This window comes from Streptomyces xingningensis, assembly GCF_054957865.1.
The window spans coordinates 1-56,186 of the sequence record NZ_JBDJPF010000006.1 but is presented as its reverse complement, the minus strand read 5'-3'; the positions used below and the strand labels follow the sequence as shown (position 1 = coordinate 56,186).

Below are 56,186 nucleotides of genomic sequence, written 5' to 3'. Positions count from 1 at the left end.
GCCGCCGTTTACCGGGTGGACCGATGTGAGGTGCGAGTTTTTCAAGCGTTTGGGGAACTCTTGACCCATTGCCGAGCGTACGATAATCGGCCACGCGAGTGGTATGGGCGGGACACCGCGCGGTGAACGGGGAGAGCGATGCGACATTTTGGACACCTTGCGCCCGAGGTGCGGAACGGGCTGTTCCTCCGGGAACCGGGGGAGTTCGACACCGACTCCCCGCCGGGCACGCTCGCCGTCGCCCTGGGCGCCACCCTCTACAGTCCCGCCACCCGGCCCACCCTGGCCCGCGACATCGTCAAACAGGCGGACCGCGGCGTGACGTCCATGGTCCTGTGCCTGGAGGACTCCATCGGCGACGCCGAAGTGCCCGCCGCGGAGGACAACCTCGTCCGCCGGCTCAGGGAACTCCACCCCGCCCCCGCGACACTCCCGCTGCTCTTCATCCGCGTCCGCCGGCCCGGCCAGATCCCCGACCTGGTACGACGGCTCGGCCCCGCCCGGCGGCTGCTGTCCGGATTTGTCCTGCCCAAGTTCACCGAGGACCGCGGCCTGCCCTTCCTCGAGGCCCTCACCGCGGCCGAAAGCACCCATGGGCAACGGCTGTTCGCCATGCCCGTCCTCGAATCACCCGAACTCCTCCACCTGGAGACCCGGACCGCCACCCTCGCCGGAATCTCCCGCGCCGTCACCAAATACCGTGACCGGGTGCTCGCCCTCCGGCTCGGCGTGACCGACTTCTGCTCCGCCTACGGGCTGCGCCGCGCACCCGACATGACCGCCTACGACGTCCAGCTGGTCGCCTCCGTCATCGCCGATGTGGTCAATGTCCTCGGCCGCGCGGACGGCAGCGGCTTCACCGTCACCGGCCCGGTATGGGAGTACTTCCGCCAGCACGAGCGGATGTTCAAGCCCCAGCTGCGCCGCAGCCCCTTCGCCGGCCCGGCCGAGGAACTGCGCGCCGCCCTGATCGCCCACGACCTGGACGGCCTGCTCCGCGAGATCGAACTCGACCGCGCCAACGGCCTCCAGGGCAAGACCTGCATCCACCCCTCGCATGTCGCCCCGGTCCATGCGCTCTCGGTGGTCAGCCACGAGGAGTTCGGCGACGCCCAGGACATCCTCCGCTCGGTGCGCGGCGGCGGCGGAGTGCTGCGCTCCGCCTACACCAACAAGATGAACGAGACCAAGCCGCACCGGGCCTGGGCCGAGCGGACCCTGCTGCGCGCCGAGGTGTTCGGCGTGGCACGGGAGGACATCGGCTTTGTGGAACTGCTGGCGGCGAGCGTCCGACAGCCCGGATGAGGACGAGAGGGAACAACAGCGTGGTGTGGTCGGGGCAGTGGGTCACGGACCGGCTCGGCGTGCGGCTGGACGGCGACGCCCGGCTGCCGGAGCTGCTGGGCCTCGCCCTGCGGCGCAATCCCAGGAGGGCACATCTCCTGGTCTCCCGGGTGCTCGGCAAACACGTCCCCCAGCGGCCCGCCGTGGTGTACGAGGCGGGCCTGCGGCTGGGCCGCCGGGTCCGCGAACTGCTGGACGCCGACGGCCGGGGGAGCACCGGGCACCCGGTCGTCCTCGGCTACGCCGAGACCGCCACCGGCCTCGGCCACTGCGTCGCCGACGGCCTGGCCCACGCCCCGTATCTGCACTCCACCCGCCGCCCGGTGCCCGGCATCACACCCGTCGGCGGCTTCGAGGAGGAACACAGCCACGCCACCTCGCACCTGCTGCTGCCGGAGGACCCGGCCCTGCCGGCGGGCCGGGGCCCGCTGGTCCTGGTCGACGACGAGCTCTCCACCGGCCGCACGGTCCGCAACACCATCGCGGCCCTGCACGCCCGGTACCCCCGCGAGCGCTATGTGGTCGCCGCCCTGGTCGACCTGCGCAGCGCCCGCGACCGCGCGCGCTGCGCCGAGTTCGCGGCGTCGCTGGGCGCGCGGATCGATGTCGTCGCCCTGGCGGCGGGCGAAGTCGCGCTGCCGGACGGAGTACTGGAGCGGGGGAGGGAGCTGGTGGCCGCGCATGAGGGGGCGGAGCCCCGGCCCCACCCGCTCCCCGCCCCCCGGGGCGGTGCCCCGGACCCCGCGGCACAGCCACGCACCGGGGTGGAGAAGGCAGCCACCCGCGTCGACCTGGCATGGCCCGCCGGCCTCCCCGACGGAGGCCGGCACGGCTTCACCCCCGCACACCGCGCCCGCCTGGAAGCGGCCCTGCCCCGCATGGCGGAGCGCATCGCGGCGGCCCTGCCCCCGCACCCGCACCGCGTACTCGTCCTCGGCAACGAGGAGTTGATGTACACCCCCCTCCGCATCGCCGGCGCGGTCGAAGCCCACCTCCCCGGCACGGACATCCGCTTCTCCACCACCACCCGGTCCCCCGTCCTCGCCGTCGACGACCCCGGCTATGCCATCCGCACCCGCCTGGTCTTCCCCGCACACGACAACCCCGCCGACGGCCCCGGCGAACGCTATGCCTACAACATCGCGGACGGCCGCTTCGACGCCATCGTCGCCGTGCTCGACTCCACCGCCGACACCCCCGAACTCCACGCACCCGGCGGCCTGTTGGACACGCTCGCCGCGCACACCCGAAAGGTCCTGCTGGCCGTGATCCCGTCCCACCGCGCCGGAGGCGAACCCCTGCGCGGCCCCGCGTTCTCCTCCTACGCCCCCGAGGACGTCGGCTGGCTGCTCCAGGACCTCTCCACGGTCACCCTCGAAGCCCCCACCGAGGAACGCGAGGAGGCCATCCAGAGCGGCGGCGCGCACTACGCCGAGTCGCTGCCCGTCGAATACCAGCCCAGCGAGCGCTACCAGGCGCTCTACCGCGCCGCCCTGGACACCTCCGCGACCCGCATCGCCCGCGCCGTCGGCGCGGTCACCGAGACCGTGCTCGCGGAGCGGTCCCCCCGCCCCGTCCTGGTCTCCCTCGCCCGCGCCGGCACCCCCGTCGGCATCCTGATGCGCCGCTGGGCGCGCCACGCACACGGCCTGGACCTGCCGCACTACGCCATCTCCATCGTCCGCGGCCGCGGCATCGACACCAACGCCCTGCGCTGGCTGGCCGCCCACCACGACCCGGCCGACATCGTCTTCGTCGACGGCTGGACGGGCAAGGGCGCCATCACCCGCGAGCTGGCCGAGGCCGTCCGCGGCACGCCCTTCGACCCCCGGCTCGCCGTGCTCGCCGACCCCGGCTCCTGCGTGGCGACCTATGGCACGCGCGACGACTTCCTGATCCCCTCCGCCTGCCTCAACTCCACCGTCTCCGGCCTGATATCACGCACCGTGCTGCGCACGGACCTGGTCGGCCCGGCCGACTTCCACGGCGCCAAGTACTACCGAGAGCTCGCCGGTGCCGATGTCTCCCACTCCTTCCTCGACACGGTCACCGCCCGCTTCACCGAGGTCGGGGAGGATGTCGCCCTCGACGCCAAGAAACTGGCCGCCGCCGACCGCACCCCCAGCTGGCACGGCTGGGCGGCCGTCGAGCGGATCAGCGAGACATACGGCATCGGCGACCCCAACCTCGTCAAGCCCGGCGTCGGCGAGACCACCCGCGTCCTGCTGCGCCGCGTCCCCTGGAAGATCCTCGCCAAGCGCGGCGCGGGCTCCGACCTCGACCACGTACGGCTGCTCGCCGAACAGCGCGGGGTGCCCGTCGAAGAGACCGACGACCTCCCCTACAGCTGTGTCGGCCTGGTCCACCCCCGCTACACCCGCAGCGCCACCGGCGCCGACGGCAGGGCGGTGCGGGCCCGGTGACGGTACTCATCGCCACGGACCTCGACCGCACCCTGATCTACTCCGCCGCCGCACTCGGCCTGAACATGCCCGACGCACAGGCCCCCCGCCTGCTGTGCGTCGAGACCTACCGGCACCAACCGCTGTCCTACCTCACCGAGGACGCCGCCGGACTGCTGGCCCAACTGGCCCGCACCACCGCCTTGGTACCCGCCACCACCCGCACCCGCGAACAGTACGAGCGCATCCGGCTGCCTGGCCCCGCCCCCGAGTTCGCGGTCTGCGCCAACGGCGGGGAACTCCTGGTCCACGGCGAACCCGACCGCCCCTGGCGGGCCCGCGTACGCCGCGCACTGGCCGCCGAGTGCGCCCCGCTGCAGGACGTACGCGCCCACCTGCTGCGCACCGCCGACCCCGGCTGGCTGCTCAAGGAGCGCACCGCCGACGACCTGTTCGTCTACCTCGTCGTCGACCGCGACCGGCTGCCCCACCACTGGGCGAAGGACCTCGCCGAATGGGCCGGTGCACGCGGCTGGACGGTGTCCCTCCAGGGCCGCAAGCTCTACGCCGTGCCCCGGCCGCTCACCAAGAGCGCCGCCGTCACCGAGATCGCCCGCCGCACCGGCGCCACCCGCATTCTCGCCGCCGGCGACTCCCTCCTCGACGCCGATCTGCTGCTCGCCGCCGACCACGGCTGGCGGCCCGGCCACGGCGAGCTGGCGGCCGCGGACTGGCACGCCCCGCACGTCACCGCCCTCACCACCACCGGCGTCGCCGCGGGGGAGGAGATCATCCGGGCGTTCACCCGGGCGGTCTCGTAAGACCACCGGACAGCTCGTAACCTCGGTGTGCCACAACTCCGCCGGCCCACCGAGGAGATCGCATGGCCGCCCGCAAGAGCAACTGGCTCGACCCCGAGCTGTACGCCTATGTCCTCGCCCACAACCCCCCGCTCGACCCGGTGCAAAGCGCCCTGGTCGAGACCACCCATACCCGCTACCCCGACGTCGCCGTCAAGCAGATTCCCGAGGAGCAGGGCCCGCTCCTCGCCTTCCTGGTACGCCTCACCGGCGCCCGCCACATCGTCGAAGTCGGCACCTTCACCGGGCTGTCCGCCCTGTCCATGGCCCAAGCACTGCCCGCCGACGGCACATTGATCACCCTCGACATCTCCGAGGAATGGACCTCCCACGCCCGCGAGGCCTGGGCCAAGGCCGGCCTCGCCGACCGCGTGGAGCTGCGCATCGCGCCCGCCCTGGACTCCCTGCGCGCCCTGCCCGCCGAACCCCATATCGACCTCGCCTTCCTCGATGCCAACAAGGACGGCTACATCGACTACTGGAACGAACTCGTGCCCCGGCTGCGCCCGGGCGGGCTGCTGGTGGCCGACAACGTCTTCTTCGACGGCCAGGCCATCGACCCCGCCGTCACCACCGGACCGGGCGCGGACATCCGGGCCTTCAACGCCCATGTCAGGGCCGACCACCGGATGGAATCCATCATGCTTACCGTCGCCGACGGCCTGACCCTGGCCCGCAAGACCGGCTGACCCGGAGCGTGTCTTATGGATCAGCGCGCCCCCTAGCCGCAGCAGCCACCCCCACAACACCCGCCACCGCCACCACCGTTGCCACCGCGCGGGGCCGCCGCACCCGTGATGCCCACCGTCGACAGCAACTTCACCGTGTCCGCGTGCCCTTCGGGGCACCTCGCCGGCGCCGAGGACTCGGACATCGGCCGGTTCAGCTCAAAGGTGCCACCACAGGCCTTGCAGCGATATTCATAACGAGGCATGCCAGGCAGCATAACCAGCGGCGAGCAGCCCCAGCACACCCCTAACGCCCGCCGCCCCGCTCCATGCGAATCTCCCGCACCACCCCGGCAACCGACTCCCGCACCGCCTCCGTCTCGGTCAGAAAACGCCACCAGTCGGGATGCCGCCCCGCCAGCCCCCCGACCGCCCGGTCCAGCCGGGCCACCGCCTCGTCCAGCGGACCCGCATGACGCGGATCCGGCGTGCTGCGCCCCGCCATCGCCAGCCGCTGCGCATCACGGATCGCAAACCGCGTCCGGTCGATCTCCCGCTGCCGGTCGGCCGCCACCTCGTCCAGCCGCCGCAGCCGGTCACCGGCCGCCGACACCGCCTCGTCCGTGCTCCTCAACAACTCCCGGACCGTCGACAACAGCGACAACGCATCCGGCCACCGCTGCTCCTCGCGCGCCGCCCGCGCCTCGCCCAGCTTCGCCTCCGCCTGCCCGACGGCGGCCGCCGCCTGCTCCGGCACCTGCTGGAGGTCCTGCCAGCACGCCGCGCTATACCGCCGCCGCAACTCACTGAGCACCGGCGCCACTCCCGACGCCCGGGTGGTGATCGCCTGTGCCCGGGTCCGCAAGGAGACCAGCCGCTTGTCGATCTCCCCGGCCTGCTGCGGCAGTTGCTCCGCCGCGGCGCGGATCGCCCCGGCCTCGCGCAGCACCTGCTCGGCCCGGCCGATGGTCGCCTGCGCCCCGTGCCGGCCCGCCCCCTGGTTGAGCCTGGTGAGCTCCGGCCCCAACGCGGCCAGCCGGGCCGCCAGATCATCGGCCCGCAGCCCCGACGCCCGCGCGGCATCCAGTGCCTCGCTCGCCGCCAGCAGCCCCTGCCGGGCCCGCTCCACGGCCGGCGCCAGCCGGGCCAGCTCCTGCTCGGCGGCGGCCAGCAGCGGCCCGAGCCCCTGACCGAACCGCTCCAGCTCCGCCTTGGCCCGGATCAGCTCGTCCCTGGCCCCGGCCAGATCCGCACGTGCCCGGGAGGCCGCCGAGGCGTCGAGATCCTCCCGGTCCAGATCATGCGCGTCGACCGCCGTGATGTACGCACCCGACACCTCGTCGATGCGCGCCCCCAGCGCCGCGAAGTCCGCGGCCGCCCGGTGCGCCTCGGGCGAGGAGTCCACCGCAGTGATCGTCTCCAGGGAGATCCGCAGTTCCCGCTGCGCCGTGTCCAGCTCATAGAACGCCGCCGCGGCTTCGTCCTTGGCCGCCAGAGCCTGCGCGCGCTGCCCCTCCCCCCGCCCCCGCCCCCAGCGACGCGCCCCGCCGCCGGAGAAGGCCGCCGGCGCGGCCATGACCAGCAGCGGCACCGGCAACAACACCAGGGCGAGGGCCTCCCGGACCGCTGGTCTTACGGACTTCGCGAAGGTAGCCGTCACGTGCCTCTGCCCTCTCCCGTTGATCGCCCCAGCCCAGGAGGACATTCTCCCATCCGCCTCGCAAACCCCCGGAACGATCCCCCAGGACAGTCAGGGCCGGGCAGCAGCGGTACGGCGACGGCACGGGCAGGACGCGACATGGCGATCTCCGTAAGATCCGTAAGACCCGCCCTGACCCCCGGGCCACCCGAAGCGCGTTTGCGGGGAGTCGGGCCGGGGCATGTAGGCTGTCATTTCGTTCCGGGTGCATAGCTCAGCGGTAGAGCGCTGCTCTTACAAAGCAGATGTCGCTGGTTCGATCCCAGCTGTGCCCACCAATGCGAAGGCCCCCGACCGGTTGCGGTCCGGGGCCTTTGACATCCCCTGCGGAAGGGGACGGCCGGGGCCGGCCACCTTCCGCAGGGACATCGTCAGCGGTCCTGACTCAGCTCGTACAACTCCTGGAACAGCCCGCCCGCCTTCACCAGGGACTCAAATGTCCCTTGCTCGGCGATACGGCCCTGGTCCATGACGATGACCCGGTCCGCGATACGCGTGTTCGCGAGCCGGTGGGTCACCACGATGATGATGGCATCGGGGGCGAGGGCGCCCATGAGCTGGAACATGCGGTGCTCCCCGCGTGCGTCCATCTCGCTCGTGGGCTCGTCGAGGATGACGACCGGGGGCTTGCGGTAGAGGACACGGGCGCATGCGGCCCGCTGCCACTGGCCGCCGGAGAGGGACACCCCGCCCCACAACTCGGCGGCGAGCAGGGTGTCGAGGCCGTCGGGCAGTTCCTCGAACGCCTCCCGCATCCCCACCGCATCGACGGCCTCCCACACCCTGCCGTCGTCGAAGGTGACGGGCTGGCCGAGGGTGATGTTCTCCCGCGCCGAGAGCGGCCAGTAGCCGAACTGCTGGGTCACCACTCCGGTGCGCTCCCACACCTCCCGCAGATCCAGGTCCGCCAGGTCCGCCCCGTCCCACAGCACCCGGCCCTTGTCCGGCACATACAGGCCGGCCAGCATGCGGGTGAGGGTGGACTTGCCCGAGCCGTTCTCCCCGAGGATCGCCACGACCTCGCCCCGGTGCAGCGTCAGTGACACCCCGTCCACGGCCGGGCGGGTCTTGTTCGGGTAGGTGAAGGACACCTTGTCGAGCCGGATGGTCTCCGGCCGGTCGGGCACTGCCAGCGTTCCCCGGGGCGGCAAATGCGCCTGGCTGGAGGCGATGAACTGCTTCCAGTCCCCGAGGAAGAGGCTGGAGTGGAACAGCGATGCGGCGTATTGAACGACGTTGGTGAGGTTGCCCAGTGCGGCTCGCATCGCCAGAACCGCGGTCGCGGCGATGGCCAGCGACATGCGTCCGGAGACCGTCAGCCAGGCCAGCGTGCCCCAGGCCACCATCAGGCAGACGCCGCCCGCGACGGCCACGGCCAGGTTCACCCGCAGCTGGCGGCCGGCCGCGGTCACCGAACGGGCGTCCATGCGGCCGGTGATGGCCCGATACCAGAACATCAGGTATCCGGCCATGCTGTTGCCCCGCACCTCGTCGGCCAGCTTTGTGGTGGTCACGAACCAGCGCATCATTCCCTTGACATGGCGACCGGCTGAGTTCGCGTGATACGTCTGGTGCTCGATCCGCGCCTCCGCCATCGCCCCCACCCCAGTCGGGGCCACCGCCAGCACCAACACCGGGAGCATCAACGGATGCAACACGGTCAACACACCGAACGCCGCCACCAGTTTGATCAACGCCGACATGAACGACTGCACGTCGTAGATCAACCGGTCACAGCGCACCGCCCCGGTTTCCGCCGCCTCATGCTCCTCCGTGAAGCCGGGGTTGTTGAACGCGGCCAGTTCCACCGCCAGCATCGCGTCGACCACGGCCACATCGGCGGCCGTCATCAGCCTGGGCCTCAACCGGCCCACCGACCACGACGCCAGCCCATAGGCGACCCTGCCCACGCCCACCGCGACCGCGATGACCACCAGCGCGGGCAGCGCCTCGTGCACCCGGTGCGCGACCGTGCCCGAACCGAGGACCGGCACCATCGCCTTCGCGGTCGCCGCCAACGCGACCGCCGAGCCCACCCCATAGGTGAGCTGCGCGCCGACCATGATGAGCACATCGCGGCGGTCGATCCGCCATGCCATCCGGCATACCTGCCCCAGCACCGCCGGAATCCGTGCGGCCAACTGCCATACGCTCAGCTGGTCGAACGCCGACTGTGTCCACTGGGCCCTGCTCCGTGGTTCCACCGGCTCCGGGAACGGCGGTCTGCCGTCCCGGGCCTGTTTGTGTGTGTCACCCTCCACGGACTGCTTCTCCCTCCCCATGGGTAAAGAGCGCCGGATTCAAGGCACCCGGTGCCCAACGGGCCGGGAAGGGTGGAGGACACGGGCCGTCGGTCGAAGTCTGCCAGCCCAACTCGCCCTACAAACAGCCTAGGGTGATGATGCATCAGCGAACAGGTCAGCGGATTGCGTGTGTGACCAGGTCGGACGCCGACCATCCGGAGTGCTGCCGACCGGTTTCGGGTGGGGCGCACAAGGGCTTGCACGCAGGCTCGCGCGCCGTCACCGTCGGCGGACAAGTCTCCTTTCGCACCCGGTGAATTGAGGTTCCGATGAAGCATGCGTTACGCCGCAGAGCGGCCGCGTCGGCGGCCTCGGTCACGGCCGTCACCGGTCTGGGCCTCGCCACCGTACCTGCGACCCCGGCCGCTGCCTCCGGATGCCTGAGGCCGGTCGGGCCGGTGCTCAACGTCGACACCATCCGTCACTTCCACCTCGGCGCGTTCTACCAGAGAGATCCTTCTCCGACGCCGAGCACGCCTGGACGATGATGCACGCGTGCACGGTCACACCGGCGGAACGAGCGTGAAGTAGCGGTCCAGCACCTCCCGATTCCCCTTGACCTCACCGAGCCGGTCGGCCGGGATCCGGTGCCAGAGGAACAGCATCAGGTCCGATGCGGTGCCGGCCAACTCGACGTCACAAGGGCCGGATTGCCCGCCCAGCCGGATGTCGTCCCCCTCGAAGTGCACCGTCCAGTCGCCGGTGCCATCGGCCTGCCGGAACCTGAACCGTTCCCCCGAACCGGGCGGGGCCTGCTGCCAGGACCGCCGGGCCGGTGCCATGACCTCAAAGGTCTGGGCCACGGCGTCCTTCGCGAGTTCGGCCTCGACCGGACGGGGCACCCCGGTGGTGTTCTCGGCATCCCAGCGGTGAACAGCCGCCTCGATGGCCTGCACGCGCATCCAGAACCCGATGGAGTGCTCCCGCGACCAGCTCCACACCCGCTCGCCCGGATCGCCGCCCCGGAACGCCGCTTCCAGCGCGGTCGCCCCATCCGCGAACCAGTCGACCAGGCCCGCCGGTACCGGCCCTCGGTGCGGGGCGCCCTCCAACGGGATCGGCCAGCCCTCGAGGTCCGCGGGGAGCTCGAAGATGGCGGGATCTGTGACGTCCGGCTGTTCCGGCAACCGTCTTCTGATGAGGTGGGCCACATAGCGGTGCACCCCGCCCAGGTGCGCGGCCAGGTCGGACACCGACCAGCCGGGACAGGACGGAACCAGGGGTGCTGTGTCCGCGCCGATCGTCCGGCGGACCGCGGCCTCGAACGCCAGGCACTCGCGATGGAAATGGGGGAGGTAATCCACGGCTTCACTCTGCCCTCCGGCCGGGTCCGCCATGTGCCGGTCCTCGACCGGGCACGACCGTCCGGCCGCCGCCTCAGCTGCGGTGCCGGGCGCGGCCACCGCCGCCCGCGCCGTTGAGAGGGAGCAGCGACTCCAGCCGGGCGCCCTTGACCCAAGAGCCGAGCAGGTCACGGTGCATGGCACAGATGCCCTGCCGCAGGGCGAGCTCGCCCGCCTCCTTGGTGAAGCCGCAGGTGGCCACGAACAGTGCCACGTCCGCCCGGTGTTCCAGTCTGGCCGTTCCGACGAACTTCTGCATGTCCCCGCTCGGTACCTTTCGGTGCGGGGCGTAATGCTTGCACTGGATGACCAGTTTCCGTCCGTCGGCCATCAGCCCGATGACGTCCGCCCCCAGGTCGCCCGCCTTGCCGCTGACCATGACCTCGGTGCAGCCATCGCGTCGGCACAGATCCGCGACATACCGCTCGAACTCCTGCCAGGTCAGGGCGTCCACCGATTTCATCGTCAGTTCGCGGGCCCTGCGCTCCTCTCCCGCCCGCCAGGTTTGATCACCACGGGTGGCCCGGCGATGCTCCACCCAGAGCCACCGGGCGGCACCGCCCACGGCGCCGAGGCCGGCGATCCCGACGACAAGGGGCCAGACGCTGCTCCAGCCGAGGGCCAGTGCGCTCAGCACGGTCACGGTGCCAAACCCGGCCCACTGACGCGCAGTTGCCCGCTTCTTGCGCGAGTGCCGTCGCTTTGACCGCCGGGCCTTCGCCATCCCGCCCCCCGCCTCCTCCGGTATCCCGCCAGCCAGTGTGGAAATGCCGGGGGCACGCGACAAGGGGACGATTTCGGCCGCCTCGCCTTCAGGACATCGCATCCGTCCGTTGGGCAAGAGCCCTCAGTTCGGAAGGCGCGGAACGACCGGCGATGAGCATCAAGTCCCGGATTGCGGAGCGTGCGGTGATGTGGGACCGGATTGCCTCCGGAGCCAGCTCTTCCGCGTGCAGGAAGTACCGGAGAGCCGTCTGCTCATGGCGGAGCTGTGTATGCGCTCGCCCGAGGTCCAGGGCGAGGCAGGCCCGGCGCTCGATCGACAGCCCGGTGGCATCCAGCCGTTCACCGATCTCGATGGCTTCGCCCGCGTCACCGAGGTCGACGGCAACGGAAACCGCCTGGATCTCTACATTTGTCGGGCCGAACTCCAGGTTGAAGTCATTGCGGTCTTCGCCGAGTTGTTGAGCGGCATGGCGGGCCAGCAGCGTCTCGCGCCGTGCGTCTGCGCGGTTCCCGCAGCGTGCGTGCACGAGCGCGAGGATCAGGTGCAGGGAACCCAGGAGGGAGCGGGACTCCGGGGTCGGCCCGGTACGGTCGGTGTGTCGGCCGAGCGCATTCACCGCGGACTGGGCTGAATGTTCTGCCTGGTCGTAGCGCTTGAGCCGGACGAAGGCATGGGCGAGTCGGAAGACACCGGCGAATACTTCCAATGCGTTGCCGGACTGCTCGGCGGCGGCGATGGAGCGGTCGGCCGCCACCCAGGCGGCGTCCGCCTCGTTCTGACGGACGAAGGCCGCCGACAGTGCGTGGTAGCTGCGCGCGAGCAGGCCGTGAGCCCTGGGGCGTTCATCGGTGTCGGCTGTCCGCGTCGTGCGTTCCAACTGCGGTATCAGCGAGCCCAGCGATGTACTCAACTCCGCGAACCGGTCGCGATGTACGAGGAACCAGACGTGGTCCACCGCCGATTCCAGTTCGGCGAGTGACGGACCCGGAGCGCTGTGGTCCGGGGCGAGAACGACATCGAGTGTTGGGTGACCGGTAATGAGGAGCCGGACTTGATCGAGATCGTTCGGTTCAGAGGTCGCCTCGTTCGCTTCCTGGGGCAGGGGTACGTCGGGCCGCAGTTCCTGGAGTGGAACTCCGAGGCCGTTGGCAAGAAGCCGGAGGACGTCCAGCCGGTTGACCGGCTGGACACCGCGCTCCACCTGTGACAGCCAACTCGTGGTGCGGCCCACCTCGGCGGCCAGGGCCTTCTGTGTCAGACCGCGCTGGGTACGCAGCTCCGCGACTCGTGCGCCGAATGAGCACTGTGCTTCGGATGTCACCGGTCTCTTCATGCTGTGCCGTCGACGCGTTCCAGGAAGGTCACGTCGGTCCTGGAGACGAACCTTTTGCGAGCTTCGAGGAAGTGCCGGGTGTGCGGCTGCCGTTCATGGGCTTCGAAGGCCGCACGGTCTTGGTAGAGCTCGTAGAAGACCCGTACGTTCGGCTCATCCGGTACGCGGTGGTTCACGTACACGACCGTGCCTTGCTCTTGTTGCCGGATCCCCTCCAGCGTCCGGGACACCAACTCGTCGAACCCTTCCGCGGCACTCGCGTCACGCAGCGTGAAACGGACGACGAGACCGAAGCCTGCGGTCATGTTCCCTCCTTTCGGGTCGCGCCAAGACTGTCAGAGCACAGATATGCGTGGTAGTCGCAGAAATTCTTGACTCGCAGAAAAACTGCTACTAGCTTCGTAGTTGAGTCACGACTCAGCGTGTTCGAGATGGCGGCAAAGAAGAGGCCTCGACGGTCCGGGCTCACAGGTGCTGGTACCACCGCGAGCCCCCGCCGAGGCCGACATCTCACCCCTGATCTGAGCAGGAGGTTCGATGCACAGCCAGGCTAGCGACTCTGCCGCGCCTGTGCGCTGCGCGCAGTGCCAGGAGATCAAGAAAAAGCACAACGAGGCCGCACGGCTGGGCAATCGCCGGATGGTCGAGTCGGTGATCGTCGCCATGGGGCGGCATCAGCGATTGGCCCACTCATGAGAGTCCGGCCCATCGCGGGGACTCCTGGCCGAATGTCGCGCCCGGATGCACAGACTGCGGCGGACGCTGCGGTGCCGGTGAGTTCGGCAAGGCGTGGTCCACGAGGTGTGAACTGTGCACACCCTGCGGATGGTTGGTTGCTGAGGGGTGGCGTAATGACGTGCGGCGGGTGTGGCATCCGGCGCTTCGTGGACTACCGGGCGCTCGGCCTTGCCCTGGAGCTGCCGGAGAGGCTGCCGCCCTGCGGGTCGGCGGTCGGCTCCGCTCGGCTGAGGAGGCCGACGGGGAGCACAAGTCCCCTAGCCAGACTGACCAGTTCGGCCACAGTCGTCATGAAGACGGTGTTCGGGGTGTCGGCCGCCGCTCAGGCCGGGACGTAGTCGGCGAGGGCCGCGTCCACCATGGTGGGGAGCGAGCGAGATGCCGGGTGTCCAGGGCGTACACGACAGGCTGCTGGCCTTGATGGCGGCGCAGTGAGCGGCAAAGGAGATCAACCGGTGCCCACCGAGCACGACCAGGCCAAAGAGCTCGTACGCCAGCAGGTTTGGGACGCGCTGGAGGCCGCCGCGGCCGTCCACGACGTCTCGGTCCACGGCCGCATCCCGAACTTCAAGGGGTCAGGCGTGGCGGCCGCCCGCCTTGCCGCTCTGCCCGCCTGGCAGGCCGCCACGATCATCAAGGCAGTGCCCGACAAGGCACAACTCCCCGTCCGCGCCCAGGCACTGGCTGACGGAAAGACCGTCTACATGGCCGTGCCGAGACTCGCCGGCCCCCGCCCGTTCTACCTGCTCGACCCCGACGAGATAACCGTCCCGCCTGTCGAAGCCGCGTCCAGCCGCGTCGCGGCGACCATCGCCCCCACGGTCGATGTCGACGCCCTCTGCCCCATCCAGATAGTGGTCCTCGGCAGCGTCGCCGTGAACCGGGACGGCATCCGCGTCGGCAAAGGAGCTGGCTACTCCGACCTGGAATTCGCCCTCCTGATCGAGGCAGGGCTCATCAGCCCCGACACCCTCGTCGTCACCACCGTGCACCCGCTCCAGGTCGTGGACACCGCAATTCCCGCCACCGATCACGACGTCAGCGTCGACTTGATCATCACGCCCGACGATGCCATCAGCTGCCCTAACCCACACCGCCCCACCGGCATCCTCTGGGGCCACCTGGACCCCGAGAAGATTGCCGCGATCCCGGCTCTGCAACTCAGGCATGCCCACAGGTGAGGCGACGCCTACCGAGCGAGGGCGACATCAAGCGCCGGGCTACTGGTGTGACGGCTCAATCGGCTCGACCGTCACCTGGCGCAAAGGCCTCAAGCGCCTCCGCATCGGATGCCCGCGCGCGCGGAAAGCAGTCCGCCCACTCGGCGACCTCGGGGTAGGAGGATCCCCGGCGGACGTCCGCAATGGCCGACTCCACGTCGAATTCCGTGACCCGCAGCTCAACCCCCGGCCCCAGTAGCGCCCAGTGCGCTCCCGGCCGACCGTATGGCATGCCCACGCTGCCCGGATTGACGACCAGGCGGTGCCCGGCGAGACGTACGAACGGCATATGGGTGTGCCCGCAGACCACCGTCCGGACATCGGCGTCCAGTTCGCCGAGCACCTCCTGCCAGCGCTCGAGGCGGGAGTCGACCAGCACCACCTCCCCGTCGTCGCGGGGCGTGGCGTGGCAGAACAGCACGCGGCCCAAGCCCTGTACGGGCAGCGACAACGACCGTGGCAGCGCCGCGAGGAAGTCGACCTGATCAGCGCGCAGTTGTCCGGCGGACCAGGGGGCGATCGGATCGGGGATGGCGTCCCGTAGCCCGCGCCGGTATTCGACGAGTTCGCGGTCCGCGTTGCCGCTGATCCAGGCGACGCGGTCGCCAAGCGCGCGCAAGCGGTCCAGGACTTCGACCGGTTGTGGGCCGGCCGCGAGGTCACCGGTGAGGACGATGCGGTCCGCGGTGCGTACGTCCGGTTCGGCGAGTACCGCGTCCAGGGCAGGCAGGACACCGTGGATGTCGGAGAGGACGGCTATGCGGTTCGGCATGCGCCCCATTGTCATGGGTCTACGGGGCGCGCCCGAAGTGCAGTTCCTCCGCCACGCCCACGAAGCAGCGCAGCTGCCGCAGTTCTACGAGCACTTCGAATTCATCACGATTACCGATTAGTCCAGGAGTGGATCGCTCATTGGTCGTCACCGGCCTCCCCGCTGTAATTGCTCATGCCTGCGCAGCTCAGCGAGGGCGGCATTCGGCAGGAATGCCGGAGGAGGGAAGAGACGATGACCTACGCGACCGTCAACGGCACCCGGCTCTATTACGAAGACCATGGCACTGGCCGCGTCCTGGTGTTCCTGCACGGCTGGGGCACCAGTGGCCGGGTGTGGGACAGCCAGGTTGCCGACCTGATGGCCGACCACCGTGTGATCACCGTCGACTTGCGGGGCTGCGGCCGTTCCGACCGGCCCGTCACCGGCTACACCATTACCGAGGTCACCGACGACATCCTGGAGTTCATCGACGCCCTGGCGTTGGACCAGCCCGTGCTGATCGGATCGTCGATCGCGGGAGCGTTCACCGTCGAGGCCGCCCTGGCCGCTCCGGACAAGATCGGCGCCATCATCCCCGTCGACGCCGGCATTCACCACTTCTCGGGGATGCGGGAGGCGGTGGGCAAGCTCCTGGTGGACCTGCGTGCCGACCGGGCGGGCACGCTCGCTCGCATCGTCCCGCAGTGGTACCGCCCCGGCGCCGGCACCGCGGTGATCGACTGGACGGTCCGCCAGCTCCTGGAGTCGACCTTCCTCATCGACCAACTCATCGCCGACCAGGCCGACTACGACCCGCGCGGCCGCCTGGGCCAGGTGCGTGTGCCCACCACGTTCCTGCATGGCGAACTGGACACCGAGGTCCCGCTCGATATTCCCCTTGAGTGCGCGGGCCTGATCCCCAATGCCCGGCTGGCAGTCATCGAAGGCGCCGGCCACATGTCCCAGCAGGACCAGGCCGAGCGCTTCAACCAGGTTCTTCGCAAGGTCCTGGGCTAGAGAGCCCGCCCACCTCCGGGAAAGCGCCCGCGCTCCGATCAGGAGTGGTGTGCCAATGCTGCGTGGGGATCGGTTCCTCGTGCCGCCGTGTGGTCGATGTGGATCGTGGTGGCGACGAGGCGGGGGATGGCGTGCAGGAGGGCGTGCTCGGCGTCAACCGCCAGGCGGTGGGCGGCGATCACGGTCAGTTCGGGGTCGACCACAATGTCGGCCTCGGCGCGCAGGGCGTGCCCGACCCAGCGCAGCCGGAGCTGGCCGATGCCCCGTATCCCCGGCACGTCGCGCAGCGCGGACTCGGCGGTGTCGACCAGCGAGGGATCGACGGAGTCCATCAGGCGCCGGTAGACCTCGCGGGCCGCGTCCCGCAGAACCAGCAGGATCGCGACGGTGATCAGCAGGCCGACGAGGGGGTCGGCGGCGCGCAGGCCGAGCGCGGAGCCGCCCGCGCCGAGGAGGACGGCGAGGGAGGTGAAGCCGTCGGTCCGGGCGTGCAGGCCGTCGGCGACCAGGGCGGCGGAACCGATCTTGCGGCCGGTGCGGATACGGTGCCGGGCCACCCACTCATTGCCCGCGAAGCCGATCACGGCGGCGGCCGCGACCGCCCAAGGATGGCTGAGGTCACGGGGGTTGAGCAGCCGGTCGAACGCCGCCCAGGCGGCCAGCGCGGAGGAGGCCGCGATGGTGAGCACAATGGCGATGCCCGCCAGGTCCTCGGCGCGGCCATAGCCGTAGGTGTAGCGGCGGTTGGCCGCCCGGCGGCCGAGGATGAAGGCCATGCCCAGGGGTACGGCGGTCAGCGCGTCGGCCGCGTTGTGCAGGGTGTCGCCCAGCAGCGCCACCGAACCGGACAGCACCACAACGAGGGCCTGCAGCACGGCGGTCAGTCCCAGGATCGCCAGTGACAGCCACAGGGTGCGCATTCCCTCGGCCGAAGCCTCCATCGCCGGGTCGATCCGGTCGGCCGCATCGTGACTGTGCGGGGTGAACAGGTGGGCGATCCGGTGGCGCAGGCGTGAGCGGTGGACGGGGGCGTGGGTGTGCACGTGGTCCCTCATATGCCCACCATCGCATGCGAATTCGATTGCAGCCATGACCGTCCTGCACCCTCTGACCAGGTGCGATGCGTTCGCACCTGCCGGTCCACGCTGCCATGTACGCCACCAGTCGTACGAGCGCCCGGACGTGACCGCCTGCGCCACACACGACGCGGTCGTCTGCGTCACTGTGCCTGAGCACGGACAAAGCCGGCGGCCGCACCCGCCGCCCGCGCTGCATTGAGGGTTCAGCAATCCCGTTGAGCCGACCGGATGAGGTCGTGTGCGGTTCGGATCAGGTCGGCGTTGCTCGCGGCGGGCTTTCCGTCCGGCAGGTGGAGCACGTCTTCCAGGCCGATCCGCGTGTCCAGACCGCGGGTGGCCGCCAGGCGCAGGACGGGCCAGGCGGAGCCGTCCATGCCATGGAGGAGGATCGGCAGCCCCGTGATCGGCAGCCCTGCGCCGGCCGTGAGCCGGCCGAGCAGCGACGTGGCCGCGCCCGGCGCCGTCCGCGGGTCGGCGTCCATCACCTCGGCCAGGACACGGAGCACGCGGTGCGCTTCCGGCCAGGCGAGGAAGCGCTCCGCGGCCTCGGTGCCGGACCAGATCCCGGCCTCGACCCCGACGCCCCGCTCCAGCAGCGCTTCCGCGACCATCGTGGCGCCGTCTTCATGCCAGTTCACCGAGGCGTGGTCGGGCAGCACCGTCCAGGAGCGGACGAGCCGGGCACGCTGCCCGGCATCGGGCACGGCCCAGGCTCCGGTGGTGACGCCTATGGGGATGCCCGGGACCGCGGCGCGCACGGCACTCACCGCGGCGTCGACATGGGCGGCCTCAAGGGAGTCCTCGCCTTTGTGGTCCTTGGGGTGGAGGTGGATGTTCTCCGCCCCGGCCGCCACGGCCTCGCGCGCGGCGGCGGCCAGTTCGTGCGGGGTGATGGGGAGATGATCGCATTCGGCCCGGGTTCGGGGGCCATTGAGGCATACCTGGAGCATGTGGCCGATCGTCCCACGAGGGTCTGACAACGGCCTCGCGAGGGGTGGCCGCTCACTCCGTGTGGTCGTACGACCCCTCTGCGGCTGCCGGCCGGATGCGATGTGTTCGCGGGGGGCGGCTTCACGGCTCGAAGCGATAGCCGAGGCCGGGCTCGGTGATCAGGTGGCGGGGGTGGGAGGGTTCGGCCTCCAACTTGCGGCGCAGGGTGGCCAGATAGATGCGGAGGTAGTTGGTCCGGTTTTCGTTGCCCGGGCCCCAGACGGTGCGCAGGAGTTCACGGCTGGTGACGAGGCGGCCGGGGGTACGGGCGAGAGCGGTGAGGACGCGCCATTCCGTGGGGGTCAGGTGCAGGGCCCGGTCGTGGACGACCCGGGAGTGGATGGTGCAGGCGGTGAAGTCGACGGTGTAGTGGCCGAGCCGGACCGTGGTGCGGCCCTCGAGGGCCGGGGGCCGGCGCAGCACCGCGCGGAGCCGGGCGAAGAGTTCGTCCATGCAGAAGGGTTTGGTCACATAGTCATCGGCGCCGGCGTCCAGCGCGGTGACCTTGTCGGTGGCCCCGGTGCGGCCGGAGAGCACAAGGATGGGGACGGGGCTCCAGGTCCGCAGGGAATGTATGACCTTGATGCCGCTCATGTCCGGCAGTTCGACGTCGAGGAGCACGGCGCAGGGCGGCCGCTGGGTGGCGGCGCGCAGCGCGGCGCAGCCGTTGGCGGCGGTGGCCACGCTGTAGTGGCGGGCCTTGAAGTTGATGCTCAGCGCTCGCAGCAGCTGTGGTTCGTCGTCGACGATCAGGACATGCTTCAGGCCTGGGTTCATGGTCCTGACTACCTCCGTGCAGCCGGGTGGTCGAGGTGTGCGGGGAGCCGCCCGGCGGCGCTCCGGATCTCGCGCTGCCGGGCGGCCGGGGTCAACGCAGTGCGGCGAGGCCGCGGTTGAGCTCGACGACGTTGACGCGCTGCTGGCCGAGGAAGCCGAGGGACCGGCCGCGCACCTCACGGTCGACGAGCGCCCGCACCCGCCGGACCGGCAGCCTGCGGGCCTTGGCCACCCGGGCCACCTGCTCGTGGGCGTAGGCCGGGGAGATGTCCGGGTCGAGGCCGGAACCGCCGGCCGTCAGGGCGTCGGCGGGTACGGAGCGCGGGGGGACGCCGTCGAAGGCGGCCACGGCCGCCCGGCGGTCCTCGATGGCCTTGACCAGGTCGCGGTTGTTGGGGCCGAGGTTGGAGGCCCCCGAGTCGGTGGGGTCGTACGGTCCCGCGCCCTTGCCCGCGTCGGCGGCGGAGGGGCGGGGCTGGAACCACTTGGGGTCGGGGCCGCCCCGCGGCAGCGCGAAACTCTGGCCGATGAGGGCGGAGGCGATGGGCCTGCCGTGGTCCTCGATCAGGGAGCCATTGGCCTGGTGGCCGAACGCGGCCTGGGAGATGCCCAGGACGGCCAGCGGATAGGCGATTCCGGTGATCACGGTGAACACCAGGAGCATGCGCAGCGCCATCAGATGCCGCAGCAGGATGGGCGGGAGGTGGAGGAGCATGGATGGTCGCCTTCCGTTGCCGTCAGTGCAGGCCGGGGATGAACTGGACGGCCAGGTCGATGAGTTTGATGCCGAGGAAGGGCAGGACGAGCCCGCCGAGCCCGTAGATCCAGATGTTGCGGCCCAGCAGCGCGGCCGCGGACGACGGCCGGTAGCGCACACCGCGCAGCGCGAGCGGGATCAGGACGACGATGATCAGCGCATTGAAGATGATCGCCGAGGAGATGGCCGAGGTCGGGCTGTGCAGGCGCATGATGTTGAGCTTGTCCAGGCCGGGGTAGGCCACCGCGAACATCGCCGGGATGATCGCGAAGTACTTGGCGACGTCATTGGCGATGGAGAAGGTGGTGAGCGCGCCCCGGGTGATCAGCAGCTGCTTGCCGATCTCCACGATCTCGATCAGCTTGGTGGGGTTGGAGTCCAGGTCCACCATGTTCCCGGCCTCCTTGGCGGCCGAGGTGCCGGTGTTCATGGCCACCCCCACATCCGCCTGGGCCAGCGCCGGAGCGTCATTGGTGCCGTCACCGGTCATCGCCACCAGCTTGCCGCCGGCCTGCTCCCGCTTGATCAGCGCCATCTTGTCCTCGGGCGTGGCCTCGGCCAGGAAGTCGTCGACCCCCGCCTCCTGAGCGATGGCGTGTGCGGTCAGCGGGTTGTCACCGGTGATCATGACGGTCCTGATGCCCATGTGGCGCAGTTCGGCGAACCGTTCCCTGATGCCTTCCTTGATCACGTCCTTGAGGTGGATGACCCCGAGCACCCGGGCTCCGGCCGGGTCGTCGACGGCCACCACCAGGGGGGTGCCACCGCTCTGCGAGATCCGTTCGGTGATCTCGTGCACCTCGTCGCCCACCCGGCCGCCACAGATGGTCACCCAGGCGGTGACCGCGCCCGCCGCGCCCTTGCGGATGCTGCGCTCGTCCACGTCCGCCCCGCTCATCCGGGTCTGCGCGGTGAACGGAACGAACCGGGCGTGCTCCAACTCGCCCTCGGAGCGCGCCCGCAGCGCGTACTTCTGCTTGGCGAGGACGACGATCGAGCGGCCCTCGGGCGTCTCGTCGGCCAGCGAGGACAGCTGGGCCGCATCCGCGAGGTCGTCCGCGCTCACCCCCTTGACCGGGAGGAACTCGGCGGCCTGGCGGTTGCCCAGGGTGATGGTGCCGGTCTTGTCCAGCAGCAGGGTGTTGACGTCCCCGGCGGCCTCCACGGCCCGTCCCGACATGGCCAGCACATTGCGCTGGACCAGCCGGTCCATGCCCGCGATGCCGATCGCGGAGAGCAGCGCCCCGATGGTGGTGGGGATCAGGGCGACGACCAGCGAGACCAGGATGACGATGCTCTGCTCGGCGCCCGCGAACAGCGCGAAGGGCTGGAGGGTGACCACCGCGATCAGGAACACGATGGTCAGCGAGGCGAGCAGGATGTTGAGGGCGATCTCGTTCGGCGTCTTCTGCCGGGCCGCGCCCTCCACCAGGGCGATCATCCGGTCGATAAAGGTCTCGCCCGGCCTGGAGGTGATCCTGACGACGATCCGGTCGGACAGCACCTTGGTACCGCCGGTGACCGCCGACCGGTCACCGCCCGACTCCCGGATGACGGGCGCCGACTCACCGGTGATGGCCGACTCGTCCACGCTGGCCACGCCCTCGACGACATCACCGTCACCGGGGATGATCTGCCCGGCCTCGACGACCACATGATCGCCCAAGTGCAGCTCCGCCGCCGGTACTTCCTCCTCCTCGGGCGCGCTCGCCCCGGGCCGCCAGGCGGACAGCCGACGGGCCACGGTATCGGTCCGTGCCCGGCGCAGCGTGTCCGCCTGGGCCTTGCCCCGGCCCTCGGCCACCGCCTCGGCGAGGTTGGCGAAGACCACCGTCAGCCACAGCCAGACCGTGATCACCCAGGGGAAGATCCCGGGATCCTCGATCGCCGACAGCGCGGTCAGCACCGCACCGACCTCGACGACGAACATCACCGGGTTGTGGACCATCAGCCGTGGATCGAGCTTGCGCACCGCGTCCGGGAACGAGGTGAACAGCTGCCGGGGATCCAGCAATCCGCCCGACACCCGGTGCGGCAGGTGCTTGTCATCCGGCGCAGCCGGAACGGTGGTGATGGACATCAGTGCAGCCCTTCCGCGAGCGGCCCCAGCGCCAGCGCCGGGAAGTAGGTGAGGCCGACGACGATCAGGATCACGCCCGTCAGCAGACCGACGAACTGCGGCCGGTGGGTGGGCAGGGTGCCCGCCGTGACCGGCACCTGCCGCTGGCCGGCCAGCGTTCCCGCCAGGGCCAGCACAAACACCATCGGCAGGAACCGGCCCAGCAGCATCACCAGGCCCAGGGCCGTGTTGAACCAGGGCGTGTTGGCCTGCAGGCCCGCGAAGGCCGAGCCGTTGTTGTTCGCGGCGGAGGTGAAGGCATAGAGCACTTCCGCGAAGCCATGCGGCCCGTGGTTGGTCATCGCGGCCCGTTCGCCGGGCAGCGCCATCGCGATGCCCGCGCCCACCAGGACCAGGGCCGGGGTGGTGAGGATGTACAGGGAGGCGAACTTGACCTCCCGGCTGCCCAGCTTCTTGCCCAGGTACTCGGGCGTCCGGCCGACCATCAGCCCGGCCACGAACACCGCGATGACGGCGACGATGAGGATCCCGTACAGCCCCGAGCCGGTGCCGCCGGGCGCGATCTCGCCCAGCATCATGTTGAAGATCAGCAGCCCGCCGCCGCCCGGAGTGTAGGAATCATGCGCGGAGTTGACGGCACCGCACGAGGTGAGCGTGGTGGAGACCGCGAACAGCGCCGAGGCCCAGATCCCGAACCGCTGCTCCTTGCCCTCCATCATCCCGCCCGCCGCATGCCCGGCCGAACTGCTCACGCTGTGCAGCTCATTGGCGGTGACAACGGCCACCGAGGCCGCCCAGATCACCCCCATGACGGCGAGGATCGCGTAGCCCTGGCGGCGGTCGCCGACCATGGTGCCGAAGGTGCGCGGCAGTGCGAACCCGATGACCAACAGCAGGTAGATCTCCACCAGGTTGGTGAATGGCGTGGGGTTTTCGAAGGGGTGCGCGGAGTTGGCGTTGTAGAAGCCGCCGCCATTGGTGCCGAGTTCCTTGATGGCCTCCTGCGAGGCCACCGGGCCGCCGGTGATGCCCTGGTGCTGACCGGCCAGCGAGGTGACCGACTGCACACCGTGGAAGTTCTCCACCACCCCGGCCGCCGCCAGCACCAGGGCGAAGACAAAGGCGATCGGCAGCAGTACCCGCAGCACGATCCGGGTCAGGTCGACCCAGAAGTTGCCGACGCGGTTGGTCCGCTTCCGGGTGAATCCCCGGATCAGCGCGGCCACCACCGCGATGCCCACCGCCGCCGAGACGAAGTTCTGCACCGCCAGGCCCGCCATCTGCACCAGGTGGCCCATCGTCGACTCACCGGCATAGGCCTGCCAGTTGGTGTTCGTCACAAAGGACGCGGCGGTGTTGAACGCCAGGTCCGGCGGGACCGGCTTCATCCCCAGCGACAGCAGCAGATGATCCTGCAGCCGCTGGAATCCGTACAGGAAGAGGACCGAGACGAAGGAGAACGCGAGCACGCTGCGCAGATATGCCGCCCAGGTCTGGTCGGCGTCGCCGTTCACCCCGCCCACGCGGTAGAGCAGCCGCTCGACGCGCAGCTGCCGTGAGGTGGTGAGACAGCGGGCGAGATAGTCGCCCAGGGGCCGGTAGGACAGCGCGAGCGCCCCGATGAGAGCGAGGATCTGCAGCCAGCCGGCGAGGGTGTCGGACAATTCAGATCCTCTCGGGGAAGAGCAGGCAGAGCACCAGGTAGACCACCAGGCACACGGACACGACGAGACCGACGATGTTCTCCACGCTCACAGCCGCTCGACCCCCTTGACGACCAGGAGCAGAACCGCGAAGACGAGAACGGTGATGCCGATGAATGCGAGATCCGCCATGGGCGATAACACCCCGTGTTTCATGAGATGTGGGAGGAATGCGAGCGCCTGCCCGACGTGGTGTGTGGGGTCTGTGGGGGCGTCGGCTGCAGGCGGTACGCGGTGCTACGGGCTTGAATGAGCCATCCGTAGCGAAGCGCTGGGCACCGCCGGTGGCGAGCCCCCTTAGCGCGCTCCTGATATTTTTTCCCGTCAAATTGACGGGGCTTTTATTGCGTTCGATGGCTTGTTCTGGTCTCTCGCCATCGGGGCATGCTAGTGGGGGTGCGGGGGAGGAGGCCGGGGGACACGCGAGATGGCTGACATTCCGGCTACCGGCCGGTTCCGGGCCGGTTTTGGGTGCGGTCGGCAATCCACCGTTCAGTTTTCGGTGAAGTTTTTCTGATTCACCGTTTCCGCACGCTTCGGTCATCGGCTGTGTTTCCGGCGTTCTTGGACCGGCCCTTGACCTTGACGCCGGCGGCAAGGCATTGACGTCCCGTCATGACGACCGTGACCACCCGGCCGGACGGCGCAAGTCGGACAAGGCGCCGCCGCTCTCCCGGAACGGATCCATGCGCAGGGCGAGCGCCGTCGTGACCATCGCGACCAGGTGGCCGACTGCGGTCACATCGAGTCGGCCGAGGCCCGTCACTATCAGCGGCGACAGCAGGACCAGCACACCGGCACAGACCGTACGGTGCCAACGCCGGGCCCCGGCCAGCACCACCGCCGTGAGCGCCGAGACGATCACATACGACGGGCCCACGTCCTGGACTCTCGTCAGCGAGGCAGGCAGCTGACCGGCAAGGATCCTCACCCCTACCATTCCCTCGCTCACCAGCGTTCCCACGGCATGGGCGAGACCGACCAGGCAGGCCGCCCGCGAGCTGCCCAGCCGGACGGTCAGCAGGGTCAACGCCAGCGCGGCCGGCCCCAGCCACACCAGGAGATGACTGCAGAGCAGTGCCGAGACGGCGAGCGCCTCAAGCGGATGCTCCCGGAGATTCACCAGATCCGTCGAAGCCCAGTCGGTCAGCGCCGCCCACTCCGGCGCACCCAGCAGCCGGCGGACCGGAACGGACACGGTGAAGACCAGCCCGGTGAAGAGGACGGGCAGGGGGTACCGCCTGAGCAGAAGCAGGACTACGGGCACGAACCCTCCGGTGGTCAACCGCCAGGCAAGGAAGGTGACTTGCCTTCGTGCTGCGGAAGCAGCCAGACTATTTAGCTATGCAGATGGATAAGAACGCCGACGAGTCCCCCATCGTCTTCCGGCTGGACGCCAAGTCCGGCGTTCCGCCCTACCTCCAGCTTGTGCAGCAGGTGGAACAGGCGCTGCGCCTGGGACACCTGCGGATCGGCGACCGGCTGCCGAAGGTCAAGGAGGTGGTGGCCGCACTCGCGATCAACCCGAACACCGTGCTGAAGGCCTACCGGGAGCTCGAGCACAAGGGCCTGGCAGTGGGCCGGCCCGGCCAGGGCACCTTTGTCGAGGCCGCGCTCGGCAGCGTCGGCCTGCGTGAGCAGACCGCGCTGCGCAAGAGGCTGGAACGGTGGCTGCGCGATGCCGCCGACGCCGGGCTGGACGATGACGCCGTTGCCGCCCTGATCAACAGCACCCTGCAGCAGCGCAGGTCCCGGGGTGTTGCCTGACCGGGCACTCAGGCCGTTCGATGGCGTACCCACCAGAGCGCGGCGGCGGCGAAGACCAGTGCCAGTGCCAGGGTGCCGCCCCCTTCGATGGCCTGGAACGACCAGAAGTGGCTGCCCGGTTGATAGTGGGCCCAGACCGTATAGGGATGGGCTTTTTCCCAAGTCGCCATGTTGGCCCCACTGTGGAGCGCTTGGTTGTACTGCTTTTCCCACTGATCGAGGCTCATCCGGTGCCCCTGCGGATCCACCAGCCACTTGTCCAGCCGCCAGCCGTTGCCAGGGCCCAGAAACCTATAGCGCTGTACCACCGGTGTCATCAGATGCCGTCGTATCTCGTACACGGTCACGTACCACAGCGTGATATGGACGGCGAGAGTCGCCGCCATGGCGGGCACGGTACGGCGGAGCACCGCGCCCAGGAACACCCCGGCGCTGAACGCGGCCAGCGTGCGGGCGACAAAGACCAGCCCGTCGACCTCGTAGAACTGATTCGGACGCATCCGCGACTGCAGGGCGGCCGCGGGCGCGTCCCACCAGTGGAACAGTGCGGTGAACGCTCCCGTCACCACCACGACGACCAGGGCCAGCAGAAGCATCTTGGAGGCGACCCACCGGGTCCTGCCCACCCCTTGGGTCCAGGTGTAGCGGTAGGACCCGGTCTCGAATTCGCGGGCCAGCAGCGGGGCTCCGAGGAAGGCACCGATCAGGCCGGGCGCGAAAGTCAGCAGGAAGACGGCGTATTGCCAGCCGTCCATGGAGCCGACGAGGTCACCGGCGTATTGGCCGCATTCGCCGGTGGCGAACTGCCGGCATGCGGCGAGGTGCGTGTGGTAATCGGAGTGGAATTTCGAGCCGCTGATCAGCAGGGCGATGCCAATCGCCACAAACACGCCGGTCAACAGCAGCAGGGCGGACCGGTGTTGGCGCCAGGTGACCCACACCATGGCGCCCCTGGGCAGCCGGAGCGGCCTCTTGTCGAGGGCCGTCGTCGCGGTGGTCATGCCCGCGCCCCCCTTGCACCGGTGGTGACGACCGGCCGGGGCCCCGGCAGGGCGCTCGCCGACGGTTCGCGCAGATAGGCCAGTACGAGCTCCTCCAGGCCGACGGGATGTGACTGCCAGCCGGGAGGCGGGGCGTGGTCGTCGCCGGAGCGCACCAACAGCTGCGCCTGCGCGGCGGCCCGCTGCTCGCGCACCACCGGCAGGGCGGCGGCCACCGCGCCCGCTCCATCGGCGGGCCCGGTGAGCAGGCGGTGTCCGCCCAGCAAGTCATCGACCTCACCGGCCACTTGAAGACGGCCTGCCGACAGCACGATCAGATGGTCGCAGACATTCTCCAGCTCGGCGACCACATGCGAGGAGAAGATCACCGACAGTCCTTCGGCGGCCACCGCCGCCATCAGGGCCGACATGAAGTCATGCCGGGCCAGTGGGTCCAGCGCGGCCAACGGCTCGTCCAGGATGAGGAGATCCGGGCGTTTGGCCAGCACCAGGGCCAGCGCAACCTGGGACTGCTGGCCACCGGACAGTTTGCCGACCTTGCGGTCGAGCGGAATGTCACGCTCGCGCAGCCGCTCGCGGGCCAGCTCCTCGTCCCAGCGACGGTTGAGATTCCGCCCCACGCGCAGGGCGTCCTCGACGGACAGGTTCTGGTAGAGCGCGGTGCTCTGGGCCATGAAGCCGATCCGGTCCAGTGCCTCCTGTGACCCCGGTGCGCTGCCGCCCAGCACCGTCACCGTGCCGCCGGTCTGGTTCATCAGGCCGACGGCCAGGTGCAACAGGGTGGTCTTGCCCGATCCGTTCGGGCCGACCAGGGCGACCACCCGCCCGGCCGGGACGGCGAGGGTGCAGTCCTGCAGGGCCCAGCGGCGGCCGTAACGCTTGGCGAGCTGTGAGCTCTCTATGACGTTCACCCGGCCGCCCCCGAGAGTGGAACCTCGGCATCCCTTACCTGCTTATCTAGTTGCATAGATAAAGACTGTAGGGCGGCCGGGTGCCGCTTACAAGCCTTGCCGAGCCCAAGTGGTCGGACTTGGGATGGTTTTGGCGAGGTGTTGACGCTCTACGGGTGGACCACGATGCTGCCCGTCATAAACGTGTGCACGGTGCAGTGGTAGGTGAAGGTTCCGGGGTCCGGGAACGTGTGGCTGAAGCTCTGGCCGGGCTGGAGCAGGCCCGAATCCCAGAGGTTGGCCGTGTCCGAGGTGGTGGTGTGGTCGGTGCCGTCCGTTTCGTTGTTGGTCCAGGTGACGGTGTCACCGACCTGGATGGTCAACGTCTGCGGGTCAAAGGCGAGATTCTTGATCGACACAACCTGCTGCTGTGGCATGAGCGGTGCCTCCTCCGTCTGCTGAGCGGAGTTCGAAGCTCAATTTGATTTCGGAGGGCATGCCCTCGCTTCCGCGCTCCAACCGTGCGGTCACTCGGTTGGGCTAGTGCGGGTAGGCGCCAGTGCGCTGGTGGGGCGCTGGTGGGTTACCTCAACGGGGGTGTGCGTGCGGCGAATTCACTGGCCGTTGAACCCGTACTCCGGCACAAATGAGGAGGAGTTGGCGGAGGCAGCTCTCGTCAGTCGCATGCCCGGTCTGACGGGAGCTGCCTCACCGGATCAGCCTTTCAGGGTGTAGAAGTGGATTCGTGTGTTCGGCTCGAACCCGATGCGCGGGTACACGGGGGCTCCGGCGGCGGTGGCGTGCAGTGTGGCGCGGGTCAGCCCGGTGGCCCGCGCACCTTCGTGGAGCGCCTTGCGCGTGACCGCCTCGCCATAGCCCTTGCGCTGCCACCGCGGGTCCGTGGCGACGTAGCAGACGAACAGGCGGCCTTGTGCTTCGACCGTGGCGGCGCACGCCACCGGTTCGCCGCCTCGCATGGCCAGGTAGGCGTAGACCTCGTTCTTCCAGAGCGCGGATCCGAGCAGGCCGTCGCGGCCCTCCTCCAAGGGGAGCCCGTATGCGCGTGATTGGAGGTCGGCGTAGGCCTGCAACTGCTCGTCGGTGCTGACTCGGGCGAACGTCAGGTCGGGGTGGGACGGCTCGGGGATGGGGAGCAGGTCGCCGGCCATGCCCGTACCGGGGAAGGCGTACTGGAGGCCGGCCTGCTCGGCTGTCGCCTCCAAAGCGGGGCGGGCCTCGTTGTCGAGGAGGTCTTCGAAGAGCCACAAGAAGCCCGGGTGCTTCTTCGTCCGCATGATGCCCACCGCTTGGCCCAGACGGTGCCTGACGAGCTCTGCTCCCGCTCCCGTCTCGGTCAAGGTGATGCAGTTCCAGAACCCGAACCGGCTGTCGGCCCAGCGAACAGCGATGCCCGGAAGGTCGCGCACGTCCGCGTCCGCGTCGCGGTCGAGCACCAAGCTCCGCCAGACCGTGGTGAGTTGCTGTACCGATTCGATGGACTCCGCGGGAACGGTCACGGTGCCTCCCTGACGTGTTGTGCTGCTTGCGATATGCGGTTCTGGTGTCATCAGATGATGTTCTCGGCCTCTTCGATCTGGTCGTGGGCGTTCGCCGTGCTGGAGTGGGGCACACCGTAGGAACGGCGTCCGAACCGCCACCACACGGCGGCCATGACGAGGGCCACCAGCAAGGCGACGGGCGTGTAGTTGAAGCTCTTGGTGGTGACCGGGCTGGTTTGCGGCAGCAGGAACAGCACGGTCACCCCGGCCGCCCAGAGCACCGCCACCCAGCCGATCGGCCGGCTCCAGCGGCCCAGGTGCCAGGGCCCGGGGGTGAACCGGTCCGGGTGGCGCAGTCGCAGCAGCACCGGGATGGCGTAGGCCGGGGTGAAACCCACGACGGAGATCGCGGTCACCGCCGAGAACGCCTCGGCGGAATACAGGGACGGCAGGGCAAGCACGAAGGCCACACCGAGGGCGAGCCAGACGGCGTTGCCCGGGACGGCCGTACGGCGGCTGACCTTCTGCCAGCGCGCCGAGCCGGGCAGGGCGCCGTCCCGGGCGAAGGCGTAGATCATGCGGCTGGCGGAGGCGGTGATGGTGTAGCCGCACAGGAACTGCGCCACGATGATCACCAGCAGCAACGCCTTCGCCGTCGCCACTCCCAGACCGTCCAGGAAGATCTGCGCCACCGGAACCCCGGTCTCGCTGCCCAGCGTCCCGGCGTAGTCCTGGATGGCGAACAGGAAGGCGACCAGCAGGATGCCGCCGGCGATCCAGGACACCGTCACCGAGCGGATGATCCCGCGCGCCGCGGCCACGGAAGCACCGCTGGTCTCCTCGCTCAGGTGGGCCGAGGTGTCGTAGCCGGCCAGGGCGAAGCACGGCAGCAGCATGCCGAGCAGGACCACGTACACGGCGCTCGACCAGCCGGTGTTGTTGGTGAACTCGGAGAACACGAAGCCGGTCGACTGGTGGTGAGAGGGGACGAGAGTCAGGGCGCCGATGATGACGACGGCCCCGGCCAGGTGCCACCACGCGCTCAGGGAGGTCAGGATGTTCATCAGCCGGGTGCCGAAGAGATTCAGGACCGCGTGCAGCGCGAGGATGACCGCGTACATGACCAGCAGGGACTTCGGTGTCGGCACATAGCCCCACTGCATGTTCGCCCAGGCGCCGGTGAAGGTCGCGATGCCGTAGTCCTGGGCCGCGATCCCGCCGAGCAGCCCCAGAAGGTTGAGCCAGCCGGTGTACCAGCTCCACCGCTCACCGCCGAGCTGGCGGGCCATGTAGTACAGGCCACCGCTGGTGGGATAGCGGGAGGTGATCTCGGCCAGCGCCGCGGCCAGGCACAGCACCAGCGGCCCCACGGCGAGCCACCCCCACACCACCACCGCGGGCCCACCGCTGTTCAGGCCGTAGCCGAAGAGCAGCAGCGTCCCGGACATGATGGAGATGACCGACAGGGAAGCGGAGAAGTTACCGAAGGCGCCCATCCGCCGGTGCAGTTGCTGGGTATAGCCCAGCTCCTTGAGTATGCGCTCGTCGTCGTCCAGTGGCTCGGACCGCTGCCATCGTGCATGTGCTGATGTACGCATCGAGAATCTCCGCACAGAAAAGAGCAGAAAGGGAAAGGAGGGACAGGGTGACTGCTGGGACGTCAGCGGGACACGGCGGCGCCCGCCCGCAGAGCCAACGGGTATTCACGGGCGCCTTCCCGCATCGGGCGGTGGCTTGAGCCGCCGCAGGCAGGCGCTGCGGGTCGCCTCGAACTCCTCCCACCACCGGTCCGGGTCGTGCGTGATGTACTGCCACGGGGCCGGGGTGGCGAAGTCGCCGATGGCCTGGAATACGGCAGCCGCCTCCTCCAGGAAACCGCCCGCCGCCAGCGCATGGGCCAGATAGTTCAGATCGGTTGCGGAACCGGCCGCCGGGTCGCAACGGCAGAACCAGTCCTCGAAAGCCTTGGTGATAGCCGGAGTGATGGGTTCATTGACCCACCACAGGCTCAGCATGACGTCACCACTGCTCCGCCGAGCCCGGTACCCCTCCACATGGGCGTAGAGAGGCAGGAGAAGCAGCGGCGAGCCGAGCGGCGCCTTGGAGACTGACCAGCGGGCGAAATCCATTGCGACCGCCCGCTGGCTGAGATACGCCGATCCCGGGCCGACCTGGAGCACTCGGAGCATGCGGTGCCATGCCTCGCGGTTGAACTCATCCCGCCGGTGCGCGGCTTCCAGCAGTCCCCATGGCCCGTGGGGGAGCAGGAAATCCGGCGGCGGAGGGGCCACACGATGCTCCGGAAAGCGTCCGGCCGTATCCGTTTCGGCCAGGGCCAGCAAGCAGATAGGGGCCACCGGGTCCCCGGGGTTCAGCTCATCCGCCCTGCGGCATGCCTGCCGGGCCCTGTCCGCCAGCTCATCCAGTTGCTGAACCCGCCGCGAGTCCTTCGCCGACGCTCTGCTGCGATGGGCGTCCAGTGCCCGCTCGGTGGTCACCCTGGCGTACATCACCCGAGCAGCGACGCTCTGCGGCTCTTCCTGCAACCACAGCTCGACCACGTTGCGCCGGGCAGCCGCTACGCCCAGCACCTGCGTGCGAGCGGTCCACTCCCGCCAGGTCTCCGTCTGGGCCAGCACCTGCCGCATCTGCATCCAGTGCCCGGCCTTCACGTCCTGCACCGCCGCGTAGAGAGCGGTGTCACGGCCGGCCGGGTGGTAGCCCGCCATCAGCGGACACCCCCCGTCGGCAGCAGAGCCGGCTGGACGGCAGACACCGGGCGCGGCATGGCACGATCGGCCGGCCGTCGGGGCGTGGCAGGAGGAGGAACGAACCGGCCGCCGACGCGGGCTTCGTAGCCGCCTGCGAGACAGCGCCACACCAGACTGCCGCAAGCTCCGGGTGCCCGAAACTGCGGCGTCCCGCACCGCGGCCGGCGAAGGCCCGCAGCGGACGGGACGGACGAGCTCAACGCTACGGCGCTCTGGGACTGAGACAGACCGCCTGAGAAGGGCATCAACGCTCCAATGCGAGGCAAGGGCAGGGCATTTAGGGGGGAGAACGGGCACACGGATGCCGAGTCAGCGGCTGCCGCCTGACAGCCGCTGACAATGTTGGGGCACCGTAGCAGTGCAGCATACGTACGACGAAGCGAAGCACCTTGATATCCAACGTAGTTGGGAGCTATGTCCTGCCGTGCCCGCCGTTCGGTTGCCGCGCCGGGCTGTGCTGCCGCACGGCGCGGTCCGGGCGAACGTCGCCTGAGCAGGGCGGAGAAGCGGTGCTGATCGACGCGCCCGCACCGCGACCAGCGCCTTGTCGGACAGTTTCTGACCTCACGTCAGGGGCTGGCCGCGGGTGGCCTTATAGCCGGTGATCACTGCCGGGCCGGCGTCCGGACCGCTGTCGTCGAGGCCGACGAAGCCCAGATCGGCGATGGAGCCGAGACCGGCCGCGCGGAGGTGAGCGGTGAGTCGGTCGTGGCGGCAGGCGGTGATTTCCGAGGTGCGTCCCGGGCGAGTGGCGGCGACCCGGGCCGGCTCAATGGACCGGCGCCGCCACGCCCGTCATGACGGCGGGCGGCGACTGGGGTGCGGGACGGACCTTCGTGCTAAGCGGCGTATGGGTTGACGATGGTGTGGTGACGCCGGGCGGTTTCCAGTACGTCCTCGGGGAACCGGGGTCCGGCCACGTAGTGGCGGCCCTTGGTCTGTCCCACCGCGGTAAGCAGTCCGGCCTTGGTCAGGGCCTGCATGTCCCGGGTCGCCTGCTGGGTGTTGATTGCCTCGGCCTTCTCATAGCGGGAGCGCCGCGCCCGGCCCGTCATTGCCACTTCGTGCAGGGCCGTCACCTGCCGTTCGGTGACCCCGCCCGCCTCGGCCAGTGTCATCAGCCGGATCCAGCACTCGTTGGACCGGTCGACACGGCGCTGCACCCGCTGGGCCTGCTGGTGGTAGGCGAGGAGGTTGAACTTGATCCACGGCAGTGTGTCGCGCTCGGGTGACCAGACGGGGCCGCCGACTTCGCGGAGCGCCTTGTAGTACTCCCAGGTGTTGCCCGGCATTCCCAGCCAGTCCTCGATCGAGGAGAACTCGGGGGCGAGGACTCCGTCCCGGGCGATCACAAGAGTCTGGAGCGAGCGGGACATGCGGCCGTTGCCGTCGGACCAGGGATGGATCTTTACCAGGTTGAGGTGTGCCATCGCGGCGCGGATCAGGACGTGGTGATCGAGATCGCCCTCGTTGAGCCAGTCGACGAGCTCACTCATGAGGCCGGGCACCAGCGCCTGGTCCGGCCCCTCGTAGTCGGTCGCGAATTCATCGCCGGGAGCGGTGATGCGAATGGACGTCTTGCGCCATTGGCCCGCGGTCTTGAGTGGGTGATGGTGGCCCTGGAGCATCCAGTGCAGGCTGTTGAGCAGTTCCTTGCCGTACCGGAAGTCGGCGACATCGTGAAGGGACTGGATGTAGGTCATGGCCTGCTGGTAGGCGAGGGTCTCCGCCTTGTTCTCGTCACTGGCATCGACTTCACGCTCGCCGTCCATCAGGTCGGCGACATCCTTGGCATCGACCCGGTAGCCCTCGATCGTGTTGGACGCCGCGATGGCGCTCGCCGTCAACGCCTTGCGCAGGTCGAGCGTCCACTTCATCGGAACCTGCTGCACCGCATGGCACAGCTGGTCGCGCATGGTGTTGACCTGCTCCAGGACCTGATGGTCGGAGGAGTCGAGGCGGGGCGTTCTGTACAGCATGATTCAATGATACCAAGGGTCTATCATTTGCTCGCGAGGGGCTTCCGCTGTGCCCCGCGCTCAGCGGACCCCCACCGCCCCGCCCCTGGCCCCGTACCCCTCCAGCAGCCCCATCCTGCGCCCCTCCAGCCACCCCCGGTATGTCTCATTGCCGTCCGCCAGCTCCATGTACGCGTCCCTGAGGTCGCCGAACAGGCCCTCGAGTTCGGCTCCCGCCAGGGCGCCGGGTCTTGCCGTGAGGGAGAGGCAGCCGGTCAGCGGGTCGCCGTGCAGGGGGCGGATGACGGTGCCCGGGGCGGGGTCGGTGGTGGGCTGGCAGGGGTGGACCGCTTCGGCGGAGGCGACCAGGTCGGTGGCGGTGGCCTGGTCGCGGACGTTGAGGACGCGGGGGTCGAGGCCGGCCAGGGTGAAGGCGTGGCGGAGTGCAGCGCACTCGTGGTCCGCGGTGGGGTCCACGATCCAGGCGTCGTCGGCGAGTTCGGAGAGCCTTATCACCGGGCGGGCCGCTGCCGGGTGGGTGGCGGACAGGGCGATGAACCGGGGCTCGCAGGGAATCAGGACGCGCCGGGTGAAGCCCTCCGGAATGTGCAGTGGGAAGGCCGCGGGCTCGTGAATCAGCGCGATGTCCAACTGGTTGGTGGACAGCAGCTGGAGCAGGGTGGCCGAGGAGACGTCGATGTGGATCGTGGTGTCCGTGTCCGGCAGCCGCTTGTGGATGCGCAGCAGCCACCCCGCAACCGCCCGGCTGCCGATGCTGCCGATGCGCAGCCGTAAGGCGCCCACGCCGACTGCCGCGTCGCGGGCGGCCGTTACCAAGGCGGTCATTTCGGCCACGATGGGCCGGGCCCTGGACAGCACGGACTGGCCGAGCGGGGTGGGGCGGCTGCCGGTCTGGCCGCGGGTGAAGAGGAGCCCGCCGATGGCCGATTCGATACGCCGGAGCTGAGTGGTGAGCGAGGGCTGGGTCATGCCCAGCCGTACTGCGGCCTTTCGGACGCTGCCGGTGTCGGCGATGGCGCACAGTGCGCGCAGATGCCTGACCTCAAGCTCCACGGGCCGGAGCATAACCGTGCCTCGTTGGCCACACCAGACACATCTCGGGCAAATATCCGAGGGCGATGGGCGATTGGTCGGTGCTATCGCCAATTGGCATCATCCGCACCGCCGATAAGCGTCAGACACTCTGCGGGACCGAAAGTTCTCGGCGAATCCCGGGCCGCCGTCCCACCCGTGCGGCACGGGGTTCTCCGCGCGAATGGAGTCCCCCACATGAATCACTCCATGAGTCGCTCAATGAAGCGCTCCACCATGGTAATCACGGCCACCATCGGCCTCGGTCTGGCGGCCACCATGACCGCGGCACCCGTGTCCGCGGCGCCGGCCGCCCACCAGGGTTCGACGCAGCAGACCAGAGCGGCATACCTCGGCTCAAAGGCCGAGCAGGCCAACAACCAGGCCTTCTTCGCGGCCGTCATGAAGTCCGCGCTGGCCAAGCAGAAGGCATCACCCGGGCTGGCCACCGTCACGGTCACCTATGACGCCAGCCAGGCGCCCACCTTCGCCAATGAGATAGCCAGCGCCGCACAGATCTGGAACAGCTCCGTCCGCAACGTCCGGCTGCAAGCGGGCAGCGGCGGCGCCGACTTCAGCTACCAGGAGGGCGACGACCCCAACGGCTCCTACGCCAGCACCGACGGGCACGGCCACGGGTATGTCTTCCTCGACTACCAGCAGAACCAGGAGTACAACTCCACCCGGGTCGCCGCGCACGAGACCGGCCACATCCTCGGCCTGCCGGACCACTACCAGGGTCCGTGCAGCGAGCTGATGTCCGGTGGCGGCCCCGGCCCGTCCTGCACCAACCCCTACCCGGACGCCAATGAGCGGGCCAGGGTCAACCAGCTCTGGGCGAACGGGCTGAGCGCCTTCGACAAGAAGGGTGCCCTGACCAAGGTCCACTGAGCGGGCAGACGGACGGCCCGGTCCCGAGGGGGACCGGGCCGTTGCGCATACTGGCGCCGTGAGCGCGTGTGGTCAGTGCGGCTGAGCCGCGTCGGTCTCGTGCGGGCGCCGTATGAGGAAGGCCGCACCCGCTCCGGCGAGGAAGAGCGCGAGGACGGAGACCGCAGTGCCGACCCAGGTCGCTCCGAGCCATTTGCCGCCGAAGTAGCCCAGGCTCACGCTGTAGGTCGCCCAGGTCAGCCCGGCCAGCGCGGACCAGGGCAGGAAGTCCTTGATCCGGCGGTGCATCACCCCCGCGCCGAGGCTGACCACCGAGCGCCCGGCGGGCGCGAAGCGGGCCACCACGACCAGTGCGCCGCCGCCGCGCAGCAGCGCGGTACCGAGCTTCTCCTGGGCCGCGGTCAGCCGGCGGGAGCGGGCGATCGCCCGGTCGAAGCGGTCGCCGCCGCGCCAGGCCAGGCGATAGGCGACCAGGTCGCCGGCCACGGAGGCCGTCGCGGCACAGACGATGAGGGCGAACATCTGGGAGACGTGCGGGCGCTCATGCCCGACGCTGCCCACCGCGGAACCGGCGGCCGCGGTCGCGGCGGTGATCACCAGCACACCGCTCGGCAGTACCGGCAGGAAGACGTCGAGGAGCACGGACAGTCCGACGATGACGTATATCCATGGCGTGTTGGCCAACGCCCCCAGTTGCTCCAGCACGTCCTGATCTCCTGATACGGTCCCCCGCCGCGATGTCGCAGGGAGCGGCAGGAGCGGCCTTCACAACCGTACACAGTACGCGTGGGACTACTGAGGCAGATGAATGGGGCACGTGACGAACTTCGCATCACGGCCCTGGCGCAGGCGCCGGCGGCGGCCCGAGAGTCTCGGACCGCCGCCGGACAACCGCTGTTGAGGGCCGGTCAGGACTGCCGCGACCGGGAGAGGGCCCGGTCCAGGGTGAGCGTGCCGGGCCCGGTGAAGACGAGCAGCAGGAGGGCCCAGCAGAACATCGCGGATGCCTCACCGCCGTTCTGGATCGGCCACAGGGCGTTGCTCTGGTGCATGTCGAAGTACGCGTAGGCCATGGAGCCCGAGGAGATCAGCGCCGCGGTGCGGGTGCCCAGGCCGAGCAGTACCAGGGTGCCGCCGACCAGTTGGATGACGGCGGCGTACCAGTACGGCCAGGCGCCCGTCGCGACCGTGCCGCCGCCCCCGGGAGCGCCGCCCAGGACGCCGAAGAGCGAGGCCGCGCCGTGGCAGGCGAAGAGCAGGCCGACGACGACGCGGAAGCCGGAGAGGACGTACGGCCGGGCCGCGTCCAGCCGCTCGGTGAGCGGGGCGGTCGCCGCGGTGGGGAGAGCGGTCGCCGCCGGGGGTGCGGTGGCGGTGGGGGGTGTGGGGGGCATTCCTGGTGCTCCTCGTGTCGGGGACGGAAACGAGAGCCCCCAGGTTAGGTACGCCTTAGGGTGCTTGCAAGTTCAAGTTCTCGAATTTTCCTTCTTTGAAATGTTCCGGTCACGGAGCGCGACGCCGGGGCGGGCTGACGCGGCACTAGGGTGTGCGGCGTGCTCGCCGCCGCAACCCTGCTGCCCGTCAATGTCACCCTCGGCGTGGTGCTCGCGCTGCTGCTGACCGCGGCCGTGACGGTCGCGGGACTCGCCCACCTCGCCGACCGGCAGGACCGCGGCCACGCCCGGGCGATCGCGCTCGCCGGACTGCGCGCGGCGGTGCAGCTGGCGGCGGTCTCGGTACTGATCGGCTGGGTGGTGCGCCAACTGCCGCTGCTGCTCTGCTTCGTCCTGCTGATGTTCGCGGTGGCGGTACGCACCGCCGGGCGCCGGATCACCGGCAACCGCACCTGGCGGTGGACGGCGCTGCCGATCGGCGCGGGGGTCGCGCCGGTGGTGGCCGTACTGCTGCTGACCGGGCTGGTGCCGGTCAAGGGCATCGCGCTGATCCCGGTCACCGGGATCCTCATCGGCGGCGGACTGACCGCCACGGTCCTCGCCGGGCGGCGCGCGCTCGACGAGCTGGAGCTGCGCCATGGCGAGGTGGAGGCGGGCCTGGCGCTGGGGCTGCCGGACCGGGACGCCCGACTGGAGATCGCCCGCCCGGCGGCCGCCGACGCCCTGCTGCCGGGACTGGACCAGACCCGGACCGTGGGTTTGGTCACCCTGCCGGGGGCGTTCGTCGGCATGCTGCTGGGCGGGGCGTCACCGGTGCAGGCGGGCGCGGTGCAGCTGTTTGTCCTGGTGGCGCTGATGGCCGTGCAGGTGGTGGCGGTGGCCGTGGCCCTGGAGCTGGTCGCCCGCGGCCGCTTGCACCGCCGCCCCGGCCCGTCCCGGCGGCGCCGGTGGTCGCGTACCCTGAACGGAGCAGAAGGGGAGTAGCTCTTCGCCGGACCGTCGACATACTGCTGAGCCCAGCCTCAGCCGGCGCCCGGAGGCCCGTGGTCACCACGGGTCAGCGAGACCTTCGGCCGCAGTGTCCATGACGCTGCCGTGCCGAAGCGACCCCTGATCGATGCGGGACTCTCCGGTGTGGCAGCCCCACCGACAGAGGAATCCCGTGTTCAGCTTCACCGTCGCCGCCCTGGTCTTCGGCGTGATCTTCTTGGCCGAACTGCCGGACAAGACGGCGCTCGCGTCCCTGATGCTCGGCACGCGTTACCGCGCCTCGTATGTCTTCGCCGGGGTGGCCGCCGCCTTCGCCGTGCATGTGGCACTCGCCATCGCGGCGGGCAGCCTGCTGACCCTGCTGCCGCACCGGCTGCTGCAGGCGATCGTCGGCGCCGCCTTCCTGGCGGGCGCCGCGATGCTGCTCCTGACACGGGACGAGGCCGACGAGGAGCTCAGGAAGCCCGCCGACCAGTCCTTCTGGAAGGTGTCCGGGGCGGGATTCATGCTGATCCTGGTCGCCGAGTTCGGCGATCTCACCCAGATCATGACCGCCAACCTGGCCGCCCGCTACAACGACCCGGTCGCGGTCGGCGTCGGCGCGACGCTGGGCCTGTGGGCGGTGGCGGGCCTGGGCATCGTGGGCGGCCGGACGCTGATGAAGCACGTACCGCTGGCGCTGATCACCAAGGTCGCGGCGCTGGTGATGCTCGCGCTGGCGGGCTTCAGCCTCTACGAGGCGGCGGTCGGCTGAGGCATGACGCGCAGCACCAGGCCGCCGTCCGCACCCCGCGCCACCCGCACCTGGGCCAGGTCCATGATGTGCGCATGCGGGGCGTGGGCCGCGGCGCGCGGGCCGACGCCGACCACCCGCATCCCGGCGGCCTTGCCCGCCGCGATGCCCGCCTCGGAGTCCTCGAAGACCACACAGTCCCCAGGGGCGAAGCCCAGCTCGGCCGCGCCCTTGAGGAAGCCCTCCGGGTCCGGCTTGCTGGCGCTGACGCACTCCGCGGTGATCAGGGCCGGAGGCATCGGCAGCCCGGCGGCGCCCATCCGGGCCTCGGCCAGCTTGCCGTCCGCCGAGGTCACCAGGGCGTGCGGGAGCCCCTCGAGCGCTGCCATGAAGGCGGGGGCGCCGGTCACCGGCACCACACCGTCGACATCGGCGGTCTCCGCCTCGAGCATCTGCCGGTTGTCGGCGTGGTTGAGCTCCATCGGGCGGTCGGGCAGCAGCAGGGCCATGGTGGCGTAGCCCTGGCGGCCGTGGACGACCTTCAGCACCTCGCCCGCGTCCAGCCCCTGCTCCCCGGCCCAACGGCGCCAGCAGCGCTCCACCACGGCGTCGGAGTTGACGATCGTGCCGTCCATGTCGAGGAGTACGGCCTGGCAGGCGATGTCGGTCATGGGTACTCCCGTGGTCGAGGGGCGGGGAAGGCTGTTTTGTTTCTCCACGATACAAAACACTCCTGCCCACGCCAAGCGGTCACGCCGCCCGGGCCGCGCCTGGGGGGTGGCCGATGGATCTCCGCGGGAGAAGGAGCGGGGCTCCATCAGCCACCCCCCAGCGCACTCAGCTCCGGCAGCCTGCGCGCGGTCTCCTCGTCCGCCGGCATACACGCGATCAAGCTGAGCCCCGGCTCGTCCACGGCCGCCAGCTTGACGTAGTCGAAGACCAGCCGCCCCAGCCGCGGATGCGCGAACTCCCGCCGCACCGGGCGGAAGTCCGCCACATCGTGGGTATCCCACCAGGCCCGGAACTCCGCACTCGCCTCGCACAGTCCGGCGGTCAGCCGCTCGAAGTCCGGATCGCCGACGTGCCGGCCCGCCCCCGCGCGGTACTGCTCCAGCAGCGCCCGGGCCTGCCCCGGCCAGTCGACCAGCAGCGCACGCAGCTCCGGATCGAGGAACACCCGCCGGATCAGATTCCGCTCGGCCGCCGCCCAGCGCGTCGGATCACCGATCAACCCGCACTCGGCACGATTCCACGCCACCAGATCCCAGTTGGGCGCCACCAGATACGCCGGGTGCGGATCGAGCGCGTCCACCAGCCGCTGCAGCGCCGGCCCCGGCTCCCGGACCCCCTCCGGCGGCTGCTCCGGCAAGGCCTCACCGGCCAGCGCGAACAGATGCCGCGCCTCGGCCGGGGACAACAGCAGCACCCGCGCCAGACTGCCCAGCACCTGACGGCTGACCCCGATGTCCCGCGCCTGCTCCAGCCAGGTGTACCAGGTGACACTGACCCCGGAGAGCTGGGCGACCTCCTCGCGGCGCAGCCCCGGCGTACGGCGACGCGGACCGGCCGGGATCCCGACATCGCGCGGAGTCAGCCGCTCCCGGCGCGAGCGGAGGAACTCCGCGAGGGCCTGCCGGTGTTCTCGATCAGCCACTGCACTCCTTGCGATCCTTTATGGGGCGTACCGCTATGGGGCGTACCGCTATGGGGGTACCCCCGCCACCAGCATAATTTCCCTCTGTATCGCCCCGGCCGCCCGGCGGAACCTCATCCCATGACTACTCGGATACGACCGGCGGCCGCCCCCGTGGCCCCCGTTGCTTCTCCCTGGCGGGCCTTGTCCATCGTCCTGGTCGGCGTGTTCATGGCCGTGCTGGACACCTTCATCGTGCTCGTCGCGACCCCCGCCATCCAGCAGGACCTGCACGCCTCCGACGCCGACGTCCAGCTCATCCTGGCGGGCTACCAACTCGCCTACGCCATCGCGCTGATCACCAGCGCCCGCCTCGGCGACCTGCTCGGCCGCAAGCGGATGTTCCTCACCGGCATGGGCCTGTTCACCCTCGCCTCCGTGGCCTGCGCCGCCGCGCCCGGCGCGGGCAGCCTGATCGCCGCGCGGCTGGTGCAGGGCCTCGGCTCGGCCACGATGTTCCCCCAGGTCTTCTCCGTGATCCAGGTCCTGGTACCGGCCCGGCAGCGCGCCCGGGCCTTCGGGGTGCTCGGCGCGGTCATCGGAATGGCGGGCGTCGTCGGCCAGCTGCTCGGCGGCGTGCTCGTCTCCGCCGACCTCTTCGGCACCTCCTGGCGGCCGATCTTCTGGGTCAACGTCCCCGTCGGCCTGATCACCCTGGCCCTGGCCGCCGCCTTCGTCCCCGAGTCCCGCGCCCCCGGCGCCCGGCGCCTGGACCTGCCGGGCGCCGCCGTCCTGACCGTCGCCCTCTTCCTGCTCGTCGTCCCCCTGGTCGAGGGCCGCGAGACCGGCTGGCCCCTGTGGACCTGGCTGAGCCTGGCCGGATCCGCGCTCGCACTGATCTGCTTCGGTCTGGTCGAACGGCGCGTGGAAGCGCGCGGCGGCGCGCCCCTGGTACGCCTGCGCCTGCTGCGCGAGCGCCCGTTCGCGGTGGGCATGACCCTGGTCCTGCTCACCTACTTCGGCATCAACTCCTTCTTCCTGGTGCTCTCCCTCACCGTGCAGGACGGTCTCGGCCTGGACACCCTCGGCGCGGGCCTGATCTACATCCCCTTCGCCGTCGCCTTCTTCGCGGCCAGCCTCGCGGCCGGGCGGCTCGGCCGGTACGGGCGGCGGGTGTTGCAGTGGGGCGCGCTGGTCGCGGGGCTCGGCTACGCGGTCGCGATCGCCGTGATCGCTTATGCCGGGAGCGAGTTGTCGGCCTGGGACCTGGCCCCGTCCTTCGCCCTGATCGGGGTGGGCAACGGGCTGTTGGTCACCCCGTTGGTGAACGCGGTGCTCTCGCGGGTCACCCCGGCCGAAGTCGGCATGGCCTCCGGGGTGTTGTCCACGGGGCAGCAGATTGGCGGTGCGGTGGGTGTGGCGGTGGTGGGTGTGCTCTACTACGGCTCGCTGGGCGGGGCGCGGCCGGGGGATGCGGGTGCGTACGGGCATGCGCTGATGGCCGCGTTGGGGTTCCATCTGGCGCTGTGCGTGGCGATTTCGGTGCTGCTGCCGTTGCTGCCATTGCAGCCGGAGAAGGCGGCGGAGCAGGGGTGATGGCTGTCCGGGGGCCCGATGTCAGACCCGTGTGGTGTCGTAGTCGCAGTGACGTCGAAGCCAAGGGGCAACCGATGAACCGCGAGCAGTGGCAGCCGTTTCTGAAGCGCTGGAGCGAGGAGTGGATCGTCAGCCACGACCCCGAGAAGGACGGGCCGTTGGACGAGGCGGTCGTGCGGGGCGGCTGGCTGGGCTTCGGCCCGGCGAGGGCGGAGGAGATCGCGGCGGTCGAGGCCCGCCTGGGGCGCCCGCTGCCGCCGTCCCTCCGCGAGTTCCTGCTGATCACCAACGGCTGGCGGGACGCGGGCTGTTTCATCTACCGGCTCGCGGGCGCCCGTGAGCTGGAGTGGCTGGCCGATACCGATGACGACCACTGGATCGACGCCTACAGCGGACTGGCGGAGGAAGACGAGCCGGACGAAAGCGAGATCATAGGGCGCTCCCTGCGGATCTCGCTCGAGGGCGACGCGGCGGTCCTGTTCCTCGACCCGGATGATGTGGACGAGCGCGGCGAGTGGGCCGGTTACTGGCTCTCTTCATGGTCGGGGGAGGGGCCGGAGCGCTTTGACTCGTTCTACGACCTGATGTACGACCAGTACGTCTCGTTCCACGGCCTGCGCAGCCCGGCGGGCGAGACCCGGGATCGCTGGGACGCCAAGGTGGAGCAGGCCCGCCTCGCCGCGCTCAACGGGGAAATCGACGGGCCGTTGGCGGTGCTGGAGGAGGCGGGCAGGTTTGGCCGGGACCGGGCCACGCTGCTGCACTTCCAGCTGCTGGCCATGCTCAACGACTGGTACCACGCGCGCTTGCACAGCGTCGCCGGGCTCGATGGCGCTGTCGATCATCTACGGGATCCGCTGTTCGCGGCGGAGTTGCTCCCGCTGCTCTTCGTCGAGGACAAGCTCCGTGGCTACGGTGATTGCCTCACCCTTCAACAGCTCAGGGAATACGGGCCGGATGGGGTCCGGGAGCTCATCGCGGACTTCGAAGTCCGGCGCGGGGAGCCCGGGTTCCGGCTCGCCTTCGGCAACCCCGAGTTCGATGCGGAGGTGCACCGCATCGTCGACGGGCTCACCGCCGACCCGGCGTTCCACGTTCCGGATCCGTTCGCCGGGGGCGGGTTCGTGGTCGGCACCGTCGCCGAGGAATACGACCGGGCCCAGGAGCGCAAGCGCCGGCTCATCGACGCCGCGTGGCCCGACCTCAGGGCGGCCATCCGGCTATGGCGCCCGAAGAGCGAGGACCATATAGCCCCTGTTGCGCTGTTCGCCGACCCCGTCCTCGCGGAGATGATCAGCGAGGAGCGCGGGCGGGAGATCCTCTCGATGGGGCGGGGGTGAGGGGTTGATCACTCACCGTGGTAAAGCCGTGCCAGGTCGATGAGTTGGATGGTGGGGTCGGCAGCGGCGAGTCGGCGCAGCTCATCGGTGAAGCCCGCACCGCTGAAGCACAGGAATCGGGTAGTGGGTGTGGTGGGGACGGAGGTGTGGGCGGTGATGAGGGAGCGGATGTGCTGGAGACGTTCCAGGTGGCTCGTCCCCATGACCTCATTCCACTTTGACTCGCCGATGGCGAGCAGGGTTTCGCGGCCGTTCCCGGCCTCGTCCTGGCCGAAGACGGCGACGTCCACCTCGCGACTCGCCTTGGCCGCAGGGTCGTTGACCGTGCCGACGGCGACCCGGGAGGCCAGCCCGCCATGAGTGTCGGGGCTTGCGTGCCAGCGGGCCCATTCGCGGCACACCTGCTCGAAGTGTGGGCCGATCACCTTGCTGCGGAACGTGGACTGGGTCCGGCGCCATACGTCGGCTGCCCGGCCCGGCCGTTCGAGATCGCCCCAGACGGGGCGCATCACGGAGTGATAGAAGGTGACGAGGGGCTCGGCGATGCGATAGGCGGAGCGGTTGCGTCGGAACGCATCGGGCTCGTGGGTGATCATCCCGACGTCCTGGAGGACGGTGAGCGGGTGGGGCAAGTCGGTGGACTTGCGTCCCAGGTAGTCGGCGATGCCACCGCGTGAGGCATTGCCGTTGGCGATGGCGGCCAGCACGGAGTGGTAGAGCGCGGTGTCATGAAGCTCGGGTTCTTCGGCGAGCAGATAGCGGGCTTCGCGGAAGAGGGGGCGCGCGGGGTTGAGGACGGTGCGGGTGACCCATGCGTCGAAGTCGGCGGGCCCGGCCGGAGTGTCACCCTGGGTGAATTCGCGGCGGTAGGCGGGGGTGCCGCCGACGATGGCGTGGGTGAGCAGTGCGGTGCGGGGGTCGGAGATCTCCCAGAACCGGGCGGCCAGGCGGAAATCCATGGTGGGTACGACGAGTTCGAGACCGGCACGTCCGCGCAGCGGAGCGTTCCCGGACAGCAGGCGGCCCATGAAGGACAGCGCGGACCCGCACAGCAGCAGACGCACGGGGGTGTTGTGGTGCTGTGCGGTGGGGTCGAGGGCGCGCTGGATGATCGAGGGCAGGGACGGAGAGGCCTTGACGAGGAAGGGGAACTCATCGATCACGGCGGTGGTGGGCCCGCTCTCGGCGATGCGCATGAGCTCGGTGATCGCTTCGTCCCAGTGCGCGAAGCGAAAGGGAGTGGGCTGGTCGCGGTAGCGGGCGAGTGCCTCGCCGAACTGGCGCAGTGCATCCGCTTCGGTCGTCTCGGTGGCGGTGAACATAAAGCCGTCGCTTGCACGGGCAACCGCGTCAAGGAGGAAGGTTTTGCCCTGACGACGACGGCCGGAGACCACGCCGAGCGTGGCCAGTGGGCCGGGCAGGGTGGCGTAGCGGGTCAGTTCGGCCCACTCGAAGTCGCGGTCGAACATCTCGGCTGGTTTGATCACCGGAGCCTCCGTCCAATGGATAGGCGCAGTTATTATAACTGCACCTATCCATGATTGGGCTACCCTACGAGAAGCTCTCCTTGCGCTGGGTGATGGCCTTCTCGAGCTGCACCGCGTACACCTCCACCTGGCCGGGGCCGAGAATGAGCAAGGTCTCCTCGGTGCGGCCGTCCGCATGGTGCAGCGCGATGGGCAAGGACGCTTGCTCCGTCTCTCATGTGCGTGGGTGCCGGATTGTCGACGCCAACTCAACCGGTGGGATGCGGAAGCCGGTACGGCCGTGCCAGGGTGGGGAATTGAATGCCTTGAATTTCAGGGAGGGGTGTCGTGCCTGCTGCCCGTGCCGCCAACAGCAGCCTGGCCTCGTTGATCGCCGAGGCTCGGTGGACCAACGGCCAGTTCGCACGCGCGGTCAACCGTGTCGGCGCGGAGATGGGACTGTCCCTTCGCTACGACGATTCGGCGGTGTGTCACTGGCTGTCCGGCACCATGCCCCGCTCTCGCGTCCGTCCGGCGATTGTCGAGGCCCTGTCGCGCCGTCTCGAACGGCCGATCACATATGCCGAGGTCGGCTTCGCCGCTCCTTCAGGGACAGCCGCAGGGGACAGTGGGAACGTCCTCGAAGACCTCATCGATGTCGGCAGGGCTGACATGGATCCGTCCCGGAGAGGCGTTCTCACCGCAGGTGTGTATTCGGCGGCGCTGGCGGTTCCTCTTTTCTCTGACCTCGTGGGCGGCATGGAACACACCGGCGTCGGCCGTACCACGCGGATCGGGGAGGGCGAAGTCGCCACCGTTCGTGCCATGACCGACAAGATTGCCGACATCCTCGACGAACTCGGTGGCGGCCATGCCCGCCCCATGGCCGCCGCTTTCCTGGTCAACACCGTTGCCCCCTACCTGAAGGCATCGGGCACGGAGCGGGTACGCAAGGACCTGCTCGCCGCCGCGTCCGACCTGGTGTACCTCACCGGCTGGATGGCGATGTACGAGCGCGAGCATGGCCTCGGACAGCGCTACTACGTCAAGGCCCTGAAGCTCGCCGGGGCGGCGGAGGACCATGTCACGTACTGCCGCACCCTCCGCGGGATGAGCCTCCAGGCGTCGAATCTCGGCCATGGCACAAAGGCGCTGCAACTGGCCGATGCCGCCGCCGAAGCCTCGCCGAAGGCGGGGCCGCGCCTGCGGGCGTTCCTCGCCGGGCAGCAGGCCCATGCCGCGTCGATGACCGGCGATCGGCGCACCGCCATCGCTCGTCTCCGGGAGACCGAGATTGCGCTGTCGAAGGCCGACTCGCGGCGGGAGGCCATCGGCGGGTATGACGCCAGTGCGTACCACTTCCATGTTTCCCATGTGCTCCATGAGTTCAAGGATCTCGGGGGCTCGATCCGCTCCATGTGGGAATGCCTCAAGGTCCAGCCCCGGCAGGAGCGTCAAGGGCGTGCGCACTCCAATGGCCTGCTGGCTCAACGTCAGTTTGAACTGGGTCATGTGGATGCTGCCTGCGCGACCTGGCACAGGTTCCTGGACGACTACGTCCAACTGTCGACGGCGCGCGGGGACGAACACTTCGACACGATGCGGCGGCGAATCCGACCGCATGGCAAGTCTCCTTCGGTGCGGGAACTGGACGAACGGGCCCGGGAGATCGCCCGTGTGAAGGCCTGACAGCGAAGCGTGCAGCCTCGGTTGCCGGGATCCGCCCAATCTTCGTCCAGGAGCGCAGAAGGCGGTGACATGTACCCGTCGTCAGGCATAGCCTGGTGACTGGAGGGGCTCCGTGAGCAAGGGGAGGCCTCTGTGAGCGACGTGGTTAGTGCAAGCACCTGTCCCAACATCCGTATGGAGTAGGCATGCACGCGAGCATCCCGCGCAAGATCGCCTCCGCAGCTGTGGCGGCAATGAGCACAACAGCCATCTTCGTTGCCATACCCGCTGAATCGGCGCACGCGGCCAGTAGCTCATGCAGTCCGATGAACAAGGATTCCAGAACGTTCAGGATGGACACGGCCATCGGAAAGATACCGTTCCGCATCTATGTGCGCATGTGTGTGGAGAAGACGGGGGGCGGGCACAGGGCGCACGCTCTCGTCGGCTGGGTCGGCTACGGCGGCAGAGAAACCGGCCGCCGTACGTTCGACGACTTCGAAGTCGCCGTGGCCCTCAACCAGCACGGCAGGGCCGGCATCAAGTCCTATTGCACCATCACCTCCAACATGAACACCGGAAACGACACCCCGTTTGTTTGTGACACGGGCATCGACCGTGGAAGAGGCGGCTCTTGGTCCGCGGGCGGGTACATCAACTACCACCTTCGCGGTAAAGGCAACACCTACTGGGGAGGACTTCACGATTCGCCGACCATCAACTAATGGGAGCCGACGCACGGTTATCGTCGGCACTCTCACGACTTGACGTGCGAAACCGCCGGGTGGCCTCGGCCTCGATCGGCTCCTGGAGCGTGCACTTCAGGAGCCGATGAATCAGCTCGACGGTCGTAAGTCATGTCCCGCTTGACCGGGGTTGCGGTCCAGTCAAGTGGACGTCAACGTGCTGTGCCCATGGGGTAATGGGCTGTGTGCTCCCACAAATCCCACGGCGTTACCCCTGTCTCACAGACAAGCGCACGGTCATCGCTGTCGTAGGCGACGTGGAGGTCCACCGCAACCGCGAGCGGGTGTTCGCGTCCCAACGCCGCGACCTCTTCGATGGTTGCCAGGCGCACGGTGGTCGTATCCATCCCCCGCACCGGAGGACGACCAGTCTCGCGGGTGATGTAGTGGGTGGTCCCCTCGGCGATTGGCCCTGCTTGTGCCAACTTCGGGCAACGGTCGGCTACATCGGCGGGAAACCAGGCGCTCACCAGAGAGAAAGGCGATCCATCATCCAACAGCATCAGCCGGTCCCGGCGCAGTGCCTTTGCTGCGGCTGCAAGGCCGAGGGCATCGATGACATGCGGGGGTGGTACTTCCCTGCCGGGTGTGCCAAGGCGCCGAAATGGACGTCCGCCTGATACGCGGCACGTATTCGCCCGACGCCCTCCGGCCGGGCGGGCGAGCGGGGTCTCGGTGACCCGGAACCCCACGCCCTGTTGCGAGGTGACCGCACCGTCGGCTCGCAGTACGTCAAGAGCCTTGTTCACGGTGGCTCTCGATACGCCCCACTGCTCACACAAGTCCCGGCCTGATGGCAGGAGATTGCCAGGACCGAACTCTCCTTCGGTGATCCGTTGCCTGAGTGAGTCGGCGATCTGCTCGTACTTCAGCATTGGCATGGCTCAATACTCCCGTTCCTCTGGACAGGTTGACCGGCCACGTTGGAGCATCCCCGCATGGTGACCCCTCCCTCTGTGGATCCGGAGATCATCGGCTTCTATACGGAGACTTTCGACGAGGCCAAGCGCCTGACCGCAACCGCCGACGGTGCCCTGGAGTTGATCCGTACCCAAGAGCTCCTCCGCCGCAGTCTTCCCGCTGCCCCCGCCGCGATCCTGGATGTGGGCGGCGGGCCCGGCGTGCACGCCCGGTGGCTGGTCGCCGATGGGTATCAGGTCCACCTGATCGACCCCGTGGCCCGGCATATTGTGCAAGCTCAACAGGTTGAGTGTACGGCTGAATTGGGGGACGCCCGCAATCTCCCTGCCGCTGACGACTCCTACGACGTCGTCCTTCTCCTCGGCCCGCTCTACCACCTGCTGGACCGGGCTGATCGCCTGCAGGCGCTGGCCGAAGCCCGCCGCGTGGCCAGGCCCGGCGGTCTCGTCGCGGCGGCGGCGATCAATCGGTACGCGTCCCTCTTCGAACACACCGCGACCACCTGGCTGGAGCGGGAGCGCGTTCACGACGCCGTGACGGACATCCTGGCGACCGGGCGGCATGAGCCCGGCCGCAAGGGATTCACTGCGGCGTACTTCCACACCGCCGACGGGCTCTCGGAGGAGCTGCGCAGCTCGGGGTTCGGTGAGGTGAGCGTGCACGGCATCGAGGGGCCGACCTGGTCGCTGCTCAAGGCGGCCGAGCAGCACTCTGGGGAGTCGCTCATCGGGTCGGCGATGTTCAATGCGGCGCTGGCGGCGGCGCGGGCCGCCGAGTCATATCCGGATCTGCTGGCCGCGGGCTCGCACCTGCTCGCCATGGCGCGCGCCTGAACGGAGACAATGCGTCTGAACAGAGACAAGCGGCCCCGCCCACTGGTCAGGGAGTGCGGGCGGAGCCACTTTGTTTCTCAAAGATACAAAAAGTCCTGTCCCCAGCGTCAACGCACCAGGTCAACGCCCTTCCGGGGGTCGTAGGCAGGCTGTCGATGGCCTACCCCGGCGCGCCGGGAGCGGCCGTTCCGCTCACGATGGAGCTGATGGCCCGACTCCGGGAGTGGCCCCGGAACCGGGCCGAGCCGGACCCAGGGAGCTCCCATGGCGCAGGACACCCCGGGCCCCGTGACAACTGCGGAGCCCATACCCGGCGAGGGGCAGGACGTCCGTGCCGTAAGGGTCGCGATCGGCGCGCTGCTGCTTGGCATGCTGCTGGCCGCCCTCGACCAGACGATCGTCTCGACCGCGCTGCCGACCATCGTCAGCGACCTGGGCGGGCTGGCCCACCTCTCCTGGGTGGTCACCGCGTATATGCTCGCCTCCACCGCGGCGACCCCGCTCTGGGGCAAGCTCGGTGACCAGTACGGGCGCAAGAAGCTCTTCCAGGCCGCCATCGTGATCTTCCTGGCCGGCTCCGCGCTCTGCGGACTCGCCCAGAACATGCCGCAGTTGATCGGCTTCCGCGCGTTCCAGGGACTGGGCGGCGGCGGGTTGATGGTGCTGTCGATGGCGATCGTCGGCGACATCGTGCCGCCCCGGGACCGAGGCCGTTACCAGGGACTCTTCGGTGCGGTCTTCGGCGGGTCGAGCGTGCTGGGGCCGCTGCTCGGCGGGGTGTTCGTGGACTACCTCAGCTGGCGCTGGGTGTTCTACATCAACCTGCCGATCGGCGTCGTGGCGCTCGCCGTGATCGCCGCCGTCCTGCACATCCCCGCCGACCGGACCCGGCACCGCATCGACTACCTCGGCACCCTCCTCATCGCCTGCGTGGCGACCTGCCTGGTGCTGATGACCTCGCTCGGCGGCACCAGCTACCCCTGGTCGTCCTGGCAGATCATCCTGCTCGGCGTGCTCGGGGTGGCGCTGCTGCTGCCCTTCGTCCTGGTGGAGCGGCGGGCGGCCGAGCCCGTGCTGCCGCTCGGCCTCTTCCGGATCCAGACCTTCACCCTCTGCTCGGTGATCGGCTTTGTGGTCGGCTTCGCGATGTTCGGGTCCATGACCTATCTGCCGACCTTCCTCCAGGTGGTGCACGGGGTCTCGCCGACGCTGTCCGGGGTGCACATGCTGCCGATGGTGGCCGGGATGCTGATCTCCTCCACCGGCTCCGGCCAACTGGTCAGCCGCACCGGCCACTACAAGGTCTTCCCCATCGCCGGCACCGCGGTGATGGTCCTCGGCCTGCTCCTGCTGCACCAGCTCGACCTCACCACCAGCACCGCCGTGATGAGCCTCTACTTCTTTGTCTTCGGCTTCGGACTCGGCCTGGTGATGCAGGTGCTGGTGCTGATCGTGCAGAACTCCGTCGGCTATGGGGACCTGGGCGTCGCCACCTCCGGGGCCACCTTCTTCCGCTCCATCGGCGGCTCCTTCGGCGTCTCCATCTTCGGCACGATCTTCGCCAACAAGCTGGGCCCACGCATCGCCGACGCCCTCTCCGGCGTATCCCTGCCCCCAGGAGTCACACCCGCCACGCTCTCCGCCGACCCGCGCGCCGTGGCCAAATTGCCTCCGGCCACCAGGACCGCCGTCCTGGGCGCATACTCCCAGTCGATCACCGATGTCTTCCTCTATGCCGTGCCCGCCGGGATCCTCGCCTTCCTCCTCGCCTGGCTGCTCAGGGAGCAGCCGCTGCGGGCCAGCGTCACCACCCCGGACGCCAGCGAGATCGTCTCCAGCAACCCGGTGCAACGCTCCTCGCGCGACGAGTGCGCCCGCGCGCTGTCCCTGCTCGGCAGCCGGGAGGGACGCAAGCAGATCTACGAGGACGTAACCGCCCGGGCCGGACTCGACCTGCTGCCCGCCGCCAGCTGGATGCTGGTGCGCATCAACCGGCAGGGGGCGGTCGTTCCGCCGCTGCTCGCCGAGCGCGCGGGCGTGCCGCTGCGGGCCGTCACCGAGGCGGAGCGGCAGCTGGAGACCCGCGCGCTGGTGGTCCGCGAAGGGGTGGAGCTCCGCCTCACCGACGAGGGCCGCCGCCAGGCCGAACTGCTGCTGCGCGCCCGCGAACAGTCGCTCGCGGAGCTGCTGGGCGACTGGTGGACGCCGGACCGGCCGCACGATCTCGACGCGCTGGTAAGGGAGTTGTGCAGCGAGCTGTCCGGCTCGGACGCGGAGCAGCCGCACGACGGCGACGGCGACGTCCGGCCGGACCACCGGCATCCCTGAGCCGCGCCGGCTCTTCGGGCAGCTGTCAGGGCGTGCGGCGGGCGCGGCGGCGGAACACGGCCACGGTCACGGCCACGGCGGCGAGGACGGCGACCGCCGCCGCCCCGAAGAGAGCACCGTTGTGGTCGACGGACGCGGCCTGGCACCGCGCGGCGCCGAACGCGCCGGCATCGGTGACCCGAAGGCGCGCCAAGGGCTTCTTCTTGGTGATTGGGCCGTCTCCATACACCGGGTAGAGACCGGGTTTGGCACCGCATTTGATGTGCACGGTAGCCTTTATGTCGTCGGCCTTGCCAAACGGGTCGCCCGTTACCGACCTGGGGGTAAATGCCGAGGAGGTGACTTTTGTGGTTCCATCCGTGGTGAACGTGAGACGGCTGCCGGGCCGGAAGGAGCGGACATCCCAGGGGGATTGTGGCCATTCGGAGTCGGCGGGCCACTGCTCCTCCGGCGGATCGGCCGGCGCGGGGTGGTTCTTCGCGTCCTCGCGGCACTTCTGCCGGGCCGCGGCACTGAACTCCTGGACGCGGACCCGAGTCCACCGCACGCCGCGAAACGGGTCGCTTCCGTCCATGGGCTGCCGGGAGGTGACCGGATATTCCCCGGGCCGGGCATCGCACTTGACGGTGACCTTGGCGGTCAGCCAGGGAGTGTGCATCCGCAGCGTCCCCTCGCCGGCGAATGCCTCCGAGCCGACCAGGTCGCCGTTGTCGACCAGCGCATTCTCAAGCCGGGACCGCACGGTGAGGTGGTCTCCGGGGCGGACGGAGTAAACCTCTCCGGACTTCAGAGGTATCGGCTCGGCTGCCACCGCCGGGACGGTGTTCACCGCACCCAGCAGAAGGAGCGCTGCGATTACTGCTGCACGCAGTCGATTCATGGCCGGCCTCGTTCTCTCCGGGTGCCCTGGACACCCAGGGAGATGCCGTTCCGGCCTCCCGGGTTCAACCTGCCCGGAGATCGCCGGGTTTTCCGTACGGGCGGCAGGGCGCGGCACCCGCGGATGCCGCGCCCGGTGACCTCAGCCCTGCTTCGGCGCCGCCTGCTGCACCACCTCGAACGACCACAGGGTGGAACCGGAGGCGGCGGGCCGCTGTTTGGGGGCGCCCTCGCCGCCGCCCTGGTGGGCGGCCTTCATCGGGCCCTCCATCCAGGCCTGGAAGTCCGCCTCGCTGCGCCAGCGCGTATAGACGAGGTACTGGTCCGTGCCCTCGACCGGACGCAGCAGCTCGAACCACTCGAAGCCGTCCGAGCTCTCCACGGCCCCGGCGCGCGCGGCGAAGCGCTGCTCGAGGACTTCGCGCTGCTCGGCGGGGACGGTCAGGACGTTGATCTTGACGATGCTCATGTGCCCCATCCTGCCGCAGCCGGCGAAACCCCTCACCGGCGCCCGGGCCTCAGTAGAGTGGGCCGTCGGTGTGAGAAGAGGAGCCCATCATGAGCGCAGCCGAGCAGCCCACCGGCGGCGAGATCCTTGCCAGGCCCGAGCGCACCCCCGATGCGCTGCGTATGGCGCTCGCCCGGCTCGCGCCGCACCGGTTGGCCGAGATGGAACAGCAGAAGAACGAGGCGTTCCAGATCGCTGCGAAGACCAATAGCCTCGGGCCTATTCACGGCTGGTTGACGATCTGGGCGAGCGAGGTCGAGATCGAACGCCGTCCCGAACTTTTGGCTAGACGCCGGGCCGCGCTGCAGTCCGTGCAGACCCTTGACCGGGACGACCCGGCTTGGCGTGCTGCCATGGATGAATATGTGGCTGTTCTGAACGAGGCTCGTGAGGCTGCCGGGTGAGCTGGGCATGGGAATACGACCCCAACGAGCACCATGTCGTCGCAGGCGCTTCACCCGTACTGGTTGCACAGGTCGAGGAGAAGGCCGCCGAGCTGGTTCGTGCGGCGGAGGCCCTGTACCTCGACGGGACGGCCTATGAAGGTTTCTCTCCACAAGGAGGGACGGCGCTGGTGGCCGCCGGGATGTTCGTCTACCAGACCGTACCGCGACACGAGCGTGTCTATGTGCTGCAGGTGACCGCCTGGTAAGCGCCGCAAACCCTGCTCCCGGCCGCTGTGCGCTAAATTCAGGCCATCCATGGGCGGTCCTCAGGTGACCGGGGGGTGACCTGCGTCTGTTCTCAAGGACTCAGTAAGGTCTCAAAGAGCCCGACGAGGGTGACCGAGCTGGGCGACTGGAGGAGCAGCGGGGCGTGGCGAATGCAGAGCAGGGCGGGCTGGGGAGTCCGTCGAGGGCGGGTTCGCGGACCGTCATCACCCTGGGCGGGCTGTGGATCCTCGCCGGGCTGCTGGCTGCGCGCCAAGCTGCGGTGGTGCTGCGGCGGCCACCCGAGCGCCGGTTCACCGATCTTGCGACGTGGATAGGGGAGCACGGCGTCCTGCGGGTGCGCGGATCCTTCTATGACACGGACAAGTTCACCGGCACCCCGTTCGCGGGGCTGGTGCTCAAACCGCTGACGGCCGCCGCCGAGCGCAGCCTCGGCATCGGCTGGACCTTTGGCACGCTGCTTCTGGTCGTCGCCCTCGCACTGGTCGCCGCCCGGGCCCTGCCGGGGCCGCTCTCCCGGCGTACCGCCCTGGTCGCGTCGCCCATAGCGGTGATCCTCACCGTGCTCTCGCTGCCCGTGCGCAACACCTTCAACCTCGGGCAGACCAGCATCATCCCCGTCCTGCTGGTGCTGCTGGGCTGCTGTCTGCCCCGGCTCGCCCAGGGCTCGGGGCGGGCGAGCGGCGCCCTCATCGGCGTCGCGGCCGCGCTGCAGCCCGCCGTGCTGCTCTTCGCCCCGCTGCTCTGGCTGACCGGACGCCGCCGCGCGGCCGTCACCACCGGTGTCACCTTCGCCGCGTTCACCACACTGGCCTGGGCTGTGGTGCCCGACGACTCATGGATGTACTGGGTGCACCACCTCGCCGGGGCGGGCCTCGGCGACAAGCCCGACGGGCTGGCCAACCAGTCGCTGCACGGGCTGCTGCTGCGCGTCGGCCTGCACGGCCCGGCCGAGATCACGCTCTACGCACTGCTCGCCCTCGCCGTCGCCGTGCTCGGCCTGCGCCGCGCCGTGCGCTACGCCCGGGACGGGCAGCCGCTGCTCGCGACGGCCATCACCGGCTGTGTCGCGGTCGCCGTGTCGCCCACGGCCTGGCAGCACCAGCAGCTGTGGATCCTGCTCGCGGTCTGCGGGCGGGTCGGCAAGCGCCGGGCCGACCGGCTGGTGTGGCCCGTCCTCATCGTCCTGGTGATGACGCTCACCAGCAGGGTCCTGGTGCCGGACAACCCGTTCCTCGGCCCGGTCGGCGACAACGCCCCGCTGCTCGCGGCCCTGGCGGCCGCCTGCCTGGTGCCGTTCCTGTCGCGCACCTCGCCGCTGTGGGACCGGCCCACGCCGACCCCGGTCGCCGAGCCGCAGCGCGGGCGCTTCTCCTGGGTGCCGCTGCTCGGCTTCTGGCGCCGCCCGCTGAATCGTCCCAACCTGCTGCTCGAGTTGATGCTGATCAGGGTGGGCTACTTCGTCTACTCCTACATCCGCGGCAACGCACCCGATGAGCGGAGCCTCGCGGAGTCCCACGGCCGGCAGATCCTCGGCATCGAGGAATTTCTGCACATCGATATCGAGCATGGCTTCAACCACTTTGTGGCGGGCCTGGACTGGCTCACGGACAGCATGAATTACTACTACGGCACCTTCCACTTCCTGGTGCCGCTGTCCCTGCTGGGCTTCCTCTACCTGCGCCGCCCGGCCACCTATCGCTGGGCGCGCACAGCCCTGGCCTTTGCCACCCTGCTGGCGCTCGTCGGCTTCTGGGCCTATCCGCTGGCGCCGCCGCGCCTGATGCCGGGCCGTGGCTTCATCGACACCGCCAATGGCCCACAGGATCTCTCCAACCCCGACTTCGGGGCGCTGACCGAGCTGTCCAACCAGTACGCGGCCATGCCCTCGCTGCACATCGGCTGGTCCCTGTGGTGCGGCATCGTGATCGCGATCGTGGCGCCCAAGCTGTGGATGAAGGCGCTGGGCATGGTCTACCCGGTGCTGACCTTCCTGGTGATCGTCGGCACCGCCAACCACTATGTGCTGGACGCGCTCGGCGGCGCCCTGGTGGTCAGCTGCGGCTTCGCCATCCAGTACGCACTGACCGGGCCCGGCCGCCGGGCGCTGGCGAAGATCCCCGGGGCACGGAGCGAGAGCGAGCCGCCCCGGTCGGCTCCTGTGAGCGAACCTCGGGCGGCGCGTCTCGACGTCTGATTGCCGCCAGCGTGACCAGCGGCATCCGTTGATGCTGGTGCCATGACCAGCACAACACCAGTTTTTATCGGAGATGCCCCATCCGTTCTCCGTGGCATGTACGCGGCCGAGAACCGCTATCTGGCGGCCGGGGGTCCGGGCAAGGCCTCCTTCGCCATGCTCGCCCCCTACTTCGCCTATGACGTCGTGCTCCACCAGCCCGAGGGCCTGCCGTATGGGGGCACCTGGCACCGGCACGACGGCATGGCACGGTTCTTCCTCGCGATGAGCGAGACCTGGGAGCGGTTCGACATCGGGGAGCAGGAGTTCTTCCCCATCGGTGCCGACGGTGTGGTCGTCCTCAGCCGGATCCACGCCCGCGCCCGGGCCACCGGGCGGGAACTCGACTTCCCGATCCTGCAGCGGGTGCTGGTGCGCGACGGACGCATCGCCGAAATCTGGCCGTTCTACTGGGACACCGCGGCGATCGCCGAGGCATGCGCGGGGTAGGGGTGTGGGGGGGGGGGGGGGGGGGGCCGCCGGCGCCCCCCCGGGGGGGGGCGGGGGGCGCCGCGGGCGGCCCGCCGGCGCGCGGCCCGGGGGGGGGGGGGGGGGGGGGCGGCGGCGGGCCCCCCCCCCCC

Annotated in this window: 55 protein-coding genes and 1 tRNA gene; 23 read left to right on the top strand and 33 right to left on the bottom strand. The window is 69.6% G+C overall.

Translation table 11 applies throughout. The features are described from left to right. The first annotated feature begins 138 nt into the window (after nt 1-138). The 4 genes from ABCR83_RS05150 (at nt 139) to ABCR83_RS05135 (ending at nt 5,295) form a co-directional block, all read left to right on the top strand. Nucleotides 139-1,305, top strand: coding sequence for an HpcH/HpaI aldolase/citrate lyase family protein (locus tag ABCR83_RS05150; RefSeq protein WP_462693576.1), 1,167 nt, complete (start codon nt 139-141; stop codon nt 1,303-1,305). After that, a complete protein-coding gene (locus tag ABCR83_RS05145) occupies nt 1,302-3,767 on the top strand; it encodes a phosphoribosyltransferase (protein ID WP_462693575.1) in 2,466 nt (821 codons plus the stop codon). The genes ABCR83_RS05150 and ABCR83_RS05145 overlap by 4 nt, the downstream gene beginning before the upstream one ends. Next, a complete protein-coding gene (locus tag ABCR83_RS05140) occupies nt 3,764-4,567 on the top strand; it encodes an HAD family hydrolase (protein WP_462693574.1) in 804 nt (267 codons plus the stop codon). Before ABCR83_RS05145 ends, ABCR83_RS05140 begins: the two co-directional genes overlap by 4 nt. A gap of 62 nt (nt 4,568-4,629) precedes the next feature. Beyond that, nucleotides 4,630-5,295, top strand: coding sequence for an O-methyltransferase (locus tag ABCR83_RS05135; RefSeq protein WP_462693573.1), 666 nt, complete (start codon nt 4,630-4,632; stop codon nt 5,293-5,295). A gap of 32 nt (nt 5,296-5,327) precedes the next feature. On the opposite strand, the gene ABCR83_RS05130 is transcribed toward ABCR83_RS05135, so the two are convergent. After that, complete coding sequence (locus ABCR83_RS05130) at nt 5,328-5,540, bottom strand: FmdB family zinc ribbon protein (RefSeq protein WP_462693572.1); 213 nt, start codon at nt 5,538-5,540, stop codon at nt 5,328-5,330. Nucleotides 5,541-5,581: 41 nt separating this feature from the next. Continuing rightward, nucleotides 5,582-6,979 (bottom strand): hypothetical protein, encoded by a 1,398-nt coding sequence (locus tag ABCR83_RS05125; RefSeq protein ID WP_462693571.1) that lies wholly within the window; start codon nt 6,977-6,979, stop codon nt 5,582-5,584. A gap of 197 nt (nt 6,980-7,176) precedes the next feature. Here ABCR83_RS05125 and ABCR83_RS05120 point away from each other — a divergent pair. Next, a tRNA-Val gene (locus ABCR83_RS05120) sits at nt 7,177-7,251 on the top strand. A gap of 93 nt (nt 7,252-7,344) precedes the next feature. On the opposite strand, the gene ABCR83_RS05115 is transcribed toward ABCR83_RS05120, so the two are convergent. The 5 genes from ABCR83_RS05115 to ABCR83_RS05095 form a co-directional block, all read right to left on the bottom strand. Then, entirely contained in the window at nt 7,345-9,255 is a 1,911-nt protein-coding gene (locus ABCR83_RS05115; protein ID WP_462693570.1) for an ABC transporter ATP-binding protein, read from the bottom strand. Between the two features lie 524 nt (nt 9,256-9,779). After that, complete coding sequence (locus tag ABCR83_RS05110) at nt 9,780-10,580, bottom strand: maleylpyruvate isomerase family mycothiol-dependent enzyme (protein WP_462693569.1); 801 nt, start codon at nt 10,578-10,580, stop codon at nt 9,780-9,782. 73 nt (nt 10,581-10,653) lie between these two features. Next, nucleotides 10,654-11,262 carry a restriction endonuclease gene (locus ABCR83_RS05105; protein WP_462693568.1) on the bottom strand — a complete coding sequence of 203 codons (609 nt, stop codon included), beginning with the start codon at nt 11,260-11,262 and terminating at the stop codon, nt 10,654-10,656. 169 nt (nt 11,263-11,431) lie between these two features. Then, nucleotides 11,432-12,667, bottom strand: a complete 1,236-nt coding sequence (locus ABCR83_RS05100) for a helix-turn-helix domain-containing protein (RefSeq protein WP_462693567.1) — start codon at nt 12,665-12,667, stop codon at nt 11,432-11,434. Between the two features lie 8 nt (nt 12,668-12,675). Beyond that, nucleotides 12,676-12,984: a putative quinol monooxygenase gene (locus ABCR83_RS05095; protein ID WP_462693566.1), complete on the bottom strand. Its 309-nt coding sequence runs from the start codon at nt 12,982-12,984 to the stop codon at nt 12,676-12,678. Between the two features lie 232 nt (nt 12,985-13,216). Here ABCR83_RS05095 and ABCR83_RS05090 point away from each other — a divergent pair, with 232 nt between their 5' ends. The 3 genes from ABCR83_RS05090 to ABCR83_RS05080 all read left to right on the top strand — a co-directional run bounded on the left by ABCR83_RS05090 (nt 13,217) and on the right by ABCR83_RS05080 (nt 14,598). After that, a complete protein-coding gene (locus tag ABCR83_RS05090; protein WP_462693565.1) occupies nt 13,217-13,375 on the top strand; it encodes a hypothetical protein in 159 nt (52 codons plus the stop codon). Continuing rightward, a complete protein-coding gene (locus ABCR83_RS05085; RefSeq protein ID WP_462693564.1) occupies nt 13,372-13,755 on the top strand; it encodes a DUF6255 family natural product biosynthesis protein in 384 nt (127 codons plus the stop codon). Before ABCR83_RS05090 ends, ABCR83_RS05085 begins: the two co-directional genes overlap by 4 nt. A gap of 117 nt (nt 13,756-13,872) precedes the next feature. Beyond that, nucleotides 13,873-14,598 (top strand): 5-formyltetrahydrofolate cyclo-ligase, encoded by a 726-nt coding sequence (locus ABCR83_RS05080; protein ID WP_462693563.1) that lies wholly within the window; start codon nt 13,873-13,875, stop codon nt 14,596-14,598. A gap of 55 nt (nt 14,599-14,653) precedes the next feature. Here the strand turns inward: ABCR83_RS05080 and ABCR83_RS05075 are convergent, their stop codons facing one another. Next, nucleotides 14,654-15,409, bottom strand: coding sequence for a metallophosphoesterase family protein (locus ABCR83_RS05075; protein WP_462693562.1), 756 nt, complete (start codon nt 15,407-15,409; stop codon nt 14,654-14,656). 234 nt (nt 15,410-15,643) lie between these two features. Here ABCR83_RS05075 and ABCR83_RS05070 point away from each other — a divergent pair, with 234 nt between their 5' ends. Further along, nucleotides 15,644-16,408 carry an alpha/beta fold hydrolase gene (locus tag ABCR83_RS05070; RefSeq protein ID WP_462693561.1) on the top strand — a complete coding sequence of 255 codons (765 nt, stop codon included), beginning with the start codon at nt 15,644-15,646 and terminating at the stop codon, nt 16,406-16,408. A 38-nt stretch (nt 16,409-16,446) separates the two neighbouring features. Here ABCR83_RS05070 and ABCR83_RS05065 read toward each other — a convergent pair whose 3' ends face one another. From ABCR83_RS05065 to ABCR83_RS05030, 8 genes are all read right to left on the bottom strand, one after another. Further along, entirely contained in the window at nt 16,447-17,463 is a 1,017-nt protein-coding gene (locus tag ABCR83_RS05065) for a cation diffusion facilitator family transporter (protein ID WP_462693560.1), read from the bottom strand. Between the two features lie 227 nt (nt 17,464-17,690). Further along, complete coding sequence (locus ABCR83_RS05060) at nt 17,691-18,437, bottom strand: 3-keto-5-aminohexanoate cleavage protein (protein WP_462693559.1); 747 nt, start codon at nt 18,435-18,437, stop codon at nt 17,691-17,693. Nucleotides 18,438-18,558: 121 nt separating this feature from the next. Beyond that, nucleotides 18,559-19,242: a response regulator gene (locus tag ABCR83_RS05055; RefSeq protein WP_462693675.1), complete on the bottom strand. Its 684-nt coding sequence runs from the start codon at nt 19,240-19,242 to the stop codon at nt 18,559-18,561. A gap of 103 nt (nt 19,243-19,345) precedes the next feature. Further along, nucleotides 19,346-19,969, bottom strand: a complete 624-nt coding sequence (gene kdpC / locus ABCR83_RS05050) for a potassium-transporting ATPase subunit KdpC (RefSeq protein WP_462693558.1) — start codon at nt 19,967-19,969, stop codon at nt 19,346-19,348. Nucleotides 19,970-19,991: 22 nt separating this feature from the next. Then, nucleotides 19,992-22,091, bottom strand: coding sequence for a potassium-transporting ATPase subunit KdpB (gene kdpB / locus ABCR83_RS05045; protein WP_462693557.1), 2,100 nt, complete (start codon nt 22,089-22,091; stop codon nt 19,992-19,994). Then, the gene (gene kdpA, locus ABCR83_RS05040; protein WP_462693556.1) at nt 22,091-23,755 is read right to left on the bottom strand and encodes a potassium-transporting ATPase subunit KdpA; all 1,665 of its coding nucleotides are present in this window, start codon (nt 23,753-23,755) and stop codon (nt 22,091-22,093) included. Before kdpA ends, kdpB begins: the two co-directional genes overlap by 1 nt. Nucleotide 23,756: 1 nt before the next feature. Beyond that, on the bottom strand, nt 23,757-23,846 hold the full coding sequence (kdpF, locus tag ABCR83_RS05035; protein ID WP_462693555.1) for a K(+)-transporting ATPase subunit F: 90 nt from the start codon (nt 23,844-23,846) through the stop codon (nt 23,757-23,759). Between the two features lie 561 nt (nt 23,847-24,407). Then, nucleotides 24,408-25,061, bottom strand: a complete 654-nt coding sequence (locus tag ABCR83_RS05030; RefSeq protein WP_462693554.1) for a rhomboid-like protein — start codon at nt 25,059-25,061, stop codon at nt 24,408-24,410. Between the two features lie 77 nt (nt 25,062-25,138). Here ABCR83_RS05030 and ABCR83_RS05025 point away from each other — a divergent pair, with 77 nt between their 5' ends. Next, the gene (locus ABCR83_RS05025; RefSeq protein WP_462693553.1) at nt 25,139-25,561 is read left to right on the top strand and encodes a GntR family transcriptional regulator; all 423 of its coding nucleotides are present in this window, start codon (nt 25,139-25,141) and stop codon (nt 25,559-25,561) included. 8 nt (nt 25,562-25,569) lie between these two features. Here the strand turns inward: ABCR83_RS05025 and ABCR83_RS05020 are convergent, their stop codons facing one another. The 8 genes from ABCR83_RS05020 to ABCR83_RS04985 form a co-directional block, all read right to left on the bottom strand. Then, a complete protein-coding gene (locus ABCR83_RS05020; protein WP_462693552.1) occupies nt 25,570-26,562 on the bottom strand; it encodes an ABC transporter permease subunit in 993 nt (330 codons plus the stop codon). Next, nucleotides 26,559-27,473 carry an ABC transporter ATP-binding protein gene (locus ABCR83_RS05015; protein WP_462693551.1) on the bottom strand — a complete coding sequence of 305 codons (915 nt, stop codon included), beginning with the start codon at nt 27,471-27,473 and terminating at the stop codon, nt 26,559-26,561. Before ABCR83_RS05015 ends, ABCR83_RS05020 begins: the two co-directional genes overlap by 4 nt. A gap of 149 nt (nt 27,474-27,622) precedes the next feature. After that, entirely contained in the window at nt 27,623-27,889 is a 267-nt protein-coding gene (locus tag ABCR83_RS05010) for a cupredoxin domain-containing protein (protein WP_462693550.1), read from the bottom strand. A gap of 279 nt (nt 27,890-28,168) precedes the next feature. Then, nucleotides 28,169-28,969, bottom strand: a complete 801-nt coding sequence (locus ABCR83_RS05005; RefSeq protein ID WP_462693549.1) for a GNAT family N-acetyltransferase — start codon at nt 28,967-28,969, stop codon at nt 28,169-28,171. 50 nt (nt 28,970-29,019) lie between these two features. After that, nucleotides 29,020-30,549: an amino acid permease gene (locus tag ABCR83_RS05000; protein ID WP_462693548.1), complete on the bottom strand. Its 1,530-nt coding sequence runs from the start codon at nt 30,547-30,549 to the stop codon at nt 29,020-29,022. Between the two features lie 105 nt (nt 30,550-30,654). Then, nucleotides 30,655-31,680 carry a hypothetical protein gene (locus ABCR83_RS04995; RefSeq protein WP_462693547.1) on the bottom strand — a complete coding sequence of 342 codons (1,026 nt, stop codon included), beginning with the start codon at nt 31,678-31,680 and terminating at the stop codon, nt 30,655-30,657. An 881-nt stretch (nt 31,681-32,561) separates the two neighbouring features. Next, nucleotides 32,562-33,701, bottom strand: a complete 1,140-nt coding sequence (locus ABCR83_RS04990) for a Fic family protein (protein WP_462693546.1) — start codon at nt 33,699-33,701, stop codon at nt 32,562-32,564. Between the two features lie 60 nt (nt 33,702-33,761). Further along, nucleotides 33,762-34,766 (bottom strand): LysR family transcriptional regulator, encoded by a 1,005-nt coding sequence (locus tag ABCR83_RS04985; RefSeq protein ID WP_462693545.1) that lies wholly within the window; start codon nt 34,764-34,766, stop codon nt 33,762-33,764. A 216-nt stretch (nt 34,767-34,982) separates the two neighbouring features. Between ABCR83_RS04985 and snpA the strand changes: the two genes are divergently transcribed. After that, complete coding sequence (gene snpA / locus ABCR83_RS04980) at nt 34,983-35,663, top strand: snapalysin (RefSeq protein ID WP_462693544.1); 681 nt, start codon at nt 34,983-34,985, stop codon at nt 35,661-35,663. Nucleotides 35,664-35,735: 72 nt separating this feature from the next. Here the strand turns inward: snpA and ABCR83_RS04975 are convergent, their stop codons facing one another. Together ABCR83_RS04975 and ABCR83_RS04970 are read right to left on the bottom strand one after the other, a co-directional pair. Continuing rightward, nucleotides 35,736-36,368 (bottom strand): DedA family protein, encoded by a 633-nt coding sequence (locus ABCR83_RS04975; protein WP_462693543.1) that lies wholly within the window; start codon nt 36,366-36,368, stop codon nt 35,736-35,738. 203 nt (nt 36,369-36,571) lie between these two features. After that, a complete protein-coding gene (locus ABCR83_RS04970; protein ID WP_462693542.1) occupies nt 36,572-37,057 on the bottom strand; it encodes a DoxX family protein in 486 nt (161 codons plus the stop codon). Nucleotides 37,058-37,216: 159 nt separating this feature from the next. Here ABCR83_RS04970 and ABCR83_RS04965 point away from each other — a divergent pair, with 159 nt between their 5' ends. After that, the gene (locus ABCR83_RS04965; protein ID WP_462693541.1) at nt 37,217-38,041 is read left to right on the top strand and encodes an ABC transporter permease; all 825 of its coding nucleotides are present in this window, start codon (nt 37,217-37,219) and stop codon (nt 38,039-38,041) included. Between the two features lie 178 nt (nt 38,042-38,219). Beyond that, on the top strand, nt 38,220-38,801 hold the full coding sequence (locus tag ABCR83_RS04960; RefSeq protein ID WP_462693540.1) for a TMEM165/GDT1 family protein: 582 nt from the start codon (nt 38,220-38,222) through the stop codon (nt 38,799-38,801). On the opposite strand, the gene ABCR83_RS04955 is transcribed toward ABCR83_RS04960, so the two are convergent. Beyond that, nucleotides 38,780-39,451 (bottom strand): HAD-IA family hydrolase, encoded by a 672-nt coding sequence (locus ABCR83_RS04955; RefSeq protein ID WP_462693539.1) that lies wholly within the window; start codon nt 39,449-39,451, stop codon nt 38,780-38,782. The two genes, ABCR83_RS04960 and ABCR83_RS04955, sit on opposite strands and share 22 nt — an antisense overlap. A gap of 146 nt (nt 39,452-39,597) precedes the next feature. Beyond that, a complete protein-coding gene (locus ABCR83_RS04950; RefSeq protein WP_462693538.1) occupies nt 39,598-40,434 on the bottom strand; it encodes a helix-turn-helix transcriptional regulator in 837 nt (278 codons plus the stop codon). 120 nt (nt 40,435-40,554) lie between these two features. On the opposite strand from ABCR83_RS04950, the gene ABCR83_RS04945 reads away from it, so the two are divergent. Then, entirely contained in the window at nt 40,555-42,009 is a 1,455-nt protein-coding gene (locus ABCR83_RS04945) for an MFS transporter (RefSeq protein ID WP_462693537.1), read from the top strand. A gap of 74 nt (nt 42,010-42,083) precedes the next feature. Next, nucleotides 42,084-43,349 (top strand): SMI1/KNR4 family protein, encoded by a 1,266-nt coding sequence (locus ABCR83_RS04940; RefSeq protein ID WP_462693536.1) that lies wholly within the window; start codon nt 42,084-42,086, stop codon nt 43,347-43,349. 8 nt (nt 43,350-43,357) lie between these two features. Here the strand turns inward: ABCR83_RS04940 and ABCR83_RS04935 are convergent, their stop codons facing one another. Next, complete coding sequence (locus ABCR83_RS04935) at nt 43,358-44,818, bottom strand: AAA family ATPase (protein ID WP_462693674.1); 1,461 nt, start codon at nt 44,816-44,818, stop codon at nt 43,358-43,360. An 82-nt stretch (nt 44,819-44,900) separates the two neighbouring features. After that, on the bottom strand, nt 44,901-45,032 hold the full coding sequence (locus ABCR83_RS04930) for a hypothetical protein (RefSeq protein WP_462693535.1): 132 nt from the start codon (nt 45,030-45,032) through the stop codon (nt 44,901-44,903). Between the two features lie 131 nt (nt 45,033-45,163). On the opposite strand from ABCR83_RS04930, the gene ABCR83_RS04925 reads away from it, so the two are divergent. Both ABCR83_RS04925 and ABCR83_RS04920 read left to right on the top strand, forming a co-directional pair. Then, nucleotides 45,164-46,504, top strand: a complete 1,341-nt coding sequence (locus tag ABCR83_RS04925; RefSeq protein ID WP_462693534.1) for a hypothetical protein — start codon at nt 45,164-45,166, stop codon at nt 46,502-46,504. A gap of 185 nt (nt 46,505-46,689) precedes the next feature. Further along, a complete protein-coding gene (locus ABCR83_RS04920) occupies nt 46,690-47,208 on the top strand; it encodes a hypothetical protein (RefSeq protein ID WP_462693533.1) in 519 nt (172 codons plus the stop codon). Nucleotides 47,209-47,381: 173 nt separating this feature from the next. Here ABCR83_RS04920 and ABCR83_RS04915 read toward each other — a convergent pair whose 3' ends face one another. After that, on the bottom strand, nt 47,382-48,110 hold the full coding sequence (locus ABCR83_RS04915) for a GntR family transcriptional regulator (protein WP_462693532.1): 729 nt from the start codon (nt 48,108-48,110) through the stop codon (nt 47,382-47,384). A gap of 57 nt (nt 48,111-48,167) precedes the next feature. Here ABCR83_RS04915 and ABCR83_RS04910 point away from each other — a divergent pair, with 57 nt between their 5' ends. Together ABCR83_RS04910 and ABCR83_RS04905 are read left to right on the top strand one after the other, a co-directional pair. After that, nucleotides 48,168-48,983 carry a class I SAM-dependent methyltransferase gene (locus tag ABCR83_RS04910; RefSeq protein ID WP_462693531.1) on the top strand — a complete coding sequence of 272 codons (816 nt, stop codon included), beginning with the start codon at nt 48,168-48,170 and terminating at the stop codon, nt 48,981-48,983. Between the two features lie 264 nt (nt 48,984-49,247). Next, nucleotides 49,248-51,311 carry an MFS transporter gene (locus tag ABCR83_RS04905; RefSeq protein WP_462693530.1) on the top strand — a complete coding sequence of 688 codons (2,064 nt, stop codon included), beginning with the start codon at nt 49,248-49,250 and terminating at the stop codon, nt 51,309-51,311. Between the two features lie 25 nt (nt 51,312-51,336). Here ABCR83_RS04905 and ABCR83_RS04900 read toward each other — a convergent pair whose 3' ends face one another. Both ABCR83_RS04900 and ABCR83_RS04895 read right to left on the bottom strand, forming a co-directional pair. Further along, nucleotides 51,337-52,191, bottom strand: a complete 855-nt coding sequence (locus tag ABCR83_RS04900; RefSeq protein WP_462693529.1) for a hypothetical protein — start codon at nt 52,189-52,191, stop codon at nt 51,337-51,339. A gap of 141 nt (nt 52,192-52,332) precedes the next feature. Beyond that, complete coding sequence (locus tag ABCR83_RS04895) at nt 52,333-52,659, bottom strand: antibiotic biosynthesis monooxygenase family protein (RefSeq protein ID WP_462693528.1); 327 nt, start codon at nt 52,657-52,659, stop codon at nt 52,333-52,335. Nucleotides 52,660-52,748: 89 nt separating this feature from the next. Between ABCR83_RS04895 and ABCR83_RS04890 the strand changes: the two genes are divergently transcribed. From ABCR83_RS04890 to ABCR83_RS04875, 4 genes are all read left to right on the top strand, one after another. Continuing rightward, on the top strand, nt 52,749-53,102 hold the full coding sequence (locus tag ABCR83_RS04890; RefSeq protein ID WP_462693527.1) for a hypothetical protein: 354 nt from the start codon (nt 52,749-52,751) through the stop codon (nt 53,100-53,102). Beyond that, nucleotides 53,099-53,350, top strand: coding sequence for a hypothetical protein (locus ABCR83_RS04885; protein WP_462693526.1), 252 nt, complete (start codon nt 53,099-53,101; stop codon nt 53,348-53,350). The genes ABCR83_RS04890 and ABCR83_RS04885 overlap by 4 nt, the downstream gene beginning before the upstream one ends. A gap of 164 nt (nt 53,351-53,514) precedes the next feature. Beyond that, nucleotides 53,515-55,566, top strand: coding sequence for a bifunctional glycosyltransferase 87/phosphatase PAP2 family protein (locus tag ABCR83_RS04880; RefSeq protein WP_462693525.1), 2,052 nt, complete (start codon nt 53,515-53,517; stop codon nt 55,564-55,566). A 96-nt stretch (nt 55,567-55,662) separates the two neighbouring features. Beyond that, nucleotides 55,663-56,055, top strand: a complete 393-nt coding sequence (locus tag ABCR83_RS04875; RefSeq protein WP_462693524.1) for a nuclear transport factor 2 family protein — start codon at nt 55,663-55,665, stop codon at nt 56,053-56,055. Nucleotides 56,056-56,186 lie beyond the last annotated feature (131 nt).

Bases quoted from the DNA above. Each gene is read 5' to 3' on its own strand.
- ABCR83_RS05150 (WP_462693576.1), top strand. From the start codon at position 139: ATGCGACATTTTGGACACCTTGCGCCCGAGGTGCGGAACGGGCTGTTC.
- ABCR83_RS05145 (WP_462693575.1), top strand. From the start codon at position 1,302: ATGAGGACGAGAGGGAACAACAGCGTGGTGTGGTCGGGGCAGTGGGTC.
- ABCR83_RS05135 (WP_462693573.1), top strand. From the start codon at position 4,630: ATGGCCGCCCGCAAGAGCAACTGGCTCGACCCCGAGCTGTACGCCTAT.
- ABCR83_RS05130 (WP_462693572.1), bottom strand. From the start codon at position 5,540: ATGCCTCGTTATGAATATCGCTGCAAGGCCTGTGGTGGCACCTTTGAG.
- ABCR83_RS05125 (WP_462693571.1), bottom strand. From the start codon at position 6,979: ATGTCCTCCTGGGCTGGGGCGATCAACGGGAGAGGGCAGAGGCACGTG.
- ABCR83_RS05115 (WP_462693570.1), bottom strand. From the start codon at position 9,255: ATGGGGAGGGAGAAGCAGTCCGTGGAGGGTGACACACACAAACAGGCC.
- ABCR83_RS05095 (WP_462693566.1), bottom strand. From the start codon at position 12,984: ATGACCGCAGGCTTCGGTCTCGTCGTCCGTTTCACGCTGCGTGACGCG.
- ABCR83_RS05090 (WP_462693565.1), top strand. From the start codon at position 13,217: ATGCACAGCCAGGCTAGCGACTCTGCCGCGCCTGTGCGCTGCGCGCAG.
- ABCR83_RS05085 (WP_462693564.1), top strand. From the start codon at position 13,372: ATGAGAGTCCGGCCCATCGCGGGGACTCCTGGCCGAATGTCGCGCCCG.
- ABCR83_RS05075 (WP_462693562.1), bottom strand. From the start codon at position 15,409: ATGCCGAACCGCATAGCCGTCCTCTCCGACATCCACGGTGTCCTGCCT.
- ABCR83_RS05070 (WP_462693561.1), top strand. From the start codon at position 15,644: ATGACCTACGCGACCGTCAACGGCACCCGGCTCTATTACGAAGACCAT.
- ABCR83_RS05065 (WP_462693560.1), bottom strand. From the start codon at position 17,463: ATGAGGGACCACGTGCACACCCACGCCCCCGTCCACCGCTCACGCCTG.
- ABCR83_RS05060 (WP_462693559.1), bottom strand. From the start codon at position 18,437: ATGCTCCAGGTATGCCTCAATGGCCCCCGAACCCGGGCCGAATGCGAT.
- kdpC (WP_462693558.1), bottom strand. From the start codon at position 19,969: ATGCTCCTCCACCTCCCGCCCATCCTGCTGCGGCATCTGATGGCGCTG.
- kdpB (WP_462693557.1), bottom strand. From the start codon at position 22,091: ATGTCCATCACCACCGTTCCGGCTGCGCCGGATGACAAGCACCTGCCG.
- ABCR83_RS05025 (WP_462693553.1), top strand. From the start codon at position 25,139: ATGCAGATGGATAAGAACGCCGACGAGTCCCCCATCGTCTTCCGGCTG.
- ABCR83_RS05020 (WP_462693552.1), bottom strand. From the start codon at position 26,562: ATGACCACCGCGACGACGGCCCTCGACAAGAGGCCGCTCCGGCTGCCC.
- ABCR83_RS05010 (WP_462693550.1), bottom strand. From the start codon at position 27,889: ATGCCACAGCAGCAGGTTGTGTCGATCAAGAATCTCGCCTTTGACCCG.
- ABCR83_RS05000 (WP_462693548.1), bottom strand. From the start codon at position 30,549: ATGCGTACATCAGCACATGCACGATGGCAGCGGTCCGAGCCACTGGAC.
- ABCR83_RS04995 (WP_462693547.1), bottom strand. From the start codon at position 31,680: ATGGCGGGCTACCACCCGGCCGGCCGTGACACCGCTCTCTACGCGGCG.
- ABCR83_RS04990 (WP_462693546.1), bottom strand. From the start codon at position 33,701: ATGCTGTACAGAACGCCCCGCCTCGACTCCTCCGACCATCAGGTCCTG.
- ABCR83_RS04985 (WP_462693545.1), bottom strand. From the start codon at position 34,766: ATGCTCCGGCCCGTGGAGCTTGAGGTCAGGCATCTGCGCGCACTGTGC.
- snpA (WP_462693544.1), top strand. From the start codon at position 34,983: ATGAGTCGCTCAATGAAGCGCTCCACCATGGTAATCACGGCCACCATC.
- ABCR83_RS04970 (WP_462693542.1), bottom strand. From the start codon at position 37,057: ATGCCCCCCACACCCCCCACCGCCACCGCACCCCCGGCGGCGACCGCT.
- ABCR83_RS04955 (WP_462693539.1), bottom strand. From the start codon at position 39,451: ATGACCGACATCGCCTGCCAGGCCGTACTCCTCGACATGGACGGCACG.
- ABCR83_RS04945 (WP_462693537.1), top strand. From the start codon at position 40,555: ATGACTACTCGGATACGACCGGCGGCCGCCCCCGTGGCCCCCGTTGCT.
- ABCR83_RS04940 (WP_462693536.1), top strand. From the start codon at position 42,084: ATGAACCGCGAGCAGTGGCAGCCGTTTCTGAAGCGCTGGAGCGAGGAG.
- ABCR83_RS04935 (WP_462693674.1), bottom strand. From the start codon at position 44,818: ATGTTCGACCGCGACTTCGAGTGGGCCGAACTGACCCGCTACGCCACC.
- ABCR83_RS04920 (WP_462693533.1), top strand. From the start codon at position 46,690: ATGCACGCGAGCATCCCGCGCAAGATCGCCTCCGCAGCTGTGGCGGCA.
- ABCR83_RS04915 (WP_462693532.1), bottom strand. From the start codon at position 48,110: ATGCCAATGCTGAAGTACGAGCAGATCGCCGACTCACTCAGGCAACGG.
- ABCR83_RS04910 (WP_462693531.1), top strand. From the start codon at position 48,168: ATGGTGACCCCTCCCTCTGTGGATCCGGAGATCATCGGCTTCTATACG.
- ABCR83_RS04905 (WP_462693530.1), top strand. From the start codon at position 49,248: ATGGCGCAGGACACCCCGGGCCCCGTGACAACTGCGGAGCCCATACCC.
- ABCR83_RS04900 (WP_462693529.1), bottom strand. From the start codon at position 52,191: ATGAATCGACTGCGTGCAGCAGTAATCGCAGCGCTCCTTCTGCTGGGT.
- ABCR83_RS04895 (WP_462693528.1), bottom strand. From the start codon at position 52,659: ATGAGCATCGTCAAGATCAACGTCCTGACCGTCCCCGCCGAGCAGCGC.
- ABCR83_RS04890 (WP_462693527.1), top strand. From the start codon at position 52,749: ATGAGCGCAGCCGAGCAGCCCACCGGCGGCGAGATCCTTGCCAGGCCC.
- ABCR83_RS04875 (WP_462693524.1), top strand. From the start codon at position 55,663: ATGTACGCGGCCGAGAACCGCTATCTGGCGGCCGGGGGTCCGGGCAAG.